This is a genomic window from Robbsia andropogonis (genome assembly GCF_000970345.1).
GTDB lineage: Bacteria > Pseudomonadota > Gammaproteobacteria > Burkholderiales > Burkholderiaceae > Robbsia > Robbsia andropogonis.
In genome coordinates this window covers 56,931-114,601 of record NZ_LAQU01000004.1, presented here as the reverse complement: position 1 = coordinate 114,601, position 57,671 = coordinate 56,931, and the positions used below count along the sequence as shown (strand labels likewise).

44 protein-coding genes and 3 pseudogenes are annotated in these 57,671 nt (G+C 58.9%); 26 read left to right on the top strand and 21 right to left on the bottom strand.

Annotated elements, in window-relative coordinates:
* Window positions 1-63: 63 nt before the first annotated feature.
* The 6 genes from WM40_RS05690 to WM40_RS05665 form a co-directional block, all read right to left on the bottom strand.
* Complete coding sequence (locus tag WM40_RS05690; RefSeq protein ID WP_157685727.1) at window positions 64-1,767, bottom strand: tetratricopeptide repeat protein; 1,704 nt, start codon at window positions 1,765-1,767, stop codon at window positions 64-66.
* A gap of 241 nt (window positions 1,768-2,008) precedes the next feature.
* Complete coding sequence (locus WM40_RS05685) at window positions 2,009-4,279, bottom strand: xanthine dehydrogenase family protein molybdopterin-binding subunit (protein WP_313905218.1); 2,271 nt, start codon at window positions 4,277-4,279, stop codon at window positions 2,009-2,011.
* A gap of 20 nt (window positions 4,280-4,299) precedes the next feature.
* Window positions 4,300-5,337 carry an FAD binding domain-containing protein gene (locus WM40_RS05680; RefSeq protein ID WP_046152390.1) on the bottom strand — a complete coding sequence of 346 codons (1,038 nt, stop codon included), beginning with the start codon at window positions 5,335-5,337 and terminating at the stop codon, window positions 4,300-4,302.
* A gap of 106 nt (window positions 5,338-5,443) precedes the next feature.
* Window positions 5,444-6,046, bottom strand: a complete 603-nt coding sequence (locus WM40_RS05675; protein ID WP_081765190.1) for a (2Fe-2S)-binding protein — start codon at window positions 6,044-6,046, stop codon at window positions 5,444-5,446.
* 461 nt (window positions 6,047-6,507) lie between these two features.
* Window positions 6,508-7,380, bottom strand: a complete 873-nt coding sequence (locus tag WM40_RS05670; RefSeq protein WP_157685726.1) for a substrate-binding domain-containing protein — start codon at window positions 7,378-7,380, stop codon at window positions 6,508-6,510.
* Window positions 7,381-7,531: 151 nt separating this feature from the next.
* Entirely contained in the window at window positions 7,532-8,863 is a 1,332-nt protein-coding gene (locus WM40_RS05665; RefSeq protein ID WP_236693402.1) for a serine hydrolase, read from the bottom strand.
* A gap of 321 nt (window positions 8,864-9,184) precedes the next feature.
* On the opposite strand from WM40_RS05665, the gene WM40_RS05660 reads away from it, so the two are divergent.
* From WM40_RS05660 to WM40_RS05630, 6 genes are all read left to right on the top strand, one after another.
* Window positions 9,185-9,931, top strand: coding sequence for a FadR/GntR family transcriptional regulator (locus WM40_RS05660; RefSeq protein WP_024905700.1), 747 nt, complete (start codon window positions 9,185-9,187; stop codon window positions 9,929-9,931).
* Window positions 9,932-10,396: 465 nt separating this feature from the next.
* The gene (gene wecB, locus WM40_RS05655; protein WP_046152388.1) at window positions 10,397-11,599 is read left to right on the top strand and encodes a non-hydrolyzing UDP-N-acetylglucosamine 2-epimerase; all 1,203 of its coding nucleotides are present in this window, start codon (window positions 10,397-10,399) and stop codon (window positions 11,597-11,599) included.
* Window positions 11,600-11,802: 203 nt separating this feature from the next.
* The gene (locus WM40_RS05645) at window positions 11,803-14,358 is read left to right on the top strand and encodes a cellulose biosynthesis cyclic di-GMP-binding regulatory protein BcsB (RefSeq protein ID WP_157685725.1); all 2,556 of its coding nucleotides are present in this window, start codon (window positions 11,803-11,805) and stop codon (window positions 14,356-14,358) included.
* Between the two features lie 64 nt (window positions 14,359-14,422).
* Window positions 14,423-16,636, top strand: coding sequence for a glycosyl transferase family protein (locus WM40_RS05640; protein WP_082102449.1), 2,214 nt, complete (start codon window positions 14,423-14,425; stop codon window positions 16,634-16,636).
* Window positions 16,633-17,706 carry an alpha-amylase family protein gene (locus WM40_RS05635; protein WP_082102448.1) on the top strand — a complete coding sequence of 358 codons (1,074 nt, stop codon included), beginning with the start codon at window positions 16,633-16,635 and terminating at the stop codon, window positions 17,704-17,706. The genes WM40_RS05640 and WM40_RS05635 overlap by 4 nt, the downstream gene beginning before the upstream one ends.
* A gap of 125 nt (window positions 17,707-17,831) precedes the next feature.
* A complete protein-coding gene (locus WM40_RS05630; protein WP_236693401.1) occupies window positions 17,832-20,630 on the top strand; it encodes an NfrA family protein in 2,799 nt (932 codons plus the stop codon).
* 81 nt (window positions 20,631-20,711) lie between these two features.
* Here WM40_RS05630 and WM40_RS05625 read toward each other — a convergent pair whose 3' ends face one another.
* On the bottom strand, window positions 20,712-21,659 hold the full coding sequence (locus tag WM40_RS05625; protein WP_046152385.1) for a ketopantoate reductase family protein: 948 nt from the start codon (window positions 21,657-21,659) through the stop codon (window positions 20,712-20,714).
* Window positions 21,660-21,965: 306 nt separating this feature from the next.
* Here WM40_RS05625 and WM40_RS05620 point away from each other — a divergent pair, with 306 nt between their 5' ends.
* Together WM40_RS05620 and WM40_RS05615 are read left to right on the top strand one after the other, a co-directional pair.
* Window positions 21,966-22,556 carry a DUF2844 domain-containing protein gene (locus WM40_RS05620; protein ID WP_052738184.1) on the top strand — a complete coding sequence of 197 codons (591 nt, stop codon included), beginning with the start codon at window positions 21,966-21,968 and terminating at the stop codon, window positions 22,554-22,556.
* Between the two features lie 63 nt (window positions 22,557-22,619).
* The gene (locus WM40_RS05615; protein ID WP_046152384.1) at window positions 22,620-23,924 is read left to right on the top strand and encodes a DUF3443 family protein; all 1,305 of its coding nucleotides are present in this window, start codon (window positions 22,620-22,622) and stop codon (window positions 23,922-23,924) included.
* On the opposite strand, the gene WM40_RS05610 is transcribed toward WM40_RS05615, so the two are convergent.
* The 5 genes from WM40_RS05610 to WM40_RS05595 all read right to left on the bottom strand — a co-directional run bounded on the left by WM40_RS05610 (window position 23,905) and on the right by WM40_RS05595 (window position 28,441).
* The gene (locus tag WM40_RS05610; protein ID WP_046152383.1) at window positions 23,905-24,732 is read right to left on the bottom strand and encodes a deaminated glutathione amidase; all 828 of its coding nucleotides are present in this window, start codon (window positions 24,730-24,732) and stop codon (window positions 23,905-23,907) included. The genes WM40_RS05615 and WM40_RS05610 overlap by 20 nt on opposite strands.
* Window positions 24,733-24,852: 120 nt before the next feature.
* A complete protein-coding gene (locus WM40_RS05605) occupies window positions 24,853-25,866 on the bottom strand; it encodes a hypothetical protein (RefSeq protein WP_157685724.1) in 1,014 nt (337 codons plus the stop codon).
* Window positions 25,867-25,955: 89 nt separating this feature from the next.
* On the bottom strand, window positions 25,956-26,147 hold the full coding sequence (locus WM40_RS31205; protein ID WP_236693400.1) for a hypothetical protein: 192 nt from the start codon (window positions 26,145-26,147) through the stop codon (window positions 25,956-25,958).
* Between the two features lie 243 nt (window positions 26,148-26,390).
* The gene (locus WM40_RS05600) at window positions 26,391-26,732 is read right to left on the bottom strand and encodes a DUF3597 domain-containing protein (protein WP_024905688.1); all 342 of its coding nucleotides are present in this window, start codon (window positions 26,730-26,732) and stop codon (window positions 26,391-26,393) included.
* 173 nt (window positions 26,733-26,905) lie between these two features.
* Window positions 26,906-28,441: a methyl-accepting chemotaxis protein gene (locus WM40_RS05595; protein ID WP_046152381.1), complete on the bottom strand. Its 1,536-nt coding sequence runs from the start codon at window positions 28,439-28,441 to the stop codon at window positions 26,906-26,908.
* 437 nt (window positions 28,442-28,878) lie between these two features.
* On the opposite strand from WM40_RS05595, the gene WM40_RS05590 reads away from it, so the two are divergent.
* The gene (locus WM40_RS05590; RefSeq protein ID WP_157685209.1) at window positions 28,879-29,649 is read left to right on the top strand and encodes a hypothetical protein; all 771 of its coding nucleotides are present in this window, start codon (window positions 28,879-28,881) and stop codon (window positions 29,647-29,649) included.
* Window positions 29,650-29,779: 130 nt separating this feature from the next.
* On the opposite strand, the gene WM40_RS31200 is transcribed toward WM40_RS05590, so the two are convergent.
* The gene (locus WM40_RS31200; RefSeq protein ID WP_046152380.1) at window positions 29,780-30,031 is read right to left on the bottom strand and encodes a hypothetical protein; all 252 of its coding nucleotides are present in this window, start codon (window positions 30,029-30,031) and stop codon (window positions 29,780-29,782) included.
* A 399-nt stretch (window positions 30,032-30,430) separates the two neighbouring features.
* On the opposite strand from WM40_RS31200, the gene WM40_RS05580 reads away from it, so the two are divergent.
* From WM40_RS05580 to WM40_RS29960, 4 genes are all read left to right on the top strand, one after another.
* Entirely contained in the window at window positions 30,431-30,613 is a 183-nt protein-coding gene (locus WM40_RS05580; protein WP_024905684.1) for a hypothetical protein, read from the top strand.
* A gap of 30 nt (window positions 30,614-30,643) precedes the next feature.
* Complete coding sequence (locus WM40_RS05575) at window positions 30,644-30,841, top strand: hypothetical protein (RefSeq protein ID WP_157685723.1); 198 nt, start codon at window positions 30,644-30,646, stop codon at window positions 30,839-30,841.
* A 226-nt stretch (window positions 30,842-31,067) separates the two neighbouring features.
* On the top strand, window positions 31,068-31,658 hold the full coding sequence (locus WM40_RS05570; RefSeq protein ID WP_046152378.1) for a chemotaxis protein CheB: 591 nt from the start codon (window positions 31,068-31,070) through the stop codon (window positions 31,656-31,658).
* Between the two features lie 695 nt (window positions 31,659-32,353).
* The gene (locus WM40_RS29960) at window positions 32,354-33,826 is read left to right on the top strand and encodes a hypothetical protein (protein WP_157685722.1); all 1,473 of its coding nucleotides are present in this window, start codon (window positions 32,354-32,356) and stop codon (window positions 33,824-33,826) included.
* Between the two features lie 49 nt (window positions 33,827-33,875).
* Here the strand turns inward: WM40_RS29960 and WM40_RS31195 are convergent.
* Window positions 33,876-34,073 (bottom strand): annotated as a pseudogene (locus WM40_RS31195) (LysE family translocator); the annotation flags it as partial.
* A gap of 170 nt (window positions 34,074-34,243) precedes the next feature.
* Here WM40_RS31195 and WM40_RS05550 point away from each other — a divergent pair.
* Window positions 34,244-34,546 carry a helix-turn-helix domain-containing protein gene (locus WM40_RS05550; RefSeq protein ID WP_046152374.1) on the top strand — a complete coding sequence of 101 codons (303 nt, stop codon included), beginning with the start codon at window positions 34,244-34,246 and terminating at the stop codon, window positions 34,544-34,546.
* The gene (locus WM40_RS05545) at window positions 34,543-35,904 is read left to right on the top strand and encodes a type II toxin-antitoxin system HipA family toxin (RefSeq protein WP_046152373.1); all 1,362 of its coding nucleotides are present in this window, start codon (window positions 34,543-34,545) and stop codon (window positions 35,902-35,904) included. The genes WM40_RS05550 and WM40_RS05545 overlap by 4 nt, the downstream gene beginning before the upstream one ends.
* Before the next feature lie 196 nt (window positions 35,905-36,100).
* Here the strand turns inward: WM40_RS05545 and WM40_RS05540 are convergent, their stop codons facing one another.
* The 3 genes from WM40_RS05540 to WM40_RS31190 all read right to left on the bottom strand — a co-directional run bounded on the left by WM40_RS05540 (window position 36,101) and on the right by WM40_RS31190 (window position 37,766).
* Window positions 36,101-36,526 (bottom strand): hypothetical protein, encoded by a 426-nt coding sequence (locus tag WM40_RS05540; RefSeq protein ID WP_157685721.1) that lies wholly within the window; start codon window positions 36,524-36,526, stop codon window positions 36,101-36,103.
* Between the two features lie 704 nt (window positions 36,527-37,230).
* Window positions 37,231-37,515, bottom strand: a complete 285-nt coding sequence (locus tag WM40_RS05535; RefSeq protein WP_046152451.1) for a YXWGXW repeat-containing protein — start codon at window positions 37,513-37,515, stop codon at window positions 37,231-37,233.
* Between the two features lie 35 nt (window positions 37,516-37,550).
* Complete coding sequence (locus tag WM40_RS31190) at window positions 37,551-37,766, bottom strand: hypothetical protein (protein WP_236693399.1); 216 nt, start codon at window positions 37,764-37,766, stop codon at window positions 37,551-37,553.
* 1,028 nt (window positions 37,767-38,794) lie between these two features.
* Between WM40_RS31190 and WM40_RS05520 the strand changes: the two are divergent.
* From WM40_RS05520 to WM40_RS05510, 3 genes and pseudogenes are all read left to right on the top strand, one after another.
* A pseudogene (locus WM40_RS05520) lies at window positions 38,795-40,114 on the top strand (protein kinase domain-containing protein); the annotation flags it as partial.
* 13 nt (window positions 40,115-40,127) lie between these two features.
* The gene (locus WM40_RS05515) at window positions 40,128-41,294 is read left to right on the top strand and encodes a UvrD-helicase domain-containing protein (RefSeq protein WP_046152369.1); all 1,167 of its coding nucleotides are present in this window, start codon (window positions 40,128-40,130) and stop codon (window positions 41,292-41,294) included.
* Complete coding sequence (locus tag WM40_RS05510; protein WP_157685720.1) at window positions 41,291-42,724, top strand: hypothetical protein; 1,434 nt, start codon at window positions 41,291-41,293, stop codon at window positions 42,722-42,724. The genes WM40_RS05515 and WM40_RS05510 overlap by 4 nt, the downstream gene beginning before the upstream one ends.
* 195 nt (window positions 42,725-42,919) lie before the next feature.
* On the opposite strand, the gene gyrB is transcribed toward WM40_RS05510, so the two are convergent.
* The 3 genes from gyrB to dnaA form a co-directional block, all read right to left on the bottom strand.
* Entirely contained in the window at window positions 42,920-45,400 is a 2,481-nt protein-coding gene (gene gyrB / locus WM40_RS05505) for a DNA topoisomerase (ATP-hydrolyzing) subunit B (protein WP_024905183.1), read from the bottom strand.
* A 424-nt stretch (window positions 45,401-45,824) separates the two neighbouring features.
* Complete coding sequence (gene dnaN / locus WM40_RS05500) at window positions 45,825-46,928, bottom strand: DNA polymerase III subunit beta (RefSeq protein WP_024905182.1); 1,104 nt, start codon at window positions 46,926-46,928, stop codon at window positions 45,825-45,827.
* 470 nt (window positions 46,929-47,398) lie between these two features.
* The gene (dnaA, locus tag WM40_RS05495; RefSeq protein ID WP_046152367.1) at window positions 47,399-48,997 is read right to left on the bottom strand and encodes a chromosomal replication initiator protein DnaA; all 1,599 of its coding nucleotides are present in this window, start codon (window positions 48,995-48,997) and stop codon (window positions 47,399-47,401) included.
* A gap of 547 nt (window positions 48,998-49,544) precedes the next feature.
* On the opposite strand from dnaA, the gene rpmH reads away from it, so the two are divergent.
* The 8 genes and pseudogenes from rpmH to WM40_RS05455 all read left to right on the top strand — a co-directional run bounded on the left by rpmH (window position 49,545) and on the right by WM40_RS05455 (window position 56,422).
* The gene (gene rpmH / locus WM40_RS28605; protein ID WP_081765139.1) at window positions 49,545-49,679 is read left to right on the top strand and encodes a 50S ribosomal protein L34; all 135 of its coding nucleotides are present in this window, start codon (window positions 49,545-49,547) and stop codon (window positions 49,677-49,679) included.
* Window positions 49,680-49,692: 13 nt separating this feature from the next.
* Window positions 49,693-50,235, top strand: a complete 543-nt coding sequence (rnpA, locus tag WM40_RS05485; protein ID WP_046152450.1) for a ribonuclease P protein component — start codon at window positions 49,693-49,695, stop codon at window positions 50,233-50,235.
* A gap of 35 nt (window positions 50,236-50,270) precedes the next feature.
* Window positions 50,271-50,606 (top strand): membrane protein insertion efficiency factor YidD, encoded by a 336-nt coding sequence (gene yidD, locus WM40_RS05480; protein WP_024905178.1) that lies wholly within the window; start codon window positions 50,271-50,273, stop codon window positions 50,604-50,606.
* A 110-nt stretch (window positions 50,607-50,716) separates the two neighbouring features.
* Window positions 50,717-52,396: pseudogene (gene yidC / locus WM40_RS05475) on the top strand (membrane protein insertase YidC); the annotation flags it as partial.
* 286 nt (window positions 52,397-52,682) lie between these two features.
* Window positions 52,683-54,116: a tRNA uridine-5-carboxymethylaminomethyl(34) synthesis GTPase MnmE gene (gene mnmE, locus WM40_RS05470; protein WP_046152366.1), complete on the top strand. Its 1,434-nt coding sequence runs from the start codon at window positions 52,683-52,685 to the stop codon at window positions 54,114-54,116.
* 199 nt (window positions 54,117-54,315) lie between these two features.
* On the top strand, window positions 54,316-54,744 hold the full coding sequence (locus tag WM40_RS05465; RefSeq protein ID WP_052738182.1) for a hypothetical protein: 429 nt from the start codon (window positions 54,316-54,318) through the stop codon (window positions 54,742-54,744).
* A 48-nt stretch (window positions 54,745-54,792) separates the two neighbouring features.
* Window positions 54,793-55,527, top strand: a complete 735-nt coding sequence (locus WM40_RS05460) for an ABC transporter ATP-binding protein (RefSeq protein ID WP_046152365.1) — start codon at window positions 54,793-54,795, stop codon at window positions 55,525-55,527.
* Between the two features lie 46 nt (window positions 55,528-55,573).
* Complete coding sequence (locus tag WM40_RS05455; RefSeq protein WP_046152364.1) at window positions 55,574-56,422, top strand: ABC transporter permease; 849 nt, start codon at window positions 55,574-55,576, stop codon at window positions 56,420-56,422.
* On the opposite strand, the gene WM40_RS05450 is transcribed toward WM40_RS05455, so the two are convergent.
* Complete coding sequence (locus WM40_RS05450) at window positions 56,400-57,665, bottom strand: MFS transporter (RefSeq protein WP_024905172.1); 1,266 nt, start codon at window positions 57,663-57,665, stop codon at window positions 56,400-56,402. The two genes, WM40_RS05455 and WM40_RS05450, sit on opposite strands and share 23 nt — an antisense overlap.
* Between the last annotated feature and the right edge of the window lie 6 nt (window positions 57,666-57,671).

Below are 57,671 nucleotides of genomic sequence, written 5' to 3'. Positions count from 1 at the left end.
TTATCGATGGCGGGCGAGAGGTCAGGGCATGTGCCAAAAAGGCATGGCGACGTACTCAAGCCGCTAGCTTGCAAGCGCGCGTTCTATCTCTTCGAAGACTGGCACCCATTCGCCGCGATGTGTCTGCCGGAAGAGGCGCGCTTGTGGATACCAGGGTGTATCGGCACGATCCAGTAGCCAGCGATAGTCCGGTGTGAACGGCAGGACAACCCATACCGGCTTTCCCATGGCGCCGGCAAGATGGGCCACGGCACTGTCCACGCTGATCACCAGATCGAGCTCCGCGATTTCTCGCGCCGTGTCCGCAAACGACGTCAATGCAGGGCGGACATCGCGTAGAACGTCTGCTTCATGAAGCCGTTGTAGCAACGGCTGCTCAACATCAGGAACGCGATCATGCAAGGCAGTCCATTCGATACCCGTATGTGTGGCCCGCAGCATCGCTTCCCACTGTGCTAGCGTCGTCGATCGATTGGCGTCGTTGACGTGGTGCGGATTACCGCGCCAGACCAGACCGATACGCTTGCGGTGCGTCGTCGTGGGCGCGGTGATCTTGGTGGACAGGCCCGCTGCCGACGCTGCCGGCACCGACAGATACGGTATCGGCGCCGGAATGGTCTGCACGCGCAGGTTCAGCAGATGCGGCAGACTCATCAACGCGGCCTGGACATCGAAGAGGGGCACCGGTGCGTCATCGGACAGAATTTCGATCCCCGCATCGGCGAATCGAGGGGATTGCAGGAAAAGCGATGCCAGTGCGGCTTGCACGCGCATCACGATCCGGGCGGGTTTCCGGTGGGCAACATCCAGGGCCAGCCGGGCGAACTGCATCGTGTCGCCAAAACCCTGTTCCGCGAACAGCAGGATTGTCTTGCCTGCCAAAGCCGCTTTGCCATCCCATTGATTACGATCATCGGCAAATGCGGGCCGCGTTGGCGGTCCTTCGCGCCAACGCCATTCATATTCACGCCAGCCGTGTTCGAATTCGCCACGCATCAGGTTGGTCTGCGCCCGATTGGTGCGTGCTGCCGCACTCGATGGGTCCAGTTGCGCGGCGCGCTTGAATGCCTGCATTGCATCATCGAAACGATGGAGATCCCGCAGGGCAACGCCTAGGTTCACATGTACCGGTACCGCGTTCGGTGCGAGTCGCAGTGCGTGGCGATAAGCGGCTATTTCATCGTCATAACGGCCGCGCATGCCGAGCAACCTTCCCTTGTTGTAATGCAACTCCCAGGCGTTCGGCTGCGCGCGAATCGCGCGTTCAAGCAATGATTGCGCGGCGTCCAGCTCTTGTAGTGCAATATGGCCCATCGCCAGGGCGAGCAGGTTTTCCGGCGTTGGCGCGAGGGTGAGCAGTTCGACCAGCAAGGTGCGGCTTTGGATCAGATTCCCCGCATGCTGGTGCGTGAACGCCGCGTCTCGCAGCAGCCCGATGCGCTCCTGCGTTCCCGAAATACCTGGCCGCGCTGATTGCGCCGCAAGCGCCCGGTCGAACCATCGTGCCGCTTCGGTGAAGGCGTCGATGTCGTGCCCGCGACGCATTGTGAGATACGCCAGGCCGGATAACGCGTCGACGTGTTCCGGCGATTGCATAATGACATCGCGCAATAGACGCCGCGCTTCGTCGAGGCGACCTGCCTGTGCGTGCGCTTGCGCGTCTGTAATCGCTTTTGCGATAGACGACGTGCTGACGTGCATCGGCGGCATATCGTCGCCCGTGGCTGCGAAATCGGAAGAAGCGGCGTGCGTTGGGGAGGAGGACACGGATGATATCGATGCGGAAGAGGGCGGCGCCCGGCAGGTGCCGACGATAGCCGCAAGGTAACACGTAACGGCAAAAAGGGTGGCTCGGCTCCAGCGAGCCTACCATCGCCCTGGAACCGCATGCCTCCGCATGGGCCAACAACATTCCCGCCTACCGCCAGAGCCAGAATGCCATCCCCAAAAGCACCACGGCCTGCGCCGCTGCACAAGCCGCTGTTCATACGCTTGCCTTGCCGCCATGCTAAGCGGTCACGGTCGACCCCAGCAGTGTTTCAACATGCACGGGCAAATCCCGCACGCGTACGCCGGTGGCGTGATGCACGGCTGCGGTCACCGCCGCGGCAAAGCCGGCAAGACCGATCTCCCCGATACCGCGCGCGCCGAGTTCGTTCAGCGCGGTATCCGGATAATCGAGAAAGGTCACATCGATATCTGGCGTATCGGCATTACTGGCGACGATGTAGTCGGCAAGATTGCTGTTGATCGGCGCGCCACTGCGTTCGTCGTATTCGGTACGCTCGAACATCGCCATGCCCACGCCCATCATGATCGCGCCTTCGATCTGGTTCGCACCCGTCTTGGGATTGATGACCTTGCCACCATCGATCACGGTGACCACGCGCCGCACGCGGAGTCGCGCGATTTCCGGTTGCCAGCCCACTTCCACGAAGTGCGCCCCGTAAGAACGGATGGATACCTGTTTCGCGCCGGGGTCGCTGGCACTGGCGCCCGATTTGCCTTCGCCTCGCACGCCATCCAATTGTGCCGCGCGCAGCACCTGCGCGAAGGGCATGCCCGCCGCAGCCGGTTGCCCGCGCAGATGCACGCGCCCCTCGCCGAAGCCCAGATCGGCGGGCGTCTTGCCGGCAAACGGTGTCCCGGCGGCCTTGCCCGCTACCTGCAGCAACTGTCGCACCGCGTCGCGTGCCGCGAGCGAGACCGCTGGCACCAGCGATGCGGTTGCCATCGATCCACCCGATAACGGACCTGATGGCAACTGCGTATCACCGATGGCCACCACTACTTGGGATAGCGGAACCCCCGCCTGCTGCGCGGCCATCTGTGCGAGCACCGTGTAGGTACCGGTGCCGATGTCCTGCGTACCGCTGGACACGCGCAATGTGCCGTCGGCACGGAAGGCGACTGCCGCCTGCGCCGGCACGCGCATCGCCATCCATGAGCACGACGCCACACCCCAGCCTAGGATCTCGTCACCTGCCACGCCCGTGATCGGGTTGGGTGCGGCTGACCCGCGCATCGATCCGATGGCCGGATCGCGCTTCTCCCAGCCAAACTTATCCGCGCCGCGTTGCAGGCATTCCACCAGATGTCGCGACGAGAATGGCACGCCGAGACTTTCATCGTGGGTGGGCTCATTCTTGAGCCGCAACGCAACCGGGTCCATGTTCAGCGCCAGCGCGAGTTCATCCATTGCCGACTCGACGGCGAACAGGCCGGGCACCGCACCCGGCCCCCGCATCGACGTATCGGGCGCGATATCGCGCCGGGCGGTGGCACCGGTCACGCGCAGGTTCGGCGTGGAATAGAGATACGGCGTGGCTTCACCGCAGTTCTCGGTACGCTTGTCGAGCGCCGGAGCATGGCAGATATAGTCCTGCTGCAATGATGTCAAACGCCCATCCTGCGTTGCGCTAAGCCGCATCCGCTGCTGGGTGTTCGGCCGATGCCCGACCGTTTCGAACATCATCTTGCGACTGACAACGAGCTTGATCGGGCGGCGCAACTGGCGTGCGGCACCAGCGGCAAGGATCGTATGCGTCCATGGCCATAGCTTGCCGCCGAAACCACCGCCCAGGTACTCGGTGATGATGCGGATATGATCTTTCGGCACGCCAAGAATCTGCGCCATCACGCCCTGATGATTGACAATCGCCTGCGTCGACTCATACAGCGTGTAATGGCTGCCATCGAAGACCGCCACGCTGGCATGCAGTTCGATCGGGTTATGCGTTTCGATCGGCGTGGTATAGGTGGAGTCGATCTTCACGTCGGCGCGGTCGAATGCGCCGTCTACATCGCCGCGTTCGCTACCGACCTTCGGCTGCTCGTCGGGAGTCATCCGCATGGCGACGTTCGGCTGGCCTGCCGTTTGGTACGTGGCATGCACGGCCGACGCGGCGGCGCTGGCTTCTTCGAATGTATCGGCCACCACCAACGCGATGTATTGACCGTAGTAGCGGATGGTTGTGTCATCGAGCGGCGGTCGCGTTTCATCGATCTTGACACCGGTCTTCTTGTCGACGCGATGAAAGCCTCCGATGTTCTCGTGCGTCAGGATCGCGCGCACGCCGGGCATGGCCGCTGCCGCGCGCGTATCCAGCCCGGTCAATTCGCCCTTGGCAATCGTGGCGCTCACCGGCACGGCAATCAACATGCCTTCAAGGCGGCGGTCGGATGTGTAGTGCGCACGGCCTGTACACTTCAAGGGGCCGTCCACGCGCGTGATCGCGCTGCCCACGGCCATTGTCATGTCGCGATAGGAATCTCTCACTGTGTCGCTCCTTTCTCGGTTCATACGCTGGCTGCGCCGGCAACGCGGCCGCTGGCGATGTTCAGCGCGTGTATCAAGCAGCGACGCGCCATCTCGACTTTGAAACCGTTCTGCGATTGCGGCTGTGCATGCACCAGCACGGCATCGGCGGCCGCGGCGAATGTTGCGTCGCTTACCGGCGCATTGTTCAGCACCCGCTCCGCTTCCACCGCATGCCAGGGTTTTGTGCCCACACCGCCCATTGCCACGCGGGCGAAGCGGATCCGATCCCCATCCAATGCCACGATCGCGGCAGTGGACGCCAAGGCGAACTCATAGGACGCGCGATCACGCAGCTTCAGGTAAATCGATTTCGTACCTGTCAACGGCGGCGGCAGTACCACCGCCGTCACCAACTCCCCGGGTTGCAGCACCGTCTCCTGCGACGGTGTATCCCCAGGCAGAAGATGGAATTGATCCATCGGCACCTCGCGTTCACGTTGCGGCCCCCGGATCACGACCGTCGCACCCAACGCCACCAACGCGACGTTCATGTCCGAGGGGTTACTCGCGATGCATTGCGCACTGGTGCCAAGGATTGCCATCATCCGATTTGCGCCGTTGCGCGCGGCACAGCCGCTGCCGGGTACCCGCTTATTGCACGGCATTGTCGTATCTCGAAAATACATGCATCGGGTGCGTTGCAGCAGATTGCCGCCGGTGCTGGCCATATTGCGTAATTGCGCCGACGCGCCGGACAGCAGCGCCTGTGACAACACCGGATAGCTGCGCTGAACGATCGGATGATGGGCGAGCTCCGCATTGCGAACCATTGCGCCGATGACCAAGGCGCCGTCGGTGCGCTGCGTCACTTGGTTGAAGCGCGGGTCGGAGCTGCCCAGGCGATTCAGGTCGACCAGTTCATGCGGTTGCTCGACGTCGAGCTTCATCAGGTCGATCAGCGTGGTTCCGCCTGCAAGAAAACGGACGGTTGCGCCTTGCTGCGCGGTGGCGGACCGGGCGGCTGCATGGATGGCGGCCGTGGCGTCCGCGGGGCGGTTGAAGGAAAAGGTGCGCATTCTGGCACTCCTGGATAGATGACATGGTGCGGAGCGGAGCCCCGCCTTCCTGTCGGCGCGGCGTTGCGTGACGACGGGACGCGCAGCTGGTGAGGCCGTCTGCCGTTCAGGCCTTGCGCATGATGCGTACGGATTGCACGGCCGATACGATGTTCTTGTAGGCCCCGCAGCGGCACAGATTGCCGCTCATCGCTTCGCGCACCGCACCGTCACTGGCACCGCATGGCTCGTTTAGCAGGGCCGCGCCGGACATGATCTGTCCGGAGGTGCAATAGCCGCACTGGTAACCATCGTGATCCAGGAACGCCTGCTGCATCGGATGCAGGCGCCCCGGCTCGCCAAGGCCTTCGATTGTCGTAATCGTGTCGCCGTCATGCGCGACGGCAAGACTGAGGCAGGCGTTAACGCGTCGACCATTGACATGGATCGTGCATGCGCCGCATTGGCCGTGGTCGCAGCCTTTCTTGGTGCCGGTCAGCGATAGCGATTCGCGCACGCAATCGAGCAGCGTCGTGCGCGGGTCCAGCTTGAGCGCCGTGTCCTTGCCGTTCAGCGTGAAGCGCACGGGAACGGCATTGTCGCCTACCGGGGCCTCGGCTTGCGTGTGCGTGGCGATGTCGGGTTCGGATGGCAGCGGTGCATCGGCGTGCATGGTATCGGCGTGCGCCAGATGAGAGACGGCCACGCCGCTGACGCTGACCCATGTCATGAACGAGCGACGCGTCAATGTAGGTTGATGGTCGTCGCCGCTCGCCTCAGGAGGCGCGTCCGACAATGGCGCGTGCCTGTGCGTGTCGGCACCACCTTGTCGTGATTCCGCATGCGGTCCGAGCGGGGTGCGAGAGACAGCGGTGCCGGCGTGGTGTCGGCGAGTGATGTCGTTCGACATAGTCGTCCTGGAATGAAGTAGAGCGGAGAGAGGGGTACCTCGTGGGAGCCCTCATATCAGGCCCGAAGACAACATCGGGCCGTGTCGCCGTTCGCTGACGGCTTTCAAGGATGACAGGGAGCAAGTTCGATGCCTGAGAGGCGGGACGCGGGCGCGTCAAACCGTTGTATCTTAAAAAGAATAGCGATTTGTGCGATGACCGGCGGAGAAATATTGGCGGTAAGGACCGTGGCGCCGTGGCCTGGCACCGTGATGTGCGCTTGTTCGACGCCGCCCGTCAGTCAAGGATCGACTTGAACGTGTGGCGACAACCCGGAGGCAATGAACGACAACAGCGCGCGTGCTTCCGTCTTGTGGGGCGATCGGGTGGTGACCGCCGCCGCGTACCGAGTGAAATATTGCACGGTTCCGGGCAGATCACCGACATATTGCATATCGGGCGCGTCACGCAGCAAGCGTGCTTCTTCTATTGCCAGGTCCGCGCCGGAATGGGTTAAAGCATGTCTGATATCGTCAGGCGGAATCATCCTTGATCGCGATTTCATCTGGTCCGCAATGCCGAGCCGGTCGAACAACTTGACCACATTCGCGCCGCTGGGACCGCCCATCGCCGGATCTTCGAAAACAACCGTATGGGCAGACAGCAGTGCGTCGCGCAGTGCATTGACGTCGTGGATGTCGGGAATGGCATGTCCTTTTGGCACGGCCATGCCGATGCCGATCTTGGGTAGCATCGTGCGACTGTCCGCCGCGAGCAAGCCTTGCCCTGTCATCTGTGTCGTGTCGGCAGCGGAGGCAATGACAACGTCATAGGGCGTGGGCGAGCCTTTGCGTAAGCTCCCATTGTGCCGCGCCTTGCCCGCGCTTGCTGCCTGCGCGGTAACCTCAGCGCTACTCGCGGCAGCGCCCGTATTGGCAACCATCTGTTTCACGCCGTCGCTTTTCGGAGCGTCATGCGCATTGTCGCGCACATTGGCGGGGATATTCCCGGCAGTGGCGACGTGTACGGCAACCGGTATGCCGGTACGCGCAGTGAATGAGCGGACGATATCGTGCACCGAGTAGGCGAAAGCAGTCGGCACGATAACGCGTAGCCGTGGCGCGGCCTCGTCGGCGTGCGCGGACGACGTCAATATCGCGGCCGCCGCAGTCACGGCCGCTGCATACGTCCTGAAGGCGGCATGGCGCCTCGCCGGTCTTGTACGCCGATGTGTCGCAGTTCCGGTGGTCGTCAGATAGCGCATGGAATCCTTTCATTCATCGATCTTGTCATTGTGCCCGCCACGTACGGGAGCGTGTCGCGCGTCATTTCAGTGAACAGGTCAGCCAGCGGCGGATCATGATGGCGTCGTTCACATCGCCTTGCGGCGTTGGTGCGCCGAGCAGCACCATTGTGATCGGTCGGCCGTCCACGTCCAGTCGCATCATCATCGAATGGCCCGCTTCGTTGATGAAGCCGGTCTTTTGCAACGCCACGGGCCAATGATTCAAACGAACCAGTCGATTGGAGTTCACATACACAAGCTCGCCGTGTCCTGGATGAACGATGCTCCACTTGTCGGTGCTGAAGCGCCGCAGCAACGGATCCTCCATGGCATGGTCGACCAGCTTGGCGAGATCGACCGCGGTAGAGATATTACGCGGCGACAGGCCGGTGGGATTGTCGAAATGCGTATGGCGCATGCCGAGTGCGCGGGCCTTCGCATTCATTGCCTGCATGAAGGCGGGGCGTCCACCCGGATAGTCGCGGCTCAACGCGGCGGCCGCCCGGTTCTCCGAGGACATCAACGCAATATGGAACATATCGTTGCGTGACAAAGTCGATCCCACTTTTAGGCGCGAATGCGTGTGCTTGATGTCGTCCAGGTCGGCATTGGTCACGGTCAGTTTGCTCGACAGCGGCCGTTGCGCATCACGCGCCACCACCGCCGTCATCATCTTTGATAGCGACGCGATGGGCCGCACGCGCGTCGCGTTCTTCTCCAGCAGCACCTTCCCGGACCGCACGTCACGCACATAGATGGATGCAGTTTGCAGCCGATGGCGTGCGTGTGGGGTATAGCCGCAACGTGACAGAAGCGCCGGACCGGCGCCGGAGCGGTTATCGGCCGCGGTCATTTGAACCCGGCCGCGTGCTTCCGCGGTCGCGCCGAGCAGGGCCGCGGCGGCCGCCGCGGATTTCGAGACCTGCGGCGCCGCGGTGTCGGGCGAATGCCGGCGATGCGCCGCATGCTGGCGCGCGCGGCCGTGCTGCGCCGTTTTATGTTTCGTGGATGCGCGCGTACGAGCCGATCGTGCCGTTGCCGCACGCGATTGTGGAGACGTTGCGCGTGCGGCGCGGGAAGGGCGTGCTTTGGGAGACTGATGGTGATGCGGTCGCGGCGGACGCTTGACTTTCGTCGTTGGCCTCGAGATCGATCGTTTGACGCCGTGCCGTGCGCTGCCCGAATGGGTTTCGCGCGTCGACCGACGCGCGTTTTCAGGCGCGACCACGCGCGGCTTTGCCGGGCGAGGATGCGCGCGCGATGCGGTGCGGTGGTCCTGCGCAAACGTCATATGCGGCCAGACCATTGCGGCGATCGATAAACAGAGGGACAACGAGAGTAGTACGGCGGAGGGGGCGGCTAGGCCGGTCAATGAGAATACTCCTGGAGGTAGGCGCGTGGCGCCGTTGCTTGGCGTGATCGCGCTGCCACGATATGAGCAGGTAAAAAAGGAGATTCTACGCTGGGTTTTTTAGGTGCTTTCTCAAATGCCAAATAGGCGGGGCAAACGCGCGGTGGCTCGCAACCGAGGGTGTTGCTTATTCGCGTTTTAAACAACTGGCCAATACGTAGCGACGCCTTTTAAACGAAAGCCTTCGGGTACACTCGTGTCATTGGTCGAGGAGCGGATAAGCCCGGCTGTATTGGCAGAAGCGGACATATCCGCTTCCGTGAAATGAGAAGCGGGGGCAGGATGGAGACCTTACATCGTCAGGTAATCAGGCGTCTTGGTGAACGCATTTGTTCCGGGGATATGCCCCCCGGGAGCTTGTTGCCGCCGGAACCGCTTTTGGCGCAGCAATACGACGTCAGCCGCATCACCATCCGCGAGGCTGTCAAGGCCCTGACAGCGAAAGGCATGCTGGTGGTGCGCCGCAAGTCGGGCACCCTGGTGCTGCCTCGTTCCGAGTGGCAATTGTTCGATCCGGACGTCATGCGCTGGCGTGCGGCAACCGGCGCGATCGATGCCGCGTTGGTTGCGGACCTGCTCGAACTGCGTCGTCTGATCGAGCCGGCCGCCGCCCGAATGGCCGCCATCCGTGCAACGGACGCGGATCGTATCGCCTTGCGTGTTGCCTACGACGCGATGGCGCGCGCGGTGGAAAGCGATGTCGACAACTATGTGCCTGCTGATGTCGCCTTCCATGGGGTCGTGCTGAAAGCGTGCGGCAATCAGTTTGTCCAGCAGATGCAGAACGCCATGTCGGCCATTCTCCAGGCGAGTTTCGATATCGGCATGAAGGTACCTGGTGCGGCTGCCCGCTCACTGCCCATGCATCAGGACCTCTGCATCGCCATCGAGGCGAAGGACCCCGATGCGGCGGCCAAGGCAGCCTTGACTGTCTTGCGTCAAGCCGAGCTGGATCTTGAATCGCACTTCGGGTTGCTCAGCGCGGGTTCTGCGGAAACCGCGGATACGGAGGCAGGCGCCGTTTCGTGATCCCGGATCGACGTCGGGGCTTTTTGACAGACCTGGCAAAAGGGCCCCACAGTATCCATTGCGCGGTCCTGGCACCGGATCGGCGCGCAATGCGTGATGCGGAAAATATCTTCTCCTTCGACAGCCACCGCCTTTTGTCCGGGGAACACGGCTGCTGAGGCAATCGTGTTGATTTGCCATGGCACATGAAATAAGGGAATGTGCCGAAAGATCAGGCAAAGCAAATGACGCTACGTGTCGTGTGTGCGTCGGATACATTTCATAACAAATCGGTTGCTCCGCCGCATTTGTCTTTCAAATCAAATTCCTATTGCATTTATCGATGGCAACGCCGTAAGTAGGGGCGGGATGTTTTTCGGGTGCCGTGCCTATGATGTACACAGACGTTCGGAGTGGATTGGCCAAAGGACGTTTTCAACGCGCGATCCGCATCCTCCAAAGATTCCAAGAATCAGGGAAGCCCGCATGACTACCCGTATCCTGTCGATCTTCGGGACGCGACCGGAGGCCATCAAAATGGCGCCGCTCGTCCATCGCCTCAGGCAAGAGCCGGACATCGAGTCCATCGTGTGTGTCACCGGCCAGCATCGCGCGATGCTGGACCAAGTGCTGTCTATTTTTGAGATAACGCCGACCATCGACCTCTCCGTCATGACGACGGATCAGTCCTTGAACGCACTGGCAGGCACGATGTTAGCGGCATTGGACGATGTGCTGGTCCGATACCGTCCTGATCGTGTATTGGTGCATGGGGATACCACCACCGCCACAACAGCCGCAATGGCGGCTTTTCACAGACAGATTCCCGTGGCGCACGTGGAAGCTGGACTACGTACCGGTAATCTCGCCTCGCCGTGGCCGGAGGAGATGAATCGGCGCGTCGTGGATGTGATCAGCGACCTGATGTTCGCACCTACGCCATCTGCTCGGGACAAGTTGGAGGCGGAGTCCCTGAATGGCCGGATCGTCGTGACAGGCAATACGGTAATCGACGCATTGCGGATGATCGGAAAAAAGTTGGAATCCGATACCGCACTGCGCGCGCGTCTCGACGCCGCGCTCCCGGCGCTTGATCCGTCACTGCCGGTTGTATTGGTCACCGGCCATCGCCGTGAAAACTTCGGCGACGGGTTCGACCAGATTTGCGGTGCGCTGCATGATCTTGCGCAGACCCGGCGTATTCAAATCGTCTACCCGGTGCATCTGAATCCGAATGTGCAGGAGCCTGTGCGGGCCATGCTTTCGGATGCACCGAATGTGCATCTGATCGCACCGCTCGACTATCTGGCCTTCGTACGATTGATGCAGCGCGCCGCGCTGATCCTGACGGATTCCGGCGGCATCCAGGAAGAGGCGCCGTCGTTGGGCAAGCCGGTACTGGTGATGCGCGACGTGACCGAACGTCCGGAGGCCGTTGATGCCGGCATCGTGCGGCTAGTAGGCACGAACCGCAAGGCCATTCGCAACGGTGTGTTGTCCTGCCTGGAACGCATGGCGATGGCGGACCCTGATGCGACGAGCGCATCATTCGACATCAACCCGTACGGGGATGGTCACGCCTGTGAACGGATCGCCGCGGTGCTGGCCGGACGTGATGTGCGGGAGTTCGTCCCGGTGCCAATGACGGCGCAGAGCAACGTCGCGCCGCTGTTTCGCGCTATCGCGTAAGCATGGTCCTCAAGAATTGCATGCCGGTCACGAAGAGCGGTTTGCCTTTCGTCGTATGGCAACGTCCGTTGCGTCGTGCCGGATCAAATCGCCCGTGCCGCCCTTGCGTTTTTGAGATGAGGCAAGTGTCGGCATGATCCAGAGCCACGCTGATAGTGGGCGTTAGCCTCGTTGCCTAACCTTTTGCCAATGAAGGAGTCTCCTTGAAAGCTGTTTTCCTGTCTTCGCAAGCACGTTCGGTCTTCAGAAACGCGATTGGCGTGACATTGGTATCGGCGCTGTGCGCGGAGGGTGTGGTCATGGCCGCGCCAAGCCATGCACATGAAGGGAACAGGAAGTCGGTACAGGCACGAAGTGCATCGGCACCGACCGCGCTCCCGGCGTCGACGATCGGTTCGGCGAGCAATCCATCAGGGGCGCCATCGCCGTTGTCGGCGATAGCGGCGGCCGACATGCGGCCAAGCCCGCCGGTCGGTGGCAATGGCAGTGTGGCCGATGCCTTCGCCGGGGTCGGTCAATCCCTCGTCAGTCGCTCCATCGCACTGCGGCAACTCGGCGTGCCGGACACGGACCCGCTGGACACCACTAGCAGCGTGCGCGAATACTATTTCCCCGTACCGGAAGGCGTGCCATTGGGCAAGCCGACGTTGCAGTTCGACGGCAGCTATCTGCGTGGCGACGGTGGCCGGACCACGTTGGTGCTGTCGTTGGATGGTTCCCCGGTATCGTCCCGCGGGATCACCGCGTCGGATGGCGATGCCGGGCAGCTATTGGGTGTCAGCGGTGCCGCGCGTGATCGTGGCTTTTTGCGTTTAGGGGTGCGCTGGTGGACGATCCTAGATGTCGACCGCTGCGTGAACCAGCCGTTCCGCGGCAACATCCTGCGCGTGGATACGAACACGCGCCTGAACTACACCTACGACACCAACGCGATCCGCGACCTCCGTGGCGCATGGAGCGCGCTGCCGCGTGAGCCGTCGGTTGTCGTGGGAGCGAGCCACGTATCGTCGGGTGCGTTTGACGCTGCCTGGCGTATCGGCACATTGCTGGAGCAGGACGGCAACGCACCACGGTTCCACGCGTTTCCCAAGACCGGGGACACCATTAATCTGTCAAACGTGACGGTTCCGGCCGCGTTGCGTGCGATCCCGGCGTTTGCGGCCTTGAACGGAAGCGGCAACCATACGCTGGCAAACGACGCCGAAGCCGCGGCGTTGCTGGTCGTTGGTTCTGCTCGGGCGTTTCCCGCGGACTTCGTCGTCATGGACGACGCGTTGCGTACGCAGATCAACCGTGAATCCGATGCACTGCGCTTGCAGGTTGGCGTGGCCGGTCCGCAGGCGACGGCCGCTTATGACGCGTGGCGTAGCCGGGCGTTGGGCGGTTTGACGGCGCCGCTGGATCCGGGGCAGGCGCGGGTCGCGCATGTGGCGGGCCAGGCGATCATCGTGCTGGCGGACCGTAAGGCGGTGGATACGTTCTCATCGATCTGGCGTCCGATCAATGTATCGAACAATCTGATCGTGCACGACGCGGTGAATCCCATCGTCGGTCGGAGCGACCGTATCTCACTGGCGGCGCTCGGCGCGCAACCTCAAGCGGTAAGCGTTCAACGCGTGACCGATTGGTCGGCGTTGTTCGATCTCGGGGCCGTCAGTTCGAAGGGGCGAGCGCCAAAGCAAGTCGTCCTCGACCTTGCCGGCACGCCGGATAGTGAAAACACCCCGGTGGTCGCATCGGTCTTCATGAACGACACGCTGATTGGCGCGAAGCTGTTGACGATGGATGGTCGCGAGCAACGCCTGAGCGTGGACATCCCGCAATACACCTTGCGGGCGCGTAGCCAACTGCGCATTCACTTCGAGCGCGAATCGAACACAGGCTGCCGTAACTCAGAGGGCGGGCCGGTTGCCATCCTGCCGACGAGCCACCTGCAACTGGGTACCGCCACGCCAACCGCGGACTTCACCGGCATGGCAGCGCGCTTTGCCGATGGGGTCGACGTGATCGTCCCGCAGGCCTATCTCGATAGCGCACCGGACAGCCTCGCGCGCGTGAGCCGCTTGGCAACGGTATCCATGGTCTCGCCACACCACGCCACGTTGACCGTCGTACCCGCGGGTCAAAAGGCGCGCCTCTCCGGCACCTTCCTGGCAGTGGATGCGCCGATGGATGATCTGACCGACTCGCCGCTGGCGCTGTCGAACGACCGGATGAAGATCACCGCACCGGACAACCGCGTCATATGGGACGCGAATGGGATGGGTCGACGTGATGGTGCGGATGCCGGTGTCGGGATGGTCGATGTTGAACATGCTGGGGATTACTACGGGATTGTTTATCGTCACGCCGGTCCGGGAGACGTGCGTATCGCCAATAACCTAGATATCGGTCCTGGCAATGTCGCGATCTTTGATCATACCGGCCTGCTGAAGGGGCTGGACACGAATAACCTGGATGGCATCAATGCCAGCGGGCTGGCCAAGGCCGCCGCATGGGCCCGTCTGCGCTTGAGCTGGGTCATCCCGCTGGCCTTGCTCGTCGCGTTCCTGATCGTCCTGCTCGTGGCGGCGGTGGCACGTGGTCGGGCCAGCCGGCGCCGTGAGCTGGCGGCACACAATCGAGGCTTGGCGTTCGACGATGTTGCCGAGCCGCGCAACGGCAATGGAAATGGCAACGGCAACGGCGCGCGGGACAAGCATGCCGCGTCGGGAAGCGCTGGCAATGCGTCGGCCCGTCCCACGGACCGCAAGCCGTAAGCGGGGGCAGCGATGACAGGTCTCGATAGCGGCCGGGTGGGCCGCGTACTGGACGGACCCGCGTATGTCCCTCTATAGCGCCTATTACGTCGCGGAGTACTACAAGGTCCTTGCGTACTGCGCGTCCGTTCTCGCCACCCTGATTCTGTTTTCCAGCATCGACGATGCGTTCATCGATGCCTGGTTCTGGATCAGGGAGCTGTATCGTTCGCTGACGATCAAGCGGACCTATCGTCCGCTGACGGTCGCGCAACTGCGAGGGCGCGATGAGCAACTGATCGCGATCATGGTGCCCGCGTGGCACGAACACGATGTGATCGGTGCGATGATCGAGGATGCGGTGCGCGTGCTCGAATATCGCAACTACGTTATTTTTGTCGGTACCTATCGAAACGATCCCAGGACGATTGCCGAGGTCGAGCGGATGCGCCGCCGCTACAAGCAATTGCGGCATGTGGAAGTGCCGCACGACGGGCCGACCTGCAAGGCCGATTGCCTGAACTGGGTGGTGCAGGCGGTGGTGCGGTACGAGCAGCATCATGGAACGCAGTTCGCCGGCATGGTCATGCATGACAGTGAAGACGTCTTGCACCCGCTGGAACTGAAGTTTTTCAATTACCTGCTGCCGCGCAAGGACATGATCCAGTTGCCGGTCGTGTCACTGGAGCGGAATTGGTACGAACTGGTTGCCGGTACGTATATGGACGAGTTCGCCGAATGGCACGGCAAGGATCTGGTCGTTCGGGAGAGCATCACCGGCACGGTGCCGTCTGCCGGCACCGGCACGTGTTTTTCGCGGCGCGCGATGCAGGCCTTGATTGATGCAACGGATCGCCAGCCCTTCAATCCGGACAGCCTCACTGAAGATTACGATGTCGGCACGCGTCTGGGGCGCATGGGCATGAGCGCGATTTTTGTGCGTTTCCCGGTGCAGTTCCGCACGATGCGCACCCGCCTGTTCGGGCTGTTGCCGTCAAAGGAGATCACGCTGACGATGCCGCTGTGCGTGCGCGAGTTTTTCCCCGACAACCTGCGCGCCGCGTATCGGCAAAAGGCGCGTTGGGTAATGGGGATCGGACTGCAGAACTGGCAGCAGACCGGCTGGACCGGCTCGTTCACGCAGCGCTATTTGCTGTTTCGCGACCGCAAGAGCATCGTCACGGCGTTCATCGGCATCCTTGCCTATGTGGTCGCCTTGCAATACCTGGTGTTGATCATTCTCGCCGGCATCGGCTTTGACTGGCTGCCGATTCCGTCGCCGGTCATCGAGGCGGCGTGGTTGCGCGTCGTGCTTGTCATCAATGCCGTGATGGTGATCCTGCGGGTCACGCAGCGCGCGTATTTCGTATCGCGCCTCTATGGGTGGGAGCAGGCACTGATCGCCATACCGCGAAGCGTGGTCAGTAACTTCGTCAACTTCCTCGCCGTCACACGCGCGTGGCGGTTGTTCGGCTATCACTTGCTCACCGGTAAGCGCCTTGTCTGGGACAAGACGATGCACGACTTCCCTTCAACCGATGGGCTTGCCGCCGGCCGGCATCTGCGGCTGGGGGAATTGCTGGTGTCGTGGCAGGCCATTGCGCCGGCGCAATTGGAAGAAGCCTTGAAAGACGACTTTGCGCGGCAGGTACCGTTGGGCCGCGTCTTGATGACGCGCGGATGGCTCGACGAGGAAACGCTTGCCGAGGCCATTGCGTTCCAGGGTGACCTCGAACGCGTCCACTTCGATCTTGCCAAGGTCGAGGCCAGCAAGGACCGACTGCCGTTGGACGTGGCGACGCTGCACAGCGTGCTGATTCATGGCGAGGATGCCTTGGGACATACGATCATCCTGAGCGCGAGCGTGCTGCCGGATGACGTCATGCTGGAACTCGCGACGGCGATGGGCTATGAGGATACACATCACGTGGTGCAGCACGTGGCCAGCGAAAGCGAGATCAATACCGGTGTACGAATGTTGCGTGGTGCTGACCGGGACGAAGTCGTCAAGCAGACGCGCGTGCCGCTGCTGGGCGATCTGATGATCGAGTTCGGCTACGTGACACGCGAGCGCTTTTTCGAAGTGCTCTCGCGCTATCAGCCGGAGCGTCATGGGCGCATCGGTGATTTCATGGTGGCGCAGGGTGTCATCACGCAGGAGGGGTTGCAGGCGGCCATCGCGGCACAGGCGCGGGCACGAGAAGTCACCGCCGCGCAGCCGGCGCCAGTCTGGGCGGTGCCGCACTCTCCCTCGGACATGAGCGAGCCGCTTACCGGCGCGTCATCGGGGGCCGTGTGAAGCCGGCGCGCCGTGCGGCATTGCGTACCATGGGCCGTCGGGGTGCCTTCGCCTGGCTGATGGCTCGCGGCGGGGTGGGGAAAATATTCACGGGCGCACCGCTCGGGATTTCAGCAGCGTCGGCCATCGCGGCCTCCAGCGCGACACCGATACTGAGCGGCTGCCAGGGACCTGGCTTGGCGCAGGGCGTGGTCTGGCAGCTCGACAATGCGCATATCGATCCGGCCGGACGATGGGATGCATTAGGCGTGACAGATCTGATGGTGCAATGGAGCGCGGTGGACGGCGTCTGCTTCGTGCCCGCGGAAGGTCATACGGTGCCCGAGGGATGCCAGGCCGCGCCGCGTTTTCCCGAATGGCGACGGATCGCGACAATGCCCTGGGCGCGGCGCGTGTTGATGGGGCTGGCCGGCCTATCGAGCGAGCCGCGTGCACGAGCGGAAGTGTCGACACTGGCGGCGCAGTCGCGCCAGCTGGCGGCGCTGATCCAGCAACAGCAACGCGGTAACGGTGGCATGCCGTTGGCGATCGACGGGTGGTATTTCCCGGTTGAAGTCGACCCTACCTGGAAGCAGGTTTCGGCGATGCGTGGATTGCTGGCGTCGCTGCCCCGCCCTCTATGGATCAGCGTCTACGATCAATCGAATATCGGAGGCGCCGCACTGGCGCGCTGGCTTGCCTCCTGGCTGCCCGACGATATCGGCGTGCTGTTTCAGGACGGGGTAGGCGTCTATGCTCGCGAGGCGCGCGTCGCGCGTGGATATGCCGATGCGCTTGTCGGTCACTTTGGCGAGAGCCGTGTACGGATCATTGCCGAAGCGTTCCGTCCTTTACCTGCATCGCCCACTGTAGACCCGCATGGCGCCGCATCGGCATCGGCCGTGACCGCGGCCGGTGCGTCCTCGGCGGCTGGCACGGCGTCGCCCTCGGCCCCACCGGCACCGCTATTCCGTGCGGCGACGGCCGAGGAACTGAAGCCGCAATTACTCGCCTATCAAGGCTATCGCGTCTATCTGTTCGACGGACCTCATTATGTTTCCAATCAGCTCGTCGAGCGGCTGCTGCAATGACTGAGCGACGACGCACATTCTCCAAGAGGGCGGCGGATCGGATCGCGCCAACGTCGGCGCAAGTTACCGGGTGCGTCCCTCGCGCGACGACGCGACGCAACGGGATCACGCCGCTCAGGTTGGCCATGTCGTCGCTCATGTCCGTGACATCGGTCTTGAAGACGGTGTCACGCGTCGTACCGCTTTTGCTTGGCGGGGCCATGCCGTTCGCGCACGCTGACGCGGTATTGCCGTTACCGCTCAGCGGTCCGGCATACGCGGTGGCGCAGGAGGCGCAGCGCGACTACAACGCCCGCCGCTATGACGAAAGCGCCACGCAAGCGCGCGAAGCCATCCGACAGCGTCCGGATGTCATCGATCTGCGCCTGCTGCTTGCGAATGCGCTGGCGGCCGGGGGGCATCAACGCGAGGCAATTCACGTCATCGACGACGCACGCAGGGACTTCGGCGACCAACGGGTATTGCTTGCTCGCCGTCAGCAAATCCTGATCGCCGGACGGCCCTACACGCCAACGCCCGCGTTTCTTGCCGCGCAGGAAGGGTATCGCGCGTATGCGCGGCAAGACTATCCGGCGGCCGAGGCGGCGGCGAGCCGTTCATTGGACCTTGATCCCCGTTCAATGGCGGTGCGGTTGTTGCTGGTCGATACGCTGGCCGCGCAACACAAGGATGCCGAAGCTTATGCGGCGATCCAGGCCGCGCTCGAAATGGACGCATCAGGTGGGTCCGACATCGCTGATACATCGAGCGCCCCCTTCACCGCCGCGGCGCGGGCCGGCCACGATCGTGCGGACGCTGCCGCTATTTCTCGTGCCGATGCGGAGCGCGACCTCAACGACCGACGCGCGGTGGTGGGTGCCCGGCTGGCCATTCCGGATGCGACGGCCGCGGCACTGGCGCTGAAGAACGGCGATGACGTCCAGGCCGTCAAGCACGCGAAGGCCGCGACACTGTTCGCGCCGAATGATCCGACGTATCGCGAATTGCTGATCGCGGCGCTGTTCGCGGACCGGCAACCACAAGCGGCCGACACCGAGGCGACCGCCGCAATCGCGCTGCACGGCACAACTGGTGCGAGCGACAGTGATCCCTCCGGGGCGATATTTTACGTGTGGCGTGCGTTTGCGCGGGCGCAGCAGAACAAGCCCGGCGAAGCGATTGCCGATGCGCAGTCGGCGTTGCAGCAACTGGCCGTGCGCGATGCGCCATCGCTCGCCCCGACTGATTCGGATGACAATCTGGCATTGGCGCGCCGCACTCGCGCCGTCAATGCACGTCTCAGCATTGCCGATCTCGCCTTATATCTCGGAAATGCCGGGGTGGCGGAGGTTGCCTTGCAGCCATTGCACGATGCACTCGGACAATCCGATGGCGAGGCGCATCCCGCGCCAACCGATATCAACGCGGTTGCCGTGGCGCAGCGGTGGCGCGAAGCGCAGGCTTTGGCAACTGGCAAAGCGCCGACGCTCGCACGACTGTACCCGCGGATACCGGCGACAACATCAGACACCGACGCTGGCGGCGCCGCACCCCTTCTTGTCTCATCCTCCGCGCTACGTGCCGTTACCATTCCGGAGCCGTGGTCGGGCACTGGCGCCGCATCGACGCAAACGGTGGCCCGCGGTCGGCCGGCCCCCCCTATCCTTGAATGTACGTTGAGCACATACGGTCCTGCCTGCATGACCTATCCCTACGATCCCGCCTATGCCGCGTATCAAGCAGGTGCACGCGCTTTCGATCGACGTGACAACACCGCCGCGGTACTGGCGGCACGGGAAGCCGTTCGTATCGCGCCGGACGACGCCACGCACGTGTTATTGCTGATCGATGCCTTGAACGCCGATGGCCGGCAATCGGAAGCGCGTCGGGTCGCAACGAACGCAGTGAACCAGGGCCTCCTCGATCTGGTACCGGATCTGCAAGGCGCCTACCTGGCTAGCGCCGCCAACCGCCCCAAGCTGGCGGCACAACGCTTCCAGCGCGCCGATGCCAACGGGGATTTGCCGCCCACCGGTTATCTCGATGCTGGCTATGCGACGCTTCAGGCCGGAGACGCACCGGTGGCAAGCAGCTATTTCAAGCGGGCAATCGATGCGGACCAGGCGGGTACGATTGCCCTTCCCCCACCGACGCTGCTCGACACGCGGCGTACCGAAAGCGAGATCGATCGCCGTGGTGGCCTTACCGTGTCCACGAGCTACCGACCGGGCGTGGCCGCCGGCTTGGAAAACAATCCGAGCGCCAGCACCGCGAACAAATCGCTGCAGACTTCGGTGGAAGGATATTGGCGGCCTTGGGGTTATATGAGCGGCCATACCGTCGAAGTCTACGCGCGCGCCAGCGGCACATGGTGGGACGATCGATCCGGCTTTGCCTCGGCGTCGAACAGTGGCGCGCGCGATGCCGGGGTTGCAAGCCTGAGCGGTGCGGTGGGGGTGCGCGGGCGCCCGTTTGCCACGCAAAACGCGGTATTGGCTGTGGAGCGGGAAATACCACTCGGCCGCAACGCCGTGTCGGACTGGCTTGCGCGTGCGGCGTATTCGAACGGCTTTGGCACGGCTATCCGCTACGACGTGCCAAGCTGGTGGACTGGGACCTTCTACGGCGAAGTGGGGCGATATTTACAGGCCGGCAAGAACTACTGGACCACCGAGGCCGACCTCGGCCGCACGTATCGCATTGACGCGATCAAGCCGGAAGCGACCATCTTCCCGTATGCGGTGGTTGGCGGTGATTACAATCAATTGACCAATAACGGCTACGGCGTTGGGGTGGGCGCAGGCCTTACCATGCGGTGGCAATTCCGGCAGGATCGGTATCACGCGCCGCGATCGTATTGGCAAGCGAGCGTCCAGTACCGTTTCCGCATCGCTGGCGATGACCGTGCGAAAGGCGTATTTATCAACCTGACGTATGGGTACTGACGAATCCAGACGCGCGCGCCAAGCTTGCTCAGCGAGCAAGCTTGGCGTGGCAAGACGCACGGGCAGGTGCCGATGGCCTGCTCAGCCAGCGGCACCCGGCTTGACTTCAATGAGTTTGACCAGCGCGTGCAGCGTGCGATTCACCGGGGTATCGATGCCGTGCATCATGCCTTTGCGAACGATCAGCCCGTTCAGATGATCGATCTCGGTCAGCTTTCCGCGCGTCAGATCCTGCGCGGTGGAGGAGCGTTGACCGGGCATCGTCGCCGCGGTCCGCGCGATATCGGCATGGATATCACGGGTGATGGCAATGCCTTCGGCATTGGCGACGGCCAGGCATTCACCGACGACGGCCCGCAGCGTTTCCGGAATGCCCTCGCCACGGGACAGGGGGCCATAGGGCAACTGCGTGATGGCCGACAACGCGTTGTAAGCGCAGTTGATCATCAGCTTGATCCAGAGGGCCTCTCTCACATCAGGCGACACTTCCGTCGGCACGCCGGCCGCGACCAATGCGCTGGCCACGGCGTCACTGGCGGGCGATGGCTCGATGACGAGTTCACCGCGACCGTGGTGTATCACATGGCCATCACCACCCATCGCCGACGCGACGTACACGACCGCGGCGGCTACCGAAACGCTGGCCGCACCTTTCGCGCCATCGCGTGCCAACTGATCCGGGTCCAGTAGGGCCGCGCGCAGGGTATCCACGTTCTCCACGCCATTCTGCAGCGACAGCACCAACGCGCCGGTTTTCAGGAACGGTTTCATGTCGCGTGCCGTGGCCGGTGTATCCATCGACTTCACGCAAAACAGCACCAGATCCGCCTCCGCCACGGCGGATGTCTCGGTGCTGGCGCGCATGGGAATGTGCATGTCGAACGTCGCCGTTTGAAAACGTAGCCCGTGGGCGTTGATCGCGTCCACGTGCCTCGGCCGTCCGATCAACACCACGTCGTGACCCGCGCGGGCCAACAGGCCGCCGTAATAGCAGCCGACCGCGCCGGCGCCCATGACTGCCACTTTCATGATCGAGAGCTCGCAAGAAAAATTGGAGGGAAACGTTCATTGGCGACGATATCACTATTCCCCCTGCACGGCTTTGGAGGTACGATCAAGGCCGCGCGGAACACTGCCGCACAAGTGTTGCATCCTGACCGCGCGATGCTCCCATGACGCACGGATCGGGCACAATAAGCAAGCCGTCGACAAGGCGATATGGAACACGCGTTTGATTTCGCTCAGGACGGTGGAAAAATTTCGAGATAGCTGTCACGCAACCGTCAGATATGTAAAAGACATTTGCCACGGCTTCTTATTTAGCAGGTCGTACCGATGAATTTTCTCTTGATGCTGTCTTCCCGCACGCACCGCCTTATCACCGCGCCGCCATATCCCGGCATGGCGGGCTTTGCAGTGGCCTGCGCGCTTATGTTTGGCGCGGGGGTCCCGGCGCATGCCGATCTGGGGGGCGCACCCCGCTTACCGGCATCGGCGACGCTGTCAAGCGCGGCGGTGCAGTCGTTCCAGGCGCGCACCGGCACGACGGCACTGGCTGCAACGACTAGCGGCGCGGCATCCGCGTCCACTTACTCGGTAAGGGAGTCGACACAAGCTGACGGTACGGTCGAACGTGAATACCTGAATGTTGATGGAACGGTGTTCGCCGTTGCGTTTTCCGGGCCGTTCATACCTGATTTGCAATCCATTCTTGGCAGTGGCGCGTTTACGCAATACGCGGACGCACGAGAGGCCGCCAAGACCGCCGATACCGAAAATGGCATTCGGCGTGGGCGCAGCGCGCCCGTCAACGTGCAAACAAGCAATGTGGTGGTTCAGATCACAGGCCATCCCGGCGCATTCAATGGGCGGGCCTGGGTGCCCGCGCTCGTGCCGTCCGGCTTGGATACGGCCAACATCAAATAAATACGCGTGCGTGTGTGCGCGTTTTCCCGTGCCTGGCGTACCGCTGTTCAACCGTATCGAATCATGCGATTTCTGTCTTTTCTTACCGTAATTCGCCCGCGCCCTGTCGTGATAACCGGCTGGCTTGCCGGACTAATTGCCGTTGGCATGCTAGCCGGGTGTGGTGGTGGTGGCGGTTCGAGTAGCAGTAGCAACAGCGCGACGTCCGCTGCTGCAACCAGCACGATTGCCGCGGCGGATACCAATGTTTCGACCATCACGGTTCAACAGGGGCCGAACGCTAATCTGGCCAATGCGCCGTTTGTGACAGTGACCGTCTGTGCACCGGGTTCGAGTACCTGCGACACCATCAATAATGTGATCGTGGACACCGGGTCGGTCGGATTGCGGGTTTTGGCGTCGGCCGTTCCCAACTCGCTGAACACGCTTACGCGGATACAGTTGAGTTCATCCAGCCAGTATCTTGCCGTTTGTGGCCAGTTTCTCAGTGGTTACACGTGGGGCACCGGCCGGCTCGCGGACATCAAGATGAGCGGGCAGTCGGCCTCGAGTGTACCGATCCAGGTTATCGCCGACTCCGCGGTGGGGAGCGCCCCCAGTCAGTGTTCGAACGGCAGCGCCACGTCGTATTCGACGGCAGCCACGCTCGGAGCCAATGGCATACTGGGTGTGGAGGGGCTGATTCAGGATTGCGGCGCAACGTGCGTCAGCACGGCAACGTCGGCATGGTATTGGGGATGCTCGTCGACGACAGCATGCAGCAGTCCGTCGCAAACAACGGTACCGCTCGCGCAGCAGATCACCAATCCCGTATCCAAATTCGCCACCGACAACAATGGTGTGATTATTGAATTGCCGGTCATCGCCAGCACGGGGGCCGCCACCGCAACCGGGGCACTCGTCTTTGGTATCGGGACGCGCACCAATAATGCGCTGGGTAGCGCCACGGTCGTTCAGACCGACAGTGCTTTCAATTTCAAGTCGACCTATAACGGCACGACAAATACAGGCGCGTTTGTCGACACGGGTTCGAACTTCCTGTATTTGGACGACTCGTCCATCGCCACCTGTACCAGCGGTAGCTATAGCGGATTTTTCTGTCCGTCCAGCACCGTCAGTCGGAGCGTGACGTTCTCGTCGAACGTCTCGGGGGCGACCAGTACATACAGTACAACGTTCAATATCGCGAACGCCCAGACGCTTTTTAGCAGCAACAATTATTACGCGTACAACGACATCGGGGTCCAGCAAACCAACCAGATGGACTTCGGCTTGCCGTTCTTTTATGGCAAGAACGTCTTCGTGAAGATGGAAACCGCGGCGAATCTGCGAGACGGCTATCTCGCGTTCATCTCGAATGTGAATTGACGGCCAGTTCCGGCGTTCCAAACCGCCGATTCGCCAGCGAGGGCAAGCTGGCACGCGCCTGGGCAATACGCTCCGGCAGCAACTCGGCGAACAGCAGCGTTGGCGTATCCGCGGCGCGGGCGATGCAGACGCCGAGCGGATCGACGACCATGCTGGCGCCGATATTGCGCGGCCCACATTCGCCACAGGCCACCATATAGCAGGTATTTTCCAATGCCCGGGCGGTGCATAGCACTTCCCAGTGCCATTCCTTCATCGGTCCTTTTATCCACGCCGACGGCAACACCAGGGCATCGGCGCCATCGATGGCCAGGCGCCGCGCAAGTTCAGGAAAGCGCACATCGTAGCAGGTCATCATGCCGATTTTCATGCCGTGAACGTCGAGCAAGGGCGGCACCGCATCACCCGGCGCGATGCGCTTCGATTCCTGCATATTGAATGCGTCATACAAATGGATCTTGCGATATTCGGCGATCAACTTGCCGTCACGCAAGGCAACCTGTGTGTTGTAAGCCTTGCCGCCGTCCTGGGTGTTGTCGCCCAGAACCGGCTCCGGCATTGTGAACACGATGGTCATGCCGGGGGCGTTGGCGCTGGCATGGCTTAGCGCGGTAACGAACGGTCCGTCCAATGGCTGGGCACTTCGGCGGGCCAGATCGGCATCAGTGGGATCGAGCGCAAGCGCCATCTCCGGCAACACGAGCAAGTGCGCACCGGCGAGATGTGCTTGCGCGATCGATGCCGAGGCGCGTTCCGTATTGACCGCCGGATCCTTGTCGACGACGTACTGACCGATGGCTGCTTTCATGGAGGACGCTCCTGGCGTACGCCGCGCGTGCCGGCTAACCGGATGAAACGGCCGGGTAGCTGCGCGGATGACGGTAGTGAGAAGCCCTATTGTCGCCTATGTGCTGGCCGAACGTTCACTCTAGAACAGCGGGTGAGGGAACGGCGCATCCACGTCGTTTTCCAGAGAAGGCGTTGTTTCCAATGCCGACACCGTGTTGCCACCCGGCGCATGGCCGTCGTTGCCCATATGGGTGTAGTCGCCGTCGTAGAGTCTCCGTTCCTGCGTTTCCCAGAAACTTGACTCCGGGATGGCGCGCCGCTTTTCCTTGACGACCTCAAAATGAACATGGCCGTTCATACCGGTTTTTTCGAGCAGTTGGAAATACGCGCGTGCGTTATCGAGGCATTTCCAAAAGGCCGCCACCTGGCTTGCAATCTCTTGGCCCGAGAGTGAAGTGATGGAGATGTCGTGACGAACGATGACGTTCGAGCCCTCGGTCAGCTCGACGACCAGTGGTGCAAATTTTTCAAGTCCGTCATGGAAAGATGGCCAATCAGCGGACTGTATTCCGTGTATCAGGCATCGGCACGCTTTTGCGTAAACGGTAACGGTTTCGTCGTTTCCCGGGCCGGAACGCAGTCGGGTGACTGCAACTTCGGTATGATCCGCATGCCAAAAGCTGAGAGTGTCTTCACGGTCGAATCGCTTCACGTCCATCGTCGATTGACGCATGGACGAAAAGGGGCGCGTATCACGCTCTCGCGACTCGCTCATCAGGAAAATCACGAAAGATCGAAAGCCGCCCTCGGACAGCGGACGGACCGTCTTGGAAAACATATCGCTCACCAAGGCGCGACGCCTGCCGACAAACGCGGTAACGGTTGATTCGCAGTTAGCGGTAAAGGCGGTGCGTTCAGGCCTCGTGAGTTTGTAGGGCGGGAGTTGCTGTTTTACCATCAGTTGCGGAATTTGATGCAGCATCGCTTCCGCTTGCTTGATGTTTTCTTTCAATAATGCGATGCGTTGGCGAAATAGTTCCGGCTTGATCTCGCTGAGAATGGTGCTTTGGTAGACCACGATTTCATGGCCATTGGCTTCGCTATCCTGGTCGCCGAAAACGCAAGCATCTGGCGGAGGGACGGCGATCGCCATTGTGCAATGCGCCAGATGGAGCTTGAAGTCATGTATTTTTGGCGACAGGACAACGAATGACGCAAGGCCGCCGTCGACATGTCCGAGTTTCACCGCGATGACGACCCAAGTGGATGCGTCAGGAAATACGGTGTTTTTATATAAATTTCCCGACTTTCTTTATCCCAGTACGAATAGTCGCCGTTGTCGCGGCGTACGAGAGCGTGTGCGGGAGTGGTATCCCAGAAGCGCTTTTCATCCCATATGCCGGGGAATTGTTGTGTGAGCTCATTCACATTCATGGAAAGTCGTTCCGTAAGCCGCGCTATTAAACCGATCAATTCTGGATATTGCGGTCAACCGCCCCCGGTCTGAATCGTTGTGCCGAGAAGGCGTTCAATATGACGAAGCAATGGACATATTTGCCCGAAGCAGTCAGCTGATATACGGAAGAGGAGGAGAGCGACACTGCAGTGAACGAGTGGGGCAGTGTCGTCGATGGAATCAGCGAAGCAGGCGGTGACGATGCACGCCGAGAGGAGAAATTAGATGCTGCCGCGCTTTGCGATCGATTCCAGAACTTGTTTATGCAGCCAGACGTTCATTGCGGCGCTGTCCGCTTTATCACCGGAGTACTTCAATTCGTCCGCCATCTTTGTCCGCGCATCCAAGCTGCTATCCATGCCGACCAGCTTCATCAAGTCGACAATCGAATGTTCCCAGTCAAGCTTTTCCGGATGTTTGCTTGCGCGCTCACGCAGAAGCACCATCGGGTCGGTCTCGGCGCTCGGTGCCTCGCCGGACGGGGCAGGATTACGGGATGCATCCGGGCCTTTTGCATGCGCAGTGCCGAACAACTTCGATGTGAGGGTATCAAATAGTCCCATTTGGCTTTTCTCCGATAGGATGCCACCGAAAGGGTGGTCTTGGCGGAAGCCTATCGGGAAATAATGGGGGGCGCGGGTGCTGCTTCGTTTGTTGCGTGTGGGAATCGTAATGCATAAGCGGCGCTTCGTACGTGCGTTATTCCGCGCCGCTTTCAAGGTCGAACCTGCTGGGCTCAAGCCAAGCGAAACACGCCCACGGTGTTGCGCAGGCGATCTGCTTGTTGATCGAGCGACGCGGCAGCAGCGGCGGCTTGCTCGACGAGTGCCGCGTTCTGTTGCGTCACCTCGTCCATTTGTGAGACCGCACGGTTCACTTGCTCAATGCCATTGCTTTGTTCCGACGACGCCGCGGCAATCTCATTCATGATGTCGCTGACGCGACGGATCGATTGCACGATTTCGGTCATCCGCTCGCCGGCCACTGCGACCTGCCCGGTTCCTTGTTCAACGCGTGCGATCGATTGCCCGATCAGATCCTTAATGTCTTTTGCCGCACTGGCGCTGCGTTGTGCCAACGTACGTACTTCGCCGGCCACGACGGCAAAGCCGCGTCCTTCCTCGCCTGCCCGCGCCGCTTCCACGGCGGCGTTCAGGGCCAGGATATTGGTTTGGAATGCAATGCCCTCGATCACCGAGATGATGTTGCCGATGCGCTCTGACTGTTCCGAGATATTGCGCATGGTGCCAATCACTTCATCTACCGCTTCGCCACCGCGCGTGGTCGCGCCGGACGCTTCCGCGGCGAGACGGCTTGCCTGCTGCGCATTGTCGGCGTTCATTTTAACGGTGGAGGTCAGTTGCTCCATGCTCGAAGCCGTTTCCTGCAGCGAGGCGGCTTGCTCTTCGGTGCGTTGTGACAAGTCCGTGTTGCCCTGGGCGATTTCGTTCGAGCCGGTGGCAATGGAATCGGTGGCATGCTTGATCTCTTCCACGAGGTCACGCAGGCGTGTACGCATGCCGTGCAACGCGAACATCAGGCTGCTCTCGTCGCCATCGGCGAGCGGCACATCGGCGGCGAGGTTGCCGGCGGCAATCTGGGTCGCAAATGTCGCGGCTTCGTTTGGCTCGCCCCCCAGGGTTTTCTGGACGCTGCGCGTCATGAGCCAGGCGATCGTGCCGACGGCGATGATCAGCACGACGGTGATGCTGATCAGCACGCGGGCGACGCGCCAGAAAGCGGCATTGATATCGTCATAGAAGAATCCGGTGCCTACGCGCCACTTCCAATCCGGCACCTGGAACACGCCTTGCAGTTTTGGCACCGCGGGGGTATCGGCGCTGCGTTTGACCAGCAGGTCGATCATCGCGAAATGATTGTTCGCCAACCCCTGACGGTAGGCTTCGTCGTCGCTCATGCCGCTGGTGGTTTGATTGCCGGACAGCTTCTTGCCAATGAGGTCCGTGTTCGGATGGACGATGTTGACGCCACCGCTATCGGTAACCCAGAAATAGCTGACGCGATCAGGATTGGTTTGGACCAATGCCTGAATGGCTCCCGCTTGCGCCGCTTCCTGGGTCATACTGCCCTTTGCCTGTTGGTCACGGTAGTACTGGATGATGTGTTCCGCTTTTTTAAGCAGTGTGATCACTTCGGAACGACGACTGTCGAGCAACGAGGTATTCAATGAGTAGAGCGCGATGCCTGCAATGGCGACCACGCCGACCAGGGCCGTGACGACAAGGGACATTAATTTTGTAGAGGTCTTCATCGCTGCGCGACTCCGGTACAAGGTATGTCTGGTAAACGGGTCGAACGGTCGTTTCTTTAAGAGTAATTGTTTGCTCGTAAACCCCGTTGAGATACGCGGGATGTTGACATTCATATGTCGTGCGGCCTCCCCCGTTTCTGAGCAGCCTAGATAACTGATATGACACTTGCCATGTTATGTACGCCTCTGTCTTGGTGATGTGTTAAAGCGACTGTTTGAGAAATTTAAAGTTTCTGGTTACAAATTCTTACTGTCTCGTTTATGCTGCCGGCTGCATCTCCACAACAGCCCGTTATTCATAGGATTCCATGCCTTCCCGCGCGCGCTTTTTTCTTTCGTCGACTTCCCTCGTACCTTTTGAAGATGCGTATCGGCAGAAAAATACCGTTTGTATCCAGCGTCTCTTTTGGTTAATTGCAACGGCGTTTGTCGCGGCCATGGGTGTTTCCATAACGGCCCACGCCGGCACTATTTTCCAAAGTGTCAACACCCAGTTGACCGCATCGGCGGGCGGGCAATATACAAACTACCGTGAGTCCTCGAACAATCAAACGCTGGATACGGAAACGGGCTTTCAATCGGCGTACCAAGGGAAACTATCGATACAGCGCGATATGGCTGGCATCAAGGATGTCTATCTCAGCGCGAGTTTTGCTTATTCAAAGGGGCGTACGGACTACGACGGTCATCTGAACAGCGCCAGCGGCGCTTCCATTCCGTATCAAGCGGGCACTCGGGTGAACTCGACGGATGTCACAGTGAAGGTCGGTAAAGCGTTTCCGGTGACGAATCAGGGGCAGGTCATTTACTACGTGTATTACGGTTATCACCAATGGCTCCGTGATTCCACGAGTTACTATGGCTATGATGAGCATTATAGCCATCACAGCGCGGGGCTTGGCATGATCGGCCAATATGCGATCACGCCAAAATTGGTATTCAGCGGAGAAGCGTCGGTAGGCGGGACGTTCGCGGCCAGTATGAAGACCGATATCACGCAAGGTAAATTCAGGCTTGGTTCCGACCTCACGGTGATGGGGTCGCTTGGCCTCGATTATGCTGTCACGCAACATCTGCATGTGAACGCCGCCTATCAGATCAGCCATTTCAAATATGGCCAGTCAGGGACCGTAGACTATTTCTACTATGAGCCCAGCTCGACCACGACGAATCAAACGCTGCAAGTAGGGATGGGGTTGTCGTTCTAAGGCGAGGCGTGGTGATGCGCGTTGTACAACGCGCATCACCACGCATGTACAAACCACAGTAATACGTATCCCGGGCGCGCCTGTCGACGATTTGGTGCACGGAATCCCTGTAGGTGCACGCAGAGACGCGCTATGGGCCGATTGCGTCGGCCTCTAGGTCTCGTTGTTCCGCGCCGACTGCTGCGTCGCCAGCCATAAGCCAGCAAAGGTATTGGGGCCAGCGCTTTGCTATAGCCTCCAGCATGTCGCCGTTAATTCTCTGCTTGCCAATATAGGCGTTTCGCCACCGCAGGCGAGATATGCCGGTGGCACGTTCAAGGTCGATCCAGCGTCGACGGCTATCAACAACGTGATCGATGAATTTAACAAGTCGTTGATGCATGTCTTATCTAGACGTGAATATTGTGGCGACGGATGATCCGCGGCAATCCAATGGCGCAGATTTCGCTATCAATGCGTCGACCCATGTTGCCGTATGAAGATCAGCGGAATGTATCGGCGTCTGGAAATCATGACAATCAGACTGGGACTAATCGTTCTTGCAACCTGGGTGATTTGCTAGCCCTGATCGGTCGATGCCTGTCGCGATGTATTGCGTCACTACGGTGTCTTCCGTGGCCCAGATCGCGCAGGGGGGGCTGACGGTGCAAAGCTGGATCGCTGACGCCATGATTGCGTTTCACTTCGCTGTGGCGTCAAAGTGCGGACCGACGATTCGCGGCCTCGCGGAACGATCCTTGCGTACCTGTAATGTGCTGGACCACGTTCCAGGAGGAACTTTATGCTACAGCATACGCAATCCGCTAATCAGCCCCATCCCAGCAATGTCGAGCCTGACGCGATCCCACCGGCGCGGAAAGAGAATGGCGACATCGAAAGCGATGGTACCGAGGACAGGGATGTGATTGGCAGCCCGAATGACCCGACGTCCGACCCCAAAAAACCATCGACGGAAGCGTCGTAGCATCGCCCCACGAGCTAAATGGACGTACCTATGCACACTATTGATGCAAAATCAGATTTTTCGGAAGACGATCTCACTGATACCAAAGCCTTGGCCGCCCACAATGCGGAATTGGCCCAGGCGCAGCCTAATCCTATACCGAAGGCGGAGTGGGAGGACGGTAGCGATGGTAAAGGTCTGGTCGATCCTGTAAAGAATGCCGTCATGCCCGCAAAGAGTAAAATTTGACGTGTTCCGTCTCCAAAACAGCGGTTTGAAAAAGCATCTGACGTCATGAGAAGCGGCGATGTCGTGCCCTTAACCCGCCAAAATACCAGGCGTCCCTAAACGACGTGGAGCGTGAGGTTAGCAAGTACCGGGTCTGTGTGAATTTCTCAGATCTCTGAGAATTCGTCGGATTAGAAGTGCTCTGTCTGTCGATCTGAATCTCGCCCGTTTCCTCCGAGGTTAGAAAATGAAGCGACCTATGTATGCGATAGGTATTGGTGCCTCGGGAGTCGAGGGGTTGGATGATATCTGCCGACTTCTTGAGCGCTGGCCGGAGTCCATTGACGCTTCTGTTTTCGTTGTGCTGCATCGCTCAAGCGACAAGGTCAGTTACTTGGCAAAGGTTCTTCGGCGAAGAAGCCGACTCTCCGTTGTCGTTGCCACGAACGGAATGGCAACTCAGGCTGGAGTTTGCTATGTAGCTGAATCGAGTCAGGTATTGTACATAGACCAGAATGAAGCAATCGCCTGTCTGGACGGTTCAAGTAATCGCTATCGAAATCGTACCGTTGATGTTCTGTTCGCGTCCTTGGCTGCAAGCGTGGGAAGACGGGCCATAGGCATCGTATTGTCTGGATCGCTTGCAGACGGATCGAAAGGATTGGCGGCAATCCATCAGGCAGGTGGTTTAACGATGGTCTTAGATCCAGGACGTAAGCCGCGCGGCATGCAACAAAATGCCATCGACTATGACGGGCCTATCACCTACATCGAAAGCGTAGACGGGTTGCTGATAGCGTTGGACGGTGATTTTAGCAATCGCGGATCCAGAAGATAAAAGCACCGTGACATCGTAGAAGGAGCGCGTATGAGTATCAGTTACCTTTAAAAATACGAATACACATCATAAAAGTGCATTTTATAAACGTTTTATTTTAACAAGCATTGCTTATTATTTTAAAAAATCTGCTCTTTTTTCTTCATTAAGTGTGCGCGATGCGTGTCGCTTGTCTGACACATTGCCTTTTGCGCATCCGTTGATTGCCCACCCATCCCAGGGTGGTTATCTCTTTTACCACTAATAGCACGACGACATTGTTGCCAGATGGGGCGCGGGCCCGTTTGTGAAGATGGCGGTGAAATGATCGAAAAAGGGTAGTTGGCCCCTTCTATCGCGATCACGCTCACTGCGAATCTGGTGGAGGGCACTGATATGTACAAGACGGTCCGCGACAAGGCGGATGGGTGTATTGAGGCTGTGTTAAAACGCTGAACGTTATTTCGGGATGGCTGGTTTTCTGTGTTTGATATCCGGCTTCACGGCTGTTGCAAATATTGCAATGTCTTTGCGTCGGCTGATGATCGTTTTCTTTGCGGTTAATCACGCATGCGGCAACGCGTACAAGGATGCGTTTCGTCCGCGTAATCGCGTTGCTTCGGTTTTTGATAGCGACTTACTCGCGCTGGTTCGACAATATTGCCATAGCTATTTTACTTACATGAAATTTAAGACGCGAGATTGCAGGGGAAGGAATGATAAAACTGACAAAGGTTAATGTGAGTGGTGGATTGCCTGCTATATCAACCGAAAACATCGAGAATGTAAGTGAAAGTCTAGCTGAAAAGATAGATAAAGTAACCAATGCCTGTTTTTATACAATTTCAAGTAAAATTTCTGAAATAAGAAGTTCTGCAATAAATAATTTAGCGGAGTTGAAAATTTCATTAACACCAGATGAAGTAGTGTTTGCTGGTGAGTATAAAATATCCAAGAGTAATTCTAAGCCACTAAGTTATCTGCTTTCTTTCGGTGCTGAAAATGGAGTTATCGTTTCCGTTGTTTGTTCCAAAACAAATAATATTGGCATTTATCATATTGATGATATGAATTTTCTAGATAGGAATTTGAAAAAATTTATAAAAAAATTTGGTGATATAAAGAATTCCGATAACTGGAAGGTAACGATGGTGGGCGGTCAATGGCTTACCGGTTCTGGTTTAAGTTCAAAGGTCAAAGCGATTTTGCAGAATGAATATAATATTACTCCTGAATGGAATAAATGGTCGTGGTCAGGTTGTAGTGCTGCGATGTATGGTGTGTTGCTTAATGTTCAAACGACAGAACAAAAAACTTTCCAACATACCAGGCAATTTTCAGATAGCGTTAATAAGGATATTTTGCAACAACTTCGAAAAAGAAGCGATGTGCAGAGTGATTTATTGCATGCCAAGAATGACCAAGTTACGCTGTTTGATTCACATGAGTTTTCGATGGAAAAGAACAGAAGTATTATTGAGGAGCATGGTTTTAATGATGTTGTTTATCATGTAACTGCCTCGGGAATAAGGGCAAGGGATCATATTGATGGGTTTGTTCGAGAATTAAGTAATTTTCAAGGTGAAATGTTTTTAAGTTCGCGAAAGGAGCAAATAGTAAAAATAAATGAAATTTACCAAAAGCGCAATCTTCAAGACGTTGTTGGGTTGCATATTGAGAAAAATCGACGGCATTATTCTGAAGATGGTTCTTCGTTTAGTACGCGTAGCACTGATATTTCTCGGCAGAGAAATAGTAATTCAAGTTTGCGACATGCGCTCTATCAATCGTCACATGAATCAAGTAGTACGGGAATATCTGAAGGAAAAGAGGGGGCGAAGCAATTTATCGTTAGTAATTCTATAATTTTTACGAACCAAAAAGTAAATTTCACAAATCAGCAGCATAAACTGGCTGAAAAAGCAATTTCTGAACTTGAGAATGGACGTCAACACAAAAGTAGTCACCCCATGGTGAATACCCGGTTTTCGTCGTCCGTTCTAGCTAAATTAAAACAGGAATTTCCTAAAGTTGCGCTCGACAGACTCTACAGTAGAGACCTCGGGGATTGGGAAGGAACAGGCAAGGGAAGAGGACCCTGGCGCGTCGTGTCGGCACGCTGTGCTGATGACAAATTAATCATTGTCGGTGTATTTGATAATCATAAGAATCCTTATCAGCAGTGGTGAGAAAGCGGGAATAGGGTACTACGCTGATGATGATAATCTTTTCCGATGTTCAATGCCGGCTGGCGAAAGCGAGCCGAGCGGCCAGTCCGGCAAAAATCGATGCGAGCAGGTATTGAGGGGCCCGTGACGGTTTCTGCCGGGTGGCCCACCTCTGGCTAAGTTGACTTGCGGAAAGTATTACGACGCCGTTGACGACCAGACCGATGCCGTTGAGCACGGTCGCAAGGGTCATGATTTGAACGGCTACCCCAACTACATTGCAGTCACTGGACCTCGACGGACTGCTCGAGTTTAGAGTTATTTGATTAATAAAGTATCCTTTGTGTCTTTATAGACACTTTATTAATCATCTGTTGACAGAGTTGCGCGAAAATAATAAAGTATCCAAATAGGAAATTCGGATACTTTATTACTCTAATGCGTACCCTTGGCGAACTCAGCGCTGTGCTCTCCGACGCCGTGCAATCGGGCTCTACTGACAAGTCCGACCTTGCCGCAGCGGCTGGCGTAACTCGCGTCACGCTTCGGCGGGCGCTTACGGGTTCAGACTTCAAGGTCTCCACCCTTTTCGCAATAGCTGACCAGCTCGGGCTCGAGGTAGTGTTGGTGCCAAAAGAAGCTGCGCGGGGGTTAGTCGCGGAGTCGCTGGTCGCAGCCCCTCACGTAAAAACCCGGGTCGAGGCTGCGCTTGAGCGCGTCAAGAAGGTAGGTGACGCATGAACGTCAAAGCGCTCGAAATCCTGCTCGGCACGACCCGCGTGGGCGTTCTGTTCAAGTATGGTGATGACAATCCCATCATTCGGTTTGTGGCGGATGATGCTTTTGCCTACCTGAGCGCCCCCCCGACCCTGTCCCTTTCCATGGTTGCCGACGACGCCGACGCGCAGCGCGCACTGTGGGCGACCGTGACGGCCAAGGTGTTCAATGGTCGCTATTCCCCTCGCAATGGCTGGCTGCTTCCCTCGTTCTTTCAGGGGCTGCTACCGGAAGGGGTGTTCCGGGCGCACATTGCGGACGTTCGTGGCTGCGATCCTAAGGACCATTTCGAGATGCTGGCGGCCACCGGACGCGACCTCCCAGGTAACGTCTATGCGCGCCCTGCTCATCTTACGCGCGAGGAGTTGACGCATCTGGTCACCCAGAATGCCGATTCGCTCGAGATGACGGTGACTGAGGAGCCGATGGATGACGGAGTGTCGGTATCCGGCGTTCAGCCGAAACTTGCCGTCATCAAGGATGGCGACCGGTATGTCGGCCGCACCAAGATGCAGGACACCCATATCATCGCCAAGCTGCCGGTCGTGGGATACCCTCGCCTACCCGAGCTTGAAGAGCTGTCCCTGCGCCTGGCGCGCGCGGCGGGCGTCAGCACCTGTACCGCGCAGCTTGAGCCGCTGGAAAAGCTCGCGGTCGAGCACGGCTACGACTTGGGCGACGCTGATCAGAAAACGGCCTTTCTCGCCGTCACGCGATTCGACCGCCAACCTGGCAGCCGGATTCAGGTCGAGGATTTCGGCCAGATTCTAGACGTGCAGCCCGAGGACAAATATACGAAGAGCTATGCAGAGGTTGCAGCCGTCATGCTTGCGATACCGTCGCTTGGCGAGGATGCCGTGTATGAGTTGCTTCGCCGGCTGACGGTCAATGAGCTGCTCGGCAATCCCGACATGCATCTCAAGAACATGGGCGTGATTTATCGCGACGGCCACACGCCAGCGTTATCGCCAGCATATGACATTGTCGGGTACAGTGCATACGCCAACCGTGAAGGGCATGCGTTGCATATTCTGCCGCCGGTGGGCGAGAAGAAGCCGAAGTTGCGAGCACACAATCCAGGAGATGAGAAGCAAGCCAAGGCGCAGCTCTCTCCTGCAACGCTGCGGTCTTTCTGTGACTTGCTGGGTTTGGTCGAGAAGCCGGCCGCTGCTGTCATCCAGCGCACGGTCGCCGCTGCGGTAGACGTCTGGCCGGGAATGATTGCAGACTCGAACCTCACGGACATGCAGAAGTCGCGCTTGCTGGCACACTTTGATGCGCATCCGATGGTGTTTTCGCGTCGTAAGCGCTTACGCAAGTAACTTTTTAGCTGTATTTCAACTCAATTTGTAGAGCGTGGTTGCTTAACCGATTAACGTGGTCGTCAAAGGTGAGAGTGGCGTGAAGTCGCCAAAGCTGGTGTTAGGCACCACTGCGGCCGATGATCAAAAAGTGCCGCGAAGCTAGACGGTCGCATTCACCGGCAGGGGAGGGCGGCAATCGGCTAGGAAGCGACCTTCATGGTGATCGTTCAATTCTCTGGGTCAACCGAAACGGATCGACGGCCCACATTTCGCCAGCGCGGAGGTGCCGCTGTGAGAGGGCCAGCCACTTTCCGAGCGGCGTGAGACTTATTCCCGATGAAACCGAACCGCCGAAGGACTCGGAGACAAATGGCGCGTCATCTTCCGGGCGACGAATAACCTGAACAATGTGAGTGATGCCGCGTAGACGGGGATGGTTACTCGCCCAGGCGGGGTCTCCCATTTTCAGCCCGATGGTGGCGCAACGCGGAAGACTGAAGGCTGTGATCTCTCGCCCCTCAAGAATGAAGCCTGTCCGGGACTCAATCTCCTGAATGATCCGATCCGACCACGCTTGCAGGGCGTCTACATAATCGAAACCAAATACTGTGCAGCCAGCGGCTTCGTTCTCTGCTCGCATCGCTTTCGTGAGAAGCAGTCTGGTCCACCCCGAGCAGTCAATGACTGGAGGGTCTGCAGATAGTCCTTCTGACTTCACACCGCGCTGGTATCCGACTCGACCCGTGTAAAGTTGCACCAACTGCCACATCGTCATCTCGCCGGCATTTAAAGTCATTGTGCAAACCTTCGTACTGTTGACTGTGGGTGGCTATTCATGAGTCGAACCGAGATCGGTTTAGTCGTATCCCATGGAGAACGGTAGCCTGAAACGGATGCTGTTCGGCGTTGACTTGATGGAGAGGCGGAATGGCGCACTTTTGCATTCCGCAGGGATCGACTACCCCCCCACAGTCGCTAGCCTCAGGTGTAAGAGCCACGTAGTGCGAAATAGCCTTCGAGCGTAATGGAAAAGGCCGATTTGCCGGCAGCAAGTTGCAGCAGCAGAATCGACCCAAAGAAAATTGCCTGCTTAATGGTGCAACGCGACCAAAGTGACTGGGGCGATAAGCAACGAAGGCGGCCTTACCGCTTACGCAGACCGATGTCGTCGCTCATCGCGTACACCCTTTCCTTTAATCTACGATGCATCGATGCCCGTAGGGACCAGGATGCGTCCCCGGTGGGCAGACAAGTCCGGTGCGAGGCGACACCGTGCATCCTGACATCATGACAACAAAAACAGCGCCGAACGCAAGGAACGCAAGTTTTTTCATGATCATCCCTTTAGGGGAAGCAACGGTGGCCGTGGGGTCCCGGATGCGTGCCGGGCGGGCACATTGGGGAGCCGCGCCAGTGACCAGGGACCCACGCATAGGCGCGCCCGTCCCACTGCCAATGTCCGCGAACCCACGCGTATCCGACCCGTGGCGGTGGTACGACTTCCACGCGCAGCGGCGGTGGCGCCGGCCGGGCAACGATCACTTCCTGTGCGAACGCAGCGACATTACCGCAAACAGCCACCACAGCGACGACCCCTGCCGCCGCCAACAATTTGTTCAGACCTTGCATGACTCCTTCCATCTCAAAACACATAAGCGAGTTGCTTACTGAATTAAACGGGCGGTGCCGCAGGATCTGTCGGAAGTTTTTGTAACGATTGATTTCTCCGGGCGCGCTTGATGGTCGCCATCGTTGCGCGGCGTCGGCTTGCCGTTGGCGAACAGCGGCGTCAGCGCACGGCGATCTGCTTCCCAGCGCCCCTGTGCGTCGACGTCCTGGCGTGTCGGAATAGTCACGCGCCCCTTGGCCCAGTCCAACAAGGGCCGCGTCCACCAAGTCATCCGCCGTCATCGCGCCCCGCCACGTGCGGGTAGCGGCCTCGAGTCATGAATTCGCCATTGCACACCTTGTCCAGGGGCTTAGGGTCTCGTTCGAGGCATGAAGGACGTAGGGCAGGTACGGTATAGCTAGCGAAAAATTGTTTTCCGGCGCAGATCCGACGGCTGAACGTCCGCTCAATCGCAACCGCGAATGTCGCCGCATGGGCGGTTACTGCCCTGCAATGCCAGCTAAAAAATATTCAACTAGATTGTCTATGACCGGCTATCAAAGGACGTTCGTGTGCTTCCGCGATTAGACATTGGAATGACCGGTTGAATCCGCCGGGACTAATTCCGGGGTAGGGTCAGAGCGAGCAGTCAAATGAACCGATAAAAGTTCAATGGTGGCGTTGCGTGCCGACATTGCATCGGCGTTGGTTTACTAACTTAGGCATTAGCTTAGGTTTTTTCAAGCTAGCGGAATGTGATATTCCACTAAGCGGTTCGCTTGCCCCTTGCGACTGTTGCTATAGGTGCGTGCTCCTCGCGCATTGTTCTGCTTCTGACCAGATATCACTCACAGCCGTTGCTTTGGTTCGACGGGTGTCGTTTGTACCGCAAAGACATTCATATCAGTTATATTAACGTTGTGATGGCAATGTTAATGGACTATAGCGTTAACGATGCCCGCGATAGTACCCATATCGGGGTGGAGACTGTCTGTGCGTTGCACAGCCACTTCGAGGAAGTCGAGGAGCGACTTGCCATAGAATTTCGGCAGATTGTGGAGAACGGATAATCGTTTGCGGAACGCATTGTAGTCGCTCGATTTTAGGGCGCGGAAAGATGCAATAACGTTGACATTGCATAATGTTGGCGTTTTTATTAAATCGTAATGGGCGTACGGGAATCGCACATGCCGTCACTAGATGATGCAGTCATACAAGATTTAGAAAAACGTCTGGTAGCGTTTTTAAAGAAAAAAAAATGAGTGTAGCGTACCCGAACTTCTCGACGCGGGCGGCTCAGCCGCAGTTTTCAAGGTTACGTGCGCCGGCGAATTACGCGCCTTTAAAGTATTCGACCCGAAGTTTCTCAGCGGTCCATCTGGACCGGCAGAACGTAGACGATTGGACGTTCAGCGGCGCCTGGTAAGTCACGATTGCCCGAATTTAGTAAAAGTATTTGAAATTTCAGAGGCAGAAGATACTGCATTCACGGAGATGGAGTTTATCGACTGGCCTCAACTAGCTAAGTCGCTGAGTTCTGTACCGGATGAGCATGTGCATTCGCTAATTTCTCAGTTAGTGGTGGCCGTTCAATACCTAGATGAACTTAATATCGTACATCGTGATATTAAGCCTGAGAACATCCATGTATCCCCGGATTTCAAGCAGTTAAAGCTTCTTGACCTCGGTGTGGCGCGTGCGTTTGAAATGTCTGATGGGGACGAAGCGAGCCTTACCGATACAGGCCAAACGCGCCCCTTTGTAGCGACTGCGCAATACAGTTCACCCGAATACCTGTTCCGCTTAGATGCACCGACGACTCGCCTCTGGAAAGGTTTGAATATTTACCAAGTTGGAGCAGTTCTTCATGATTTAATCATGAAACGGCAGATTTTCCATGATGAAGTGACGATGGGGAATCGATGGCTAGTTGCTCGAGCCGTCATGACAAACATTCCATCTTTCGGCGATTCTGGTGATGGACGTTTAGCAACATTAAAGGCTCTTTCAAGTCGTTGTTTAACAAAAGACCTCGATACGCGGTTGGCGATTGTTGAATGGAATGACTTTGCTAGAGATGTTACTGACGATGCCTTGTCGCGTTTGAAGGGGCGTCTGTTGAAATCTGTGCCGAGTGCAGCTAAGCAAGCGAAAGTGGCTCGCGATGCTCAATTGCAGTTTCAAAGAAATTCATTTGAAAAGCGATTTTCGGAGTCTGTGAGAGCAAATTTGCTTGGTGTTTGCGAAGGCCGGTTTGTTCTTAATATGCGGCCGCCTAAGCTTGTGGAACATCCAGTCTATCAGTTCGAGTTATCGGTAACCGATACAGTATGCATTCTGTGTTTGGTGTGTTTTCGATGGTGCGACGCTTTGCAGGAAAATACCGCTACGTTGATGTACGGTGCGTATATCGTAGAGGCGGAGAAAGGAATCGATACTAAGTTTCAAGCCGACGCAATTGCTTGTTCTGTCACTATTCAGGAGGGCGAGGCTGAGGGCGAGCATATATTGACTAATACGCTAGCAGAAGTATTTTTAGCTGGCCTTGATATTATCGATGCAAATCCTGGCGACGCTTCGGCTATACACGGCATGACTTTGAGCAAGCAGACCCCTTAAGAGCGAGACCGAAATGAATTCGATGTGGTGGCGAAAGTTGGAACAGCTCGATAATACGCAGCGGGCATTTCTTGAAATGCCCGTGCAGGGGCGTTATTTACTTGAAGGGCCTCCTGGTTCAGGTAAGACGAACTTGCTGTTGCTACGGGCGCAATACTTGGCTGGAACAGGCGAAAAGAACGTCCTAATTATTACGTACACGAAGACGTTAGCTAATTTCATACGAAGCGGCCCTATCGCTAGCCAGCTAATCTCAACATCGCAAATTAAAACATATCATTCGTGGGCGTTTGACCACATACGTCAATATTTAGGAAACGTTCCGATAAAAAAGACCAAAGGCGACGATTTCGATGAGGCTGACAGGGTCGCGATGCTTGAGGCCGTCATTGAAGCGAATAAACGTCTCCCATCGCCAAAGTTATACAGTGCCATATTCGTTGATGAAGCGCAGGACTTGACGGTGCGTGAGCTTGATGCATTGCTATGCCTGAGCGATAGAGTCTGTATTTGTGGCGATAAGCGGCAAGGAGTTTATAAACGTGATGGATTAGATATCGGGGACAGTCTAAATCTTGCTAGGTACACGCTGAAGGCTCATTATCGAATTGGTCAACGCATTGCGCATGTCGCTGATAGGCTTCTAGAGCCCTCGCCTGGGGAGAGGTCTCTTGAGGAGACGTCTAACTACAACGCTAAAGTTGAAGGTGCCTCCACCGCAGAAATGCATCAGATTGATACCCGAGATGGCCAGTTCGCATCGATGTTAGATTTAATTCGGGTTCAGTTAGATGCATTTAGCGAGGATTCAATTGGAGTATTCTGCGGCAAGCGAGAAACTCTGGCCGAGCTTAGGGAACGTTTTGACGGTACCGATTTGGCGAGTCTAGTTTGTGTGCATGGGGTCGATAGCGATTCGAATTTCGGCGATGAAAAGCGGATTCATGTGATAACGATGCATTCTGCCAAAGGAACCGAATTTAGGTCGGTCCACATGTTTGCTGTAGAAGAGCTAAAGGGGTACGGCTTGAATCATCGAGAGTTGGGCTACACGGCAATCACTCGTGCACGAACGGCATTGAATGCATTTCGAACGGACGAAACCAATAAGCCCTTAGAGGCAGCATTTGCGCTTCCTAGCCCAATGACATCGGCAAGCCTATTCTCCGGTCTATCATGAATCTACAAGATTTTCGTTGGGTTGGCGTTCCTCGGCTAGAGTTGCCTTCGCTTCTGTTTAAGTACCAAGTATCAGTGATTGAGTTCTTTGCTAGTCCAGAAGCTTGTATCAAGCTTTCCGGTATTGCCGTCGGTTTGGATAGCGACTTGTTAAAGCAAGGTTACGCAGTACCCCGACTTATCGTTCTTGCTGATGAAGTGATGGCGGAGACCTTGTCTTGGCTCAGAACATTCGCGCCAGAAGCATTTCCGATTAGTCAGTTTGGGCGGGTGCTCAGTTTTTCGGACTGTGTCTCTTTCTTCGAAAAAGGGAAGAAAAGAGGTGCTAAGACAAAAAATATTTTGAACCGCTCGTATCGTTGGGCGTCGATAGTACTGGGCGAGTTGCTGAGTCAAACCGAAGGTGCAACCAGGCTCGGCTCATTAGCGTATGGGCACGCATCTTCGTGCTTTTCTATGTCGTTTGCGAAGGCGCAATTACTTCACGATGCCGATAAGGTAAGAGACACCTGCGCTGACCGGCTTCATTTATTTCAAGACGACCGGCGCTTTGCGAAGCGAACGTTATCGCTCAACGACCTTTTTCCGATTTGGTCATTGCTCGAGATGACCGTTCCTGAAAACGCGAATCCTGTGGAGGTCGTGGAATGGGCGCTTGCGAGGATGGCCGGTTTTGTAACGACAAAGGCCGTAAGAGGCAATAGTATCGCCGCGCTTATGGGAGCGGAGAGCGGTCTACTAAGTGATTCTGTTGAGGACCGTGTTAAAGCGTTTCAAAAACTTCTCATACGTCTTAACGCGGAATATGGTGAGCGATGCGACCCAATGCCGAACTTGCTGGTGGCAGCCGGAGCATTTCTCGTAGGCCGCTCGACTACGCACGTTTTTCTGCTCCAACGAGTGAAGGATAAGTGGCCGGTAGCGATGGCGTGGTTCGGGATGCTCGCGGCAGTAGGTGGTCAGGAAATTTGGGACGGAGAATGGTCTCGTGTCACACGCGGGGTAGAGAGAGTTTTACGGATTGGAATGGATGACCGTGCTACCGCTGCAGACCTTTCGTGGGCTGAGTATGCTTGGCTTCGGCACGTTTTTGAGGGGGAGGATGCGTTCTCAGACTTTCCTAAAATGCAGTCGAAAATGTTGTCGGTTGAAATCGTTCCTGGCGCGGTATGCCAGTTACGCATCGCATCTGGCTCGAGTAATCAACCAATCGATGCAGAGCGAGCATACGTAAGTGAGATGGAGCAGCGTATCCGAGCGCTTGAAAGCGTTGTCGAAAATTTTGTAATGTTGGGAACGCAGAGCCGAAAATTACTTGAACACAAGCATTTGGCGCAAGAACCGATTCGACCGAAAGAGCAAGGCAATTTGTACTTCGATGAAATGGACGCGGCCAGATATAAAAGCGCAAAAAAGTACGTAAAAAGATAAGTCCTTCAGGGCCGTCGCAGTTACGTGAACACGCTATGCGGCACCACTCATCCCGGCGGCTGTGCAATGATTAATACGGCGTGCACAGGACTTAAATTTGCGCTTTATAAACTGTGCCTATCAAAAAAACGGACCTATAAGTTTCTCAACTTATGGGTCCGTTTTTCTCAGCTTATGGGTCTAGCTACAACTCACTCAAACATCAATATTTCCCGCTCTTAGCGCATTACTTTCAATAAACGCGCGTCTTGGCTCGACTTCATCGCCCATCAGGGTATTAAAAATCCCGTCTGCCGCAATCGCATCTTCGATTTGCACTCGGAGCAACCGTCGCACTGCCGGGTCCATGGTGGTCTCCCAGAGCTGCTCGGGGTTCATCTCACCCAGGCCCTTATAACGCTGGATCGCCACATTCCGTTCCGCATCGGCCAGCAGCCATTTCATGGCGCTCTTGAAGTCGGTCACGGCTTGATTACGTTCACCACGTGCGATCAGCGCGCCTTCACCAATCAGCCCCTTGAACGTCTCGGCTGTCGACACAAGTTGCCGGAAGTCCGCTGTAGCGAGGAACTCACCATCGATCACGGAGACTTTGATATTCCCGTGATGCCGACGCGAAACCCGAAGTGACCACGACTCACGCACATCATCGTGCATTGTCGTCACGCTGATCTCAGGCTTCAACGGCGTAGCAGTAATGGCAGCCTGCAGCGCGGCGGCGCTCGCGTCGGCTTTTTCCTTGCTATCCAGGTTGATCTCGACGCCATCCATGATGGCTTCAAGGGCGGACGCATCAACATGCCGACGCACCCGGTCGATGACCGCTTCTGACAGCAAATAGCTCCGCGCCAGTTCCCCCAGTGCATCGCCCGTGATCGGTTCCGCGCCTTCGTGCGTTGTCAGCCCGGCACCATTAAGCGCCAGCTTCAGCTTGTACTGCCGCAGTTCCGATTCATCCTTGAGATATCGCTCTTCCTTGCCGTGCTTGATCTTCAACAGCGGCGGTTGCGCGATATACACATACCCCTTCTCGATCAGGTCCGGCAACTGACGATAAAACAGCGTCAGCAACAGCGTCCGAATATGCGCGCCGTCCACGTCCGCATCGGTCATGATGATGATGCGGTGATAGCGGAGTTTCTCGACGTTGTAATCGTCCTTGCCGATCCCGCAACCCAGCGCGGTGATCAACGTGACGATCTGTTCCGACGAAAGCAGCTTGTCGTAGCGTGCTTTTTCAACGTTCAGCACCTTCCCGCGCAACGGCAGAATCGCCTGGAACTTCCGATCCCGGCCTTGCTTCGCCGAGCCGCCTGCGGAGTCACCCTCCACCAGGTAGACCTCGGACTTGGCCGGATCTTTTTCCTGGCAGTCGGCCAGCTTACCGGGCAGCCCCACGCCGTCGAGCACGCTCTTCCGGCGCGTCATTTCACGCGCTTTCCGCGCCGCATCGCGCGCGCGCGCCGCATCGATAATCTTCGAGACGATGATCTTCGCGTCGTTAGGCGTTTCAAGCAGGTAGTCTTCGAGTGCCTTCGCCACCACTTCTTCCACCGGCGCGCGCACTTCCGAGGACACCAGCTTGTCCTTCGTCTGCGATGAGAACTTCGGCTCGGGCACTTTCACCGACAACACGCAGGACAAACCTTCGCGCATATCGTCGCCCGACGTTTCGATCTTGGCTTTTTTCGCCGCGTCCGTTTCAACAATGTACTTGTTCAGAACGCGCGTCATCGCCGCGCGCAGGCCGGTCAAGTGGGTACCGCCATCGCGCTGCGGAATGTTATTCGTAAAGCACAACACGTTCTCGTTGAAGCTGTCGTTCCATTGCATCGACACTTCGACGGTGACGTTATCCTTCTCGCCAACCGCGTGGAAAATCGTCGGATGCAGGACTTGCTTGGCGCGATTGATGTATTCAACAAAGCCTTTCACGCCACCGGCAAACGCGTAATCGTCTTCCTTGCCGGAGCGCTTGTCCTGCAGGCGGATACGCACGCCATTGTTCAGGAACGACAGCTCACGAATGCGCTTCGACAAAATGTCGTAGTGGAAATCGACGTTACCAAAGATATCCTCGTCCGCCATGAAGTGGACTTCGGTGCCGTTATGCTCGGCATCACCCACCACCGGAATCGGTGACACTTCCACGCCATCACGCGTTTCCAGCGTCCGGTTGATGACCACGCCGCGATTGAATTCCAGGAAATGCTTCTTGCCGTCACGCCGCACGGTCAAACGTAACCACTTCGACAGCGCGTTTACGCAAGACACCCCCACACCATGCAGACCGCCGGAGACTTTGTAACTGTTCTGATCGAACTTGCCGCCTGCGTGCAGCTCGGTCATCACGATTTCAGCGGCGCTGCGCTTTGGTTCGTGCTTGTCGTCCATCTTGAGACCGGTCGGGATACCCCGGCCGTTATCCACAACGGAGATCGAGTTGTCCGGATGGATCGTGACCAGGATATCGTCGCAATGGCCGGCGAGAGCCTCGTCGATCGAGTTGTCCAGCACTTCGAAGACCAGATGGTGCAAGCCGGTGCCGTCGGACGTATCGCCGATATACATGCCAGGGCGCTTGCGCACCGCTTCCAGTCCTTCGAGGATCTGGATCGACGAGGCGCCGTATGCATTGTCGGCTTCCGGTACTTGCGGTTTCTGCTGTTCAGTCATGTTCTATTCCGGTTCTGCTCGACGGTGCAAGGCAATTGCCCTGCCCATCTATAGGACGCTGCGATCGGCAAACGGAGCGCAACGGATGCGGCACGCTGCCAGTGCCGCCCTGCTCATCTTCCTGTCCCGCAAACAGCGCTTCTCGCGCCAGGAAGGAAACACAAGCCAGGTGTTTTCCTGGAAAGTGCTACCGCGGCAAGCCATCCCACTCCAGTCGAATCCGCTCGGATATTCGCGTGGGAGGGGAGGTCGCGCCGTGGTGGCGCCTTTCCGGTGCGTCGAGGGAATCATTCCGCGCTGTCCCGCGGGCAACGTGCTTGTCGCGAGGCTTTACCGCGGCCAATGACCGGCCGGGAAAAAAGGCGCGAGCAGGACACCAGCGGTCCCTCCCTCGTTGAGCCTCCCGGCCACGCACCAGCGGACGTCAGATGCGCATTGGCATCACCACGTACTTGAAGTCATCGTTCTCGGGAATGGTGATCAACGCGCTCGAGTTCGAATCGCCCAGGCCGATGTTCAGCATGTCGGCCTTCGTATTCGCGAGCACATCCAAGAGGTAGGTAACATTGAAGCCGATATCGATCGCGTCGCCGTCATACGCAATCTCCAGCTCTTCGCTGGCTTCTTCCTGGTCGGCATTGCTGGACTTGATGCCCAGCACGCCCGGCTTTACCTCCCAACGCACGCCCTTGAACTTGTCCGTGGTCAGGATGGCGGCACGCTGCAGCGAACGCTGCAATTCGTCGCGACCAATCAGGAAGAGATTCTTCTGCGCTTTCGGGATCACGCGCTGGAAATCCGGGAACTTGCCCTCGACCAATTTCGAGATCAATTCCACCGGGCCGAACGAGAACTTGATCTGCGAGCCGCCTAACGCGATCTCGACCGGCTCATCGATATCTTCCAGCAGCCGTTGCAGCTCCAGAACCGTCTTGCGCGGCACGATGACGTCCTGCTTCGGGAAATCGCCTTCGATCGTCGTCGAGCAATAAGCCAGACGGTGGCCATCGGTCGCCACCGCCATCAGCTTGCTGCCTTCGACAACGAACAGCATCCCGTTCAAGTAGTAACGGATATCCTGCTGCGCCATTGCAAAATGCACAGCCGACAGCAACTGGCGCATCGCACGCTGCGGCACCTTGAAAGTCGCGCCGAATTCCTCGACCTTCGCCAGCGTCGGAAACTCGTCGGCCGCCAGCATCTGCAAGCCGAAACGGCTCTTGCCGGACTTCACCACCAAGCGCTTGTCTTCCAGGGTCAGGCTGACGTCGCCGCCCGGCAAAGCGCGCAGGATGTCCAGCAGCTTGCGGGCGGCCACCGTGGTAGCGGCCTCGTCGGCACCGGCGGCGCAATCGGCCGACGTCGTGATCTGGACTTCGAGGTCAGTCGACAGGAAGGAAAGCGACGCACCCTGTTTCTTTATCAGCACGTTTGCGAGAATCGGCAGCGTGTGGCGCCGCTCGACGATACCGCATACCGTCTGCAGCGGTCGCAGCAGCGTATCCCGTTCAGTCTTGACCAATAGCATTCGACATCCTTCGTGTGTAGAGACAATCAACCACCGAGACCCATGGCAACACCGCGCCACGGCGGTTGACCGTTCAGGTCCGAATTGCGTATTGGAAGCGTTCTGGCCGGCGCTGCAACCCCCGGCGCAGGCCTGCACGCTTCTTTTACCGCAATACCGTATTGTGCCTCAAAATGGGCTGAAAAGCCTTATAAAACAGGAGATTCAATGGCCTAAACCGCCATAATCAATGCGCGTTGCGCATGGCAACCTGATCGATCGCGCCCCGCGTGCGCCATGACCACAGCAAATGCGCCGTGACAGCCGTGCGCACTCCCCGGAATGCCGGTTAGACACGTGCGCGTTGCTTGTGCAATATGGGGGGAGAGGCGACCGGGCGGAAATGCCGATGCCGGGGCAAGCGTGAAGGCGGTGGGGAGTGCCGCCAACTGAGTCGGGCAGCGAAACACCCAACGGTTCAATGGCTTGGGTCAGCCCTTCAGGGTCTGCTCCAATACGTGCAGTTCGTGGTTTAACTGCGGGTCCTTGCTGCGTTCCTCGGCGATCTTTCGCACCGCGTGGAGCACGGTCGTATGGTCCCGTCCGCCGAACAATTCACCGATTTCCGGCAGGCTTTTCTGCGTGAGTTCCTTGGCCAGATACATCGCGATCTGGCGCGGCCGCGCAATGTTCGCGGGGCGCTTCTTCGAATACATGTCCGCTACTTTGATGCTGTAGAAGTCGGCGGTGGTTTTCTGGATGTTTTCGACCGAAATCTGGCGATTTTGGACCGTCAGAAGGTCTTTTAACGCTTCCTTGGTCAGCTCGATCGTGATTTCACGACCATGGAATTTCGAATAGGCCAGGATCTTCCGCAGCGCGCCTTCCAACTCGCGGACGTTCGAGCGCAAATGCTTGGCGACGAAGAACGCGACATCTTCTGACACCGTCGCGCCTTCCGTCTGCGCCTTGCGCATCAGAATCGCCACGCGCATTTCCAGTTCCGGCGGCTCGATGGCCACCGTCAACCCGGAGTCGAAGCGGGATATCAGCCGATCATCGATGCCGGAAATTTCCTTCGGATAGGTATCGCTGGTGATGATGACCTGCGCACGGTTGGCCACCAGGGCCTCGAATGCGTAGAAAAATTCCTCTTGCGTTCGGGACTTGCCTGAGAAGAACTGGATATCATCGATCAGCAGCAGATCGAGCGAATGGTAGTAACGCTTGAATTCGTCGAATGCCTTGCGCTGATAGGCCTTCACGACGTCGGACACGTATTGTTCCGCGTGAATGTAGCGAATCCGCGCTCCGGGGTTATCCACCAGCATCTGATTGCCGATCGCGTGGATCAAGTGGGTCTTGCCCAGGCCCACGCCGCCGTACAGGAATAACGGGTTGTACGAGATCCCGGGATTGTCCGCCACCTGAATAGCCGCGGCGCGAGCCAACTGGTTCGCCTTACCGGTCACGAACGTTTCGAACGTCAGCGCGTTGTTCAGCTTCGATCGATCGACTTGCGGCGAGGCCTCGCCGCCGGCCGCCGGTGCGCGCCAGTTACGGCGGGCGGCCGCGGCTTCTGCGGCATCGAGGCTCGGTGCGTCCGGATCGGCGTCGGCGGATTCGGCACCCCGTTCTCCCGGCGGCGACGATAACACCTGCGAGGGTTGCACGCCCGTGGGCGCAGCCGGGGCCTGGTGGTGGCGGCTCATGCCCGGATGGGCCGCGGCCGTCGCCACGCCGCCCCCGTTACCCTGGTGGTCACCGCCGTTGCCATTGTTCAACGACTGACGCAATGGCATGCGCACGCCCGTGGGGGCGTTCGCAGGCATGGCGCCGCCGTTCGGCGAGCCCAGGACGAACTGCACCTCCACGGGCGTTTGCCAGAAGTCGCGGGCCATGTCGGAAATGCGGCCCGAGAACTGGCTCTTGACCCAGTCCAGCTTGAAACGGTTAGGCGCGGCGATACGCAACATCTTCGTCGATGCGTCGTAATCCACCGGCGCCAGCGGCCTGATCCAGGTCTGATACTGCTGGGGAGTCAGTTCGCGCTCGAGCTGCGCTGCGCATTGTTGCCAAAAATTGTTCATCGAAGGCTTCGGTCGACGACCGGCGCGAATGCGACGCCTCGTGATCCCGGTGGCGCTTCACGGGACAACAGGACGGGGCACGGCGCGAGGGACGCCAGACGGCGCCGCCCAGCCAGGGCCGGCAACGCCGCGATGTCAAAAGGATGCATTGCAAACGCCGCACCGCCGCACCTTTCAGGGGCGACGCGTGTCGGCGATTGTGTCTGGGATGGTGGATTTTACGCTAAACGAAAGCCGTGTGAGTGAGTAAAAGACCTTAGCGAGGGGACTTATCCACAATCTATCCACCGTGCATCGTATCATAAACGATTGACACCTTTGCAAAAAGCCGATCTAATAGCTGGTTCCGCAAAACCGATTCCCTGGTACTGTCGTTGCGGCGCGCGTTTTTCCGGCTGAATTCGAGCGGAAACGTCGTCCCGATGCACATGACCGCTGGTGTGCTGCGCCCGTCCTTCGGTCGTTCTTCGGTCGAAATCGAAGGCGTCTGGCCGGGCATGAAAGAGGCAGGATTGGGCGCGGCAACCTCTGTGATAACGAGATCGACATGAAACGTACATACCAACCTTCCGTGACGCGCCGTAAGCGCACCCATGGCTTCCGCGTTCGCATGAAGACCGTTGGCGGCCGCAAGGTCATCAACGCTCGCCGTGCGAAGGGTCGCAAGAAGCTCGCAGTTTAAGCGAGTGCACGGCGTGCCCTCGCAGCGTGAGGGCGATGCGCGCGGCCGGTCCGCCGGCGCGGCAGATGAAGCGGTCCGCGAGAGCAGTGCATGCTTTCCGCGGGCCGTTCGTCTATTAAAAGCCGATGAATTTGCCGCGCTGTTCAAGATGCGGCCCGTGCGCCGTTCCCCGCATTTCGTCGTCTATCTCCGCGCTCGCGAACCGCAGGCGCCGGGGCGATTCGGCGTGGTGTTGGGCAAGAAGTTCGCGCCGCGCGCGGTCACGCGCAATATGGTCCGTCGCGCGTTGCGCGAAACCTTCCGGCAACGCCGGCCGCAATTCGCGGGCTGGGACGTGCTGGTGCGGCTGGCCCAGCGTTTCGACAAGCAGCAATTTCCCGGTGCCGCGTCTCCGGCACTGAAACGGCTGTGCCGCGCCGAGGTACAGGCCTTGTTCGACGCGGTGATACAGCAAGCCGCGCGGCAACATGGCCGTGCTTCGTCCGGCAAGCCATCTTCGCGTGGCGCTGCGCCAACAGCAGCGGTCGCTTCGTCGGAGGCGCCGTCGCAGGGGTGAACACCGTGGTCGACGTGGATCGGGCAAATATCGGGATGCGGGGCGTTCGCCTGGTCGGAATCGGCGCGCGCTTTGTGTTGCTGGCACTGTTGCGCTTCTACAAGGTGGGCATCAGCCCGCTACTTGGCAGTCGGTGTCGATATTATCCGTCTTGCTCGGATTACGCCAAAGACGCAATCCAGTATCATGGCGCCGCACGCGGTACATATCTGGCATTTCGCCGGGTGTGCCGCTGTCATCCGTTTTCCGCGGGTGGCGTTGATCCGGTGCCGCCCGCATCCGGCCGGCGTGGGTGTCGCGATGCGGATGCCGACGCGGGCATCGTTCTCTCGCGGACGGACGACGCGGGCGATCGGTCCACGGACAAGTAAGATGTGCCGCGGCGCTGCCGCGGAAGACGTAGCGCAGGACTGCACGCCCGCGGCCGCGTGGCTGATATCGCGCCGGAAGGCGCGAACGAGTTGAGGGTTAGAGACCAGGCATGGATATAAAACGTACCATCTTGTGGGTGATCTTCGCCGTATCGGCGGTATTGCTCGTCGACAATTGGCAACGGTCGCAGGGTCATCCGTCGCTGTTCAACCCTGGTGCCTCGCAACAAGCCAGCACACCGGCCGCAGCCGGTAGCGGCGCGAGTGGGGCGAGCGGCGCGGCGAAGTCCGACGTGCCGAATGCCGGCGGTGTTGCCGTGGGTTCGCCCGCCGGTGCCGCGCCGGGCGCGCAGGCGGCCACGCAAGGCAAGAAGATCGCGTTCAAGACCGATCTCTATGACGGCGAAATCGACACCCTGGGCGGCACGTTGTCGTTGCTGAAGCTGGTCAAGGAAGGCGATGGCAAGCAGGCGGACCTGTATGTCACGCTGTTCGATCAGACGCCGGACCATACCTATCTGGCCCGTACCGGCCTGATTGGCGGCGACTTCCCGAACCACAATTCGATATATACGCTGGTGTCCCAAGGCAGCACCACGATGGGTGCCGACGGCAAGCTGCAATTGCGCTTTGCGTCGCCTGTCGTGGGCGGTGTGCGCTTGATCAAGACCTACACGTTCACACGTGGCAGCTATGTGATCAACGTCGACCAGCGTGTGGAAAACACCGGTAGCACGCCCGTGAGCCCGACGCTGTACATGGAACTGGTGCGTGACGACCAGGCGGTGGAGACGCCGCGTTTCTCGCATACCTTTATCGGACCGGCGGTCTACTCGTCGGAGCATCACTTCCAGAAGATCAGCTTCAGTGACATCGATAAGAACAAGGCTGATTTCACGCCGTCCGCCAACAATGGCTGGATTGCAATGGTGCAGCACTATTTCGCATCGGCCTGGATTCCGCCGGAAACGGCGCAGCGTGACATCTACGTCAACAAGTTCGACAACAAGCTGTACCGGGTAGGGGTGAAGTTGCCGATGGGCACGATCGCGCCGGGCGCGTCGAGCGATGTGGATTCGCGCCTGTTCGCCGGTCCGGAAGAAGAGCGGATGCTCGAGAACATCGCGCCGGGCCTGGATCTGGTCAAGGACTACGGCATGGTGACGATCATCGCCAAGCCCTTGTTCTGGCTGCTGGAAAAGATTCACTCCTTCGTGGGTAACTGGGGCTGGTCGATCATCCTGCTGACGCTGTTGATCAAGGCCGTGTTCTTCCCGCTGTCGGCCGCGAGCTACAAGTCGATGGCGCGAATGAAGGAAATCTCGCCGCGGATGACGCAACTGCGGGAGCGCTTCAAGGGCGATCCGCAGAAGCTGAATGCAGCGATGATGGAGATGTACAAGACCGAGAAGATCAACCCGGTGGGTGGCTGTCTGCCGGTGCTGATCCAGATTCCGGTGTTCATCTCGCTGTACTGGGTGCTGTTGTCGTCGGTGGAAATGCGTGGTGCGCCGTGGTTGGGCTGGATTCACGACTTGTCGCAGCCTGATCCGTGGTACATCTTGCCGGTATTGATGGCCGCGTCCATGTTCCTGCAAACGCGTCTGAACCCGACGCCGCCGGACCCGATGCAGGCGAAGATGATGATGTTCATGCCGCTGGCGTTCTCGGTCATGTTCTTCTTCTTCCCGTCGGGCCTGGTGCTGTACTACGTGGTCAACAACCTGTTGTCGATCACCCAGCAGTACTACATCACGCGGGTGATTGGTGGGCGTTCGAAGAACAAGGCCACCACGGTGAAAGCCACGCCTGTCGTGACGCGGGAAGCGGCAAATGACGCGAAGCCGGCGCCGAAGAAAGACTGATGGAGGCAGCAGGGCCGGCAGGGCGTCTTCTCCGATAGGGACGCCGGTGGCTGGTGCAGGGGCGGTGTGGTAAAACCGCCCGCCTGTGTGTCAAGAGCGGCGGGGGGGCGAAAGCCATCCCGCCGTTTTTGCATTGTGCGCTGGCGCTCGGGGCCTGGGCTGATTAAGCTGAAGCGATTGCCGGTGGCTAGTTGAATGGAGCGAGATCGATATGCATGCATCTGATCGGGATCCGATCGTCGCCATCGCCACGGCTTCCGGGCGTGGCGGGATCGGGGTTGTCCGTGCGTCATTCGGCACGGGGGACGCCGCGGCGCTGGCGGCTCGTGCGGTGCTGGAGGCCGTGTCCGGGCAAGTGCCCGCGCCACGGCATGCGGCGTATCTGCCATTTCTCGATGCGGCCGGTCAGGCGATCGATCGGGGTATCGTGCTGCATTTTCCCGCGCCGCATTCGTACACGGGAGATCATGTCGTCGAATGGCAGGGGCATGGCGGCCCGATCGTGATGCAATTGTTGTTGCAACGTGTGTTGGAGGCGGGGGCGGCGCATGGCATGCGGCTGGCCGAGCCGGGCGAATTCACGCGGCGGGCGTTTTTGAACGACAAGCTGGATCTGGCGCAGGCCGAGGCGGTGGCCGATTTGATCGAAGCATCCACCGAGGCGGCGGCACGATCGGCGGGACGTTCCTTGGAGGGCATGTTCTCGCAGGCCATCCATGCGCTGGTGGAAGACGTGATCACGTTGCGGATGCTGGTGGAGGCCACGCTGGATTTCCCCGAAGAGGAGATCGACTTTCTCGAGGCGGCCGATGCGCGTGGGAAGCTATCGGCGATCCGCGCAACGCTGCGGCGGATCCAGGCGGATGCGAAGCAGGGCGCGTTGCTCCGTGATGGATTGCAAGTGGTGCTGGCGGGGCAGCCGAACGTTGGCAAGTCGTCGCTGCTGAACGCTCTGGCGGGCGCGGAATTGGCGATTGTCACGCCGATCGCCGGTACGACACGGGACAAGGTGCAGCAGACCATCCAGATCGATGGGATTCCGCTGAACATCATCGATACCGCGGGCTTGCGCGAGACGCAGGATGAAGTCGAGCGCATCGGCATTGCGCGGTCCTGGGAGGAAATTGGGCGAGCGGATGTCGTGCTGCATTTGCTGGACGCGGCGCAGGCGATGGATGCCGAGGACCAGCGTATCGCGCAGCGCTTTCCAGTGAAGGTGCCCGTGATTCGGGTGTTGAATAAAACAGACTTGACTGCCACGCCCGCCGGCGCGCGCGTCTTGGATGCCGGGATGGGCGCCGAGGGCGATGCGGTGGCGAGCGACCGGCAGGTGCGGGAGATTCGGCTGTCGGCCAAGCGCGGCGATGGTATCGATCTGCTGCGGCAGGCGCTGCTGACGGTGACCGGCGCGCAGGCGGGCGCGCAGAGCGTGTACATCGCGCGGGAACGCCATTTGATTGCGCTGCAGGCCGCATCGGCACATCTGGCGGAAGCGGCGGCGCATGCGGATTGCGCGTCGCAATCGCTTGATCTGTTCGCCGAGGAATTACGCCTTGCGCAAGAGCGCCTCAACGCCATTACCGGTGAATTCACCAGCGACGATCTGCTAGGGGTGATCTTCAGCCGGTTTTGTATCGGAAAATAAGGCGAAGTCCATGGACATCCCCGGATGCCTCGGCAGGTGTTTGAAGGTCGTGCGGATAACGGAATGGGCGCTTTCTCGAGACGCCTGCCGTATCGACGTAATGATGATTTACATCGATTCCTCGCCCCGAAAGCAAACCTTCATTCAAACCCCGGGCGGGTTCCCTTAGAATAGCGTCTAAGGCGTACCAGGACTTCCCATGACATCCCGCATCAACATTCAAGCGTGCCTGCGTCGGGCGGCGTTGGTGAAAACCTTTGTCGTCGCGATGACGACCGTCACGACCGCGTTGCTCGCATTCGCCATCCCGACGGCCCATGCCGAGCCGATGGTCGCAAACAACTGTCCGGCAGTAGGCGATTTGTCCGCGCAGATGGCGGGCTGGCGCAATCGAGGCAAGACGCTCGCACAGGCGAAGGAACAGGTCGACAAGTACTACAGTGACCCGGCTGACCGTGAAATGCTGCACCGGGTTGTCGAGCGCGTCTACATGGACCCGCACAAACGCCTGGTGCCAGAGCAGGTTAGCGTGCAAATCACATCGGAATGCTTGACGCAGCAGACGCAACAAGCCCCGCCTGCCAGGCAGGGTGCGCAGCACGCGCCCACGCCGGCCGCGCAGCCCTGAGCGAATGCAAAAAAGCGCAGCCGTCCTCAAACGCCGTCACCTGGATCAATGACCGCGCTCGTAGAAACCCGGGACCTTGCCTTGCGCCTGCGCGACTACCCGGCGCTGCACGCTGGTGACGTCGTGCAGAGAACGGATCGGCTCGCGCTGGCCATCCACGCGGGCGACCATATTGCACTGCAAGGCCCGTCAGGGACGGGCAAGAGCGTTTTACTGCGGACGCTTGCGCTGTTGGACGCGCCGGTTAACGGGAGCGTTTTCTATCGCGGCCATCCCATTGCCGCGGCGGCGGTGCCGCGGTATCGCCGCGCGGTCGCCTATCTGCCGCAACGTCCCACGCTGTCCGGCGAAACGGTTCGCGATGCATTGCAATGGCCATACACATTTGCCGCGCATCGCGACCACCGGTACGACGAAGCCGCGGCGCTGGCATTGACCGCACAGGCTGGTAAGCCGGAAGCGTTCCTCGACAATCCCACGGCGACACTGTCCGGCGGTGAATCGCAGGTCGCGGCGTTGATACGCGCGGTGCTGCTCGACCCCGACGTGCTGCTGCTGGACGAGCCCACGGCCGCGCTTGATCCGGAAAGCGCATCGGTGGTCGAGGCGCTCGTCGCGCAATGGGCGAACGGGCAGGGACCAGCGAGCGTGACAAGCCCGGCGCACACGGCCGGTACGCGCGCAACCCCCGCTCGACTACCGCGCGCCTACGTCTGGATCAGCCACGATCCCGCGCAAGCGGCGCGTGTCGGCACCATGCGGTGGCACTTGGTCTCCTCTTGATCCGATCCATTTATCTATCGATGACCCCGAATCACGAGGCTTTCCGATGAACCACGCGGGCTATATCGCGTTGAATGGCTGGCAATTGACCGCAGCGGCGGCGCTGGTATTGATCAATGGCCTGCTGTCGTTCTTTCTGAAACTGGATCTGGGCAAATCCCTGCTGATCGCGTCGTTACGCGCCGTCGCGCAACTGCTGCTTATCGGCCTGGTGCTGGGCACGGTATTCCGATTCAGCCATTGGTATGCGGTTGTACCGGTGATGATGGTCATGACGGCCACTGCCGCGTTCGCCGCGAATGGACGCAGCAAGATCGCCTACCCGGGGCGGTTGATGGACAGTTTCGTCTCGGTTGCCGTGGGCGGCTGGCTGATTACGATGTTCAGCCTGACGTTGGTGATGCAGGTGCACCCGTGGTACGACCCGCGCTACGCGATACCTACCTTGGGCATGGTGCTGGGCACGACATTGACGGCGGTGGCATTGGGAATGGAGCGCGTTACCGATGCCTTCGCGAACGGGCGCCCGACCATCGAGGCGCAATTGGCAATGGGCGCCACGCGCTGGGAAGCGGCGGCGGAACCCATTCGGAAGGCGTTGACGGCGGCGATGATCCCGGTGATCAACCAGATGTCCGTCGTAGGCGTGGTCAGTTTGCCTGGGATGATGACCGGTCAAATTTTGGCGGGCGAGGCGCCGGGCAATGCCGTCCGGTATCAGATCGTCGTGATGTTCTCGATTGCTGCGGCATCGGCGATCGGTAGCGGGCTGGCGGTGTTTTTGGCTTATCGACGTCTTTTCAGTCGCGATCACCGCTTCCTGTTCGAACGCTTGCGTGCGACCAAGCCCAGGCGCAAAGCCGTGAAACGCGTCACGCCCCGCGCGATTTCCTGAGCGGTCCGTCGCCAAGACCCTTGTGCAGCGAAGCGCACAGCATGCCACCACCGATGGCGGCCAACCCGGCGAACAGGTAGATCGCGGCATAACCCAGATGCGTACTGATCAAGCCGGCAATCGGGCCAGTGATACAAAACGCCACATCGAGGAATACGGAATACGCCGAGAGCGCCGCCCCCCGGCTCGCGGGGGGTACGAGCGCCACGGCTTCCACCGCCAATGCCGGGAAGATCAACGAGAAGCCCATGCCCGCAAGACCGGCGCCGATCAAGGCAACGTGTGGCGACCACGCCAGCCAGACCAGCAACAGTCCTACGGCTTCCACGGCAAACGAGACAATGGCGACGCGAAAGCCGCCGTGTGTCTTGATCAGGTTGGAAAACAGCAGCCGGCTGCCGACGAACATGATGCCGAACACGCTCAGCGTCAGTTCCGCATGCGGCCAGCGTTGCGTGGCGTAGTACAGCGTGATGAACGTCGACAACGAGCCAAAGCCGGCCGAACCGAGCGCGAGCCCCATGCCGTGCGGCACCACCCGCGTGAAGACGCTGAAAAACGACATCCGCTCGCCCACGATCACCGCCGCATCCGGCGTACGTTGCGCGAGGAAATAACCACCTACCGCGACGGCCGTGATCAACACCCCCAGTGCCCAGAGGCCCGCCGCGCCATCCAGCAATACGCCTAGCGGCGCTCCCACGGCCAGCGCGCCATACGTTGCCACGCCGTTCCACGAGATCACCTTTGCGTTATTCGACTGCCCCACGCGACCAATGCCCCACAACGTCGCGCCGGTGGAGCCAAAGCTCTCGGCGGCGCCCAGTAGCAAGCGTCCGATCATCATCGCAATCAAGCTGTAGACGGGGAAGTGCGTGAGGCAAGCGGCCAGCAACAGCAGGGCGCCGCTCGCGGCACAGCCTGCCATGCCGATCTGGACAGTGCGACGGGCACCGATCGAGTCCACGACACGCCCTGCCGATGGACGCGTGATGAACGTGCCGATGTATTGAATACTGATCGCCAGACCGGCGATAACCGAGCTGAATGCCAGGTTGTTATGCACGAAGCCGGGAATCACGGCCATCGGCACACCGATCGAAAAATAGGTGATGAAGGTAAAAACAGTGCAGGAGAGAATTTGCAGCGTCAACGGCAGGCTGGACGACGGCGGAATAGCTGCTTTAGGCGTTTTCGACGCTTCCGGCGGGGTGCGCTCCTGCGCGGGAGAGGGATCGGGCATTGTCTT

What these genes read in the sequence shown, in the direction of transcription:
- WM40_RS31200 (WP_046152380.1), bottom strand. Translation starts at nt 30,031, where the DNA reads ATGCATCAACGACTTGTTAAATTCATCGATCACGTTGTTGATAGCCGT.
- WM40_RS05660 (WP_024905700.1), top strand. Translation starts at nt 9,185, where the DNA reads ATGGAGACCTTACATCGTCAGGTAATCAGGCGTCTTGGTGAACGCATT.
- WM40_RS05515 (WP_046152369.1), top strand. Translation starts at nt 40,128, where the DNA reads ATGAATTCGATGTGGTGGCGAAAGTTGGAACAGCTCGATAATACGCAG.
- gyrB (WP_024905183.1), bottom strand. Translation starts at nt 45,400, where the DNA reads ATGACTGAACAGCAGAAACCGCAAGTACCGGAAGCCGACAATGCATAC.
- WM40_RS05595 (WP_046152381.1), bottom strand. Translation starts at nt 28,441, where the DNA reads ATGAAGACCTCTACAAAATTAATGTCCCTTGTCGTCACGGCCCTGGTC.
- WM40_RS05455 (WP_046152364.1), top strand. Translation starts at nt 55,574, where the DNA reads ATGAACCACGCGGGCTATATCGCGTTGAATGGCTGGCAATTGACCGCA.
- yidD (WP_024905178.1), top strand. Translation starts at nt 50,271, where the DNA reads ATGCGGGGCGTTCGCCTGGTCGGAATCGGCGCGCGCTTTGTGTTGCTG.
- WM40_RS05460 (WP_046152365.1), top strand. Translation starts at nt 54,793, where the DNA reads ATGACCGCGCTCGTAGAAACCCGGGACCTTGCCTTGCGCCTGCGCGAC.
- WM40_RS05550 (WP_046152374.1), top strand. Translation starts at nt 34,244, where the DNA reads ATGCGTACCCTTGGCGAACTCAGCGCTGTGCTCTCCGACGCCGTGCAA.
- WM40_RS05510 (WP_157685720.1), top strand. Translation starts at nt 41,291, where the DNA reads ATGAATCTACAAGATTTTCGTTGGGTTGGCGTTCCTCGGCTAGAGTTG.
- WM40_RS05610 (WP_046152383.1), bottom strand. Translation starts at nt 24,732, where the DNA reads ATGAAAGCAGCCATCGGTCAGTACGTCGTCGACAAGGATCCGGCGGTC.
- WM40_RS31205 (WP_236693400.1), bottom strand. Translation starts at nt 26,147, where the DNA reads ATGAATGTGAATGAGCTCACACAACAATTCCCCGGCATATGGGATGAA.
- WM40_RS05625 (WP_046152385.1), bottom strand. Translation starts at nt 21,659, where the DNA reads ATGAAAGTGGCAGTCATGGGCGCCGGCGCGGTCGGCTGCTATTACGGC.
- WM40_RS05615 (WP_046152384.1), top strand. Translation starts at nt 22,620, where the DNA reads ATGCGATTTCTGTCTTTTCTTACCGTAATTCGCCCGCGCCCTGTCGTG.
- wecB (WP_046152388.1), top strand. Translation starts at nt 10,397, where the DNA reads ATGACTACCCGTATCCTGTCGATCTTCGGGACGCGACCGGAGGCCATC.
- WM40_RS05570 (WP_046152378.1), top strand. Translation starts at nt 31,068, where the DNA reads ATGAAGCGACCTATGTATGCGATAGGTATTGGTGCCTCGGGAGTCGAG.
- WM40_RS05545 (WP_046152373.1), top strand. Translation starts at nt 34,543, where the DNA reads ATGAACGTCAAAGCGCTCGAAATCCTGCTCGGCACGACCCGCGTGGGC.
- WM40_RS05575 (WP_157685723.1), top strand. Translation starts at nt 30,644, where the DNA reads ATGCACACTATTGATGCAAAATCAGATTTTTCGGAAGACGATCTCACT.
- WM40_RS05680 (WP_046152390.1), bottom strand. Translation starts at nt 5,337, where the DNA reads ATGCGCACCTTTTCCTTCAACCGCCCCGCGGACGCCACGGCCGCCATC.
- WM40_RS05450 (WP_024905172.1), bottom strand. Translation starts at nt 57,665, where the DNA reads ATGCCCGATCCCTCTCCCGCGCAGGAGCGCACCCCGCCGGAAGCGTCG.
- WM40_RS05620 (WP_052738184.1), top strand. Translation starts at nt 21,966, where the DNA reads ATGAATTTTCTCTTGATGCTGTCTTCCCGCACGCACCGCCTTATCACC.
- WM40_RS05580 (WP_024905684.1), top strand. Translation starts at nt 30,431, where the DNA reads ATGCTACAGCATACGCAATCCGCTAATCAGCCCCATCCCAGCAATGTC.
- WM40_RS29960 (WP_157685722.1), top strand. Translation starts at nt 32,354, where the DNA reads ATGATAAAACTGACAAAGGTTAATGTGAGTGGTGGATTGCCTGCTATA.
- WM40_RS05465 (WP_052738182.1), top strand. Translation starts at nt 54,316, where the DNA reads ATGACATCCCGCATCAACATTCAAGCGTGCCTGCGTCGGGCGGCGTTG.
- dnaA (WP_046152367.1), bottom strand. Translation starts at nt 48,997, where the DNA reads ATGAACAATTTTTGGCAACAATGCGCAGCGCAGCTCGAGCGCGAACTG.
- WM40_RS05535 (WP_046152451.1), bottom strand. Translation starts at nt 37,515, where the DNA reads ATGCAAGGTCTGAACAAATTGTTGGCGGCGGCAGGGGTCGTCGCTGTG.
- WM40_RS05600 (WP_024905688.1), bottom strand. Translation starts at nt 26,732, where the DNA reads ATGGGACTATTTGATACCCTCACATCGAAGTTGTTCGGCACTGCGCAT.
- WM40_RS05630 (WP_236693401.1), top strand. Translation starts at nt 17,832, where the DNA reads ATGTCGTCGCTCATGTCCGTGACATCGGTCTTGAAGACGGTGTCACGC.
- WM40_RS05640 (WP_082102449.1), top strand. Translation starts at nt 14,423, where the DNA reads ATGTCCCTCTATAGCGCCTATTACGTCGCGGAGTACTACAAGGTCCTT.
- WM40_RS05590 (WP_157685209.1), top strand. Translation starts at nt 28,879, where the DNA reads ATGGGTGTTTCCATAACGGCCCACGCCGGCACTATTTTCCAAAGTGTC.
- WM40_RS05675 (WP_081765190.1), bottom strand. Translation starts at nt 6,046, where the DNA reads ATGACATGGGTCAGCGTCAGCGGCGTGGCCGTCTCTCATCTGGCGCAC.
- WM40_RS05605 (WP_157685724.1), bottom strand. Translation starts at nt 25,866, where the DNA reads ATGGCGATCGCCGTCCCTCCGCCAGATGCTTGCGTTTTCGGCGACCAG.
- dnaN (WP_024905182.1), bottom strand. Translation starts at nt 46,928, where the DNA reads ATGCTATTGGTCAAGACTGAACGGGATACGCTGCTGCGACCGCTGCAG.
- rpmH (WP_081765139.1), top strand. Translation starts at nt 49,545, where the DNA reads ATGAAACGTACATACCAACCTTCCGTGACGCGCCGTAAGCGCACCCAT.
- mnmE (WP_046152366.1), top strand. Translation starts at nt 52,683, where the DNA reads ATGCATGCATCTGATCGGGATCCGATCGTCGCCATCGCCACGGCTTCC.
- WM40_RS05540 (WP_157685721.1), bottom strand. Translation starts at nt 36,526, where the DNA reads ATGCGAGCAGAGAACGAAGCCGCTGGCTGCACAGTATTTGGTTTCGAT.